This window comes from Verrucomicrobiota bacterium, assembly GCA_034440155.1.
Taxonomy (GTDB): domain Bacteria; phylum Verrucomicrobiota; class Verrucomicrobiia; order JAWXBN01; family JAWXBN01; genus JAWXBN01.
The window spans coordinates 1-44,209 of the sequence record JAWXBN010000083.1 but is presented as its reverse complement, the minus strand read 5'-3'; the positions used below and the strand labels follow the sequence as shown (position 1 = coordinate 44,209).

The 44,209-nt window shown below is 44.9% G+C and carries 46 protein-coding genes and 1 tRNA gene; 18 read left to right on the top strand and 29 right to left on the bottom strand.

Features of this window, described 5'->3' with window-relative positions:
- A partial coding sequence (locus tag SGI98_08690; GenBank protein MDZ4743476.1) for a DUF721 domain-containing protein occupies positions 1 to 191 on the bottom strand: 191 nt, incomplete at its 3' end.
- Positions 192 to 312: 121 nt separating this feature from the next.
- The gene (locus SGI98_08685; protein MDZ4743475.1) at positions 313 to 546 is read right to left on the bottom strand and encodes a ferredoxin; all 234 of its coding nucleotides are present in this window, start codon (positions 544 to 546) and stop codon (positions 313 to 315) included.
- Positions 547 to 649: 103 nt separating this feature from the next.
- Here SGI98_08685 and SGI98_08680 point away from each other — a divergent pair, with 103 nt between their 5' ends.
- Genes SGI98_08680 through SGI98_08670 form a run of 3 tightly spaced genes read left to right on the top strand, consistent with a single transcriptional unit; the run spans position 650 to position 4,205 of the window.
- Positions 650 to 2,647 carry a tetratricopeptide repeat protein gene (locus SGI98_08680; GenBank protein ID MDZ4743474.1) on the top strand — a complete coding sequence of 666 codons (1,998 nt, stop codon included), beginning with the start codon at positions 650 to 652 and terminating at the stop codon, positions 2,645 to 2,647.
- A gap of 23 nt (positions 2,648 to 2,670) precedes the next feature.
- A complete protein-coding gene (locus tag SGI98_08675; GenBank protein ID MDZ4743473.1) occupies positions 2,671 to 3,354 on the top strand; it encodes a UDP-N-acetylglucosamine diphosphorylase in 684 nt (227 codons plus the stop codon).
- Positions 3,351 to 4,205: an adenylate/guanylate cyclase domain-containing protein gene (locus tag SGI98_08670; GenBank protein MDZ4743472.1), complete on the top strand. Its 855-nt coding sequence runs from the start codon at positions 3,351 to 3,353 to the stop codon at positions 4,203 to 4,205. The genes SGI98_08675 and SGI98_08670 overlap by 4 nt, the downstream gene beginning before the upstream one ends.
- Positions 4,206 to 4,217: 12 nt before the next feature.
- On the opposite strand, the gene SGI98_08665 is transcribed toward SGI98_08670, so the two are convergent.
- From SGI98_08665 to SGI98_08655, 3 genes are read right to left on the bottom strand one after another with little or no spacing between them, the layout of a single operon-like run.
- Complete coding sequence (locus SGI98_08665) at positions 4,218 to 4,835, bottom strand: FHA domain-containing protein (GenBank protein MDZ4743471.1); 618 nt, start codon at positions 4,833 to 4,835, stop codon at positions 4,218 to 4,220.
- Between the two features lie 18 nt (positions 4,836 to 4,853).
- Positions 4,854 to 5,864 carry a phytoene/squalene synthase family protein gene (locus tag SGI98_08660; GenBank protein ID MDZ4743470.1) on the bottom strand — a complete coding sequence of 337 codons (1,011 nt, stop codon included), beginning with the start codon at positions 5,862 to 5,864 and terminating at the stop codon, positions 4,854 to 4,856.
- The gene (locus SGI98_08655) at positions 5,861 to 6,244 is read right to left on the bottom strand and encodes an ApaG domain (protein ID MDZ4743469.1); all 384 of its coding nucleotides are present in this window, start codon (positions 6,242 to 6,244) and stop codon (positions 5,861 to 5,863) included. The genes SGI98_08660 and SGI98_08655 overlap by 4 nt, the downstream gene beginning before the upstream one ends.
- 77 nt (positions 6,245 to 6,321) lie before the next feature.
- On the opposite strand from SGI98_08655, the gene thiD reads away from it, so the two are divergent.
- The gene (gene thiD, locus SGI98_08650) at positions 6,322 to 7,104 is read left to right on the top strand and encodes a bifunctional hydroxymethylpyrimidine kinase/phosphomethylpyrimidine kinase (protein MDZ4743468.1); all 783 of its coding nucleotides are present in this window, start codon (positions 6,322 to 6,324) and stop codon (positions 7,102 to 7,104) included.
- Entirely contained in the window at positions 7,101 to 9,404 is a 2,304-nt protein-coding gene (locus SGI98_08645; protein MDZ4743467.1) for a ComEC/Rec2 family competence protein, read from the top strand. Before thiD ends, SGI98_08645 begins: the two co-directional genes overlap by 4 nt.
- On the opposite strand, the gene SGI98_08640 is transcribed toward SGI98_08645, so the two are convergent.
- The 9 genes from SGI98_08640 to kdsB all read right to left on the bottom strand — a co-directional run bounded on the left by SGI98_08640 (position 9,394) and on the right by kdsB (position 16,719).
- Positions 9,394 to 10,095 carry a hypothetical protein gene (locus SGI98_08640; protein MDZ4743466.1) on the bottom strand — a complete coding sequence of 234 codons (702 nt, stop codon included), beginning with the start codon at positions 10,093 to 10,095 and terminating at the stop codon, positions 9,394 to 9,396. The genes SGI98_08645 and SGI98_08640 overlap by 11 nt on opposite strands.
- 20 nt (positions 10,096 to 10,115) lie before the next feature.
- On the bottom strand, positions 10,116 to 10,718 hold the full coding sequence (locus SGI98_08635) for an HNH endonuclease (protein ID MDZ4743465.1): 603 nt from the start codon (positions 10,716 to 10,718) through the stop codon (positions 10,116 to 10,118).
- Positions 10,719 to 10,793: 75 nt separating this feature from the next.
- Positions 10,794 to 11,531, bottom strand: a complete 738-nt coding sequence (locus SGI98_08630) for a nucleotidyltransferase family protein (GenBank protein MDZ4743464.1) — start codon at positions 11,529 to 11,531, stop codon at positions 10,794 to 10,796.
- Positions 11,532 to 11,550: 19 nt separating this feature from the next.
- Entirely contained in the window at positions 11,551 to 12,279 is a 729-nt protein-coding gene (gene lptB / locus SGI98_08625) for an LPS export ABC transporter ATP-binding protein (protein MDZ4743463.1), read from the bottom strand.
- Between the two features lie 22 nt (positions 12,280 to 12,301).
- Positions 12,302 to 12,901 carry an LptA/OstA family protein gene (locus tag SGI98_08620; protein MDZ4743462.1) on the bottom strand — a complete coding sequence of 200 codons (600 nt, stop codon included), beginning with the start codon at positions 12,899 to 12,901 and terminating at the stop codon, positions 12,302 to 12,304.
- Positions 12,894 to 13,277 (bottom strand): hypothetical protein, encoded by a 384-nt coding sequence (locus tag SGI98_08615; GenBank protein MDZ4743461.1) that lies wholly within the window; start codon positions 13,275 to 13,277, stop codon positions 12,894 to 12,896. The genes SGI98_08620 and SGI98_08615 overlap by 8 nt, the downstream gene beginning before the upstream one ends.
- Positions 13,278 to 13,347: 70 nt before the next feature.
- Complete coding sequence (kdsA, locus tag SGI98_08610) at positions 13,348 to 14,166, bottom strand: 3-deoxy-8-phosphooctulonate synthase (protein MDZ4743460.1); 819 nt, start codon at positions 14,164 to 14,166, stop codon at positions 13,348 to 13,350.
- Positions 14,163 to 15,770, bottom strand: a complete 1,608-nt coding sequence (locus tag SGI98_08605; protein ID MDZ4743459.1) for a CTP synthase — start codon at positions 15,768 to 15,770, stop codon at positions 14,163 to 14,165. Before SGI98_08605 ends, kdsA begins: the two co-directional genes overlap by 4 nt.
- Before the next feature lie 208 nt (positions 15,771 to 15,978).
- Positions 15,979 to 16,719 carry a 3-deoxy-manno-octulosonate cytidylyltransferase gene (kdsB, locus tag SGI98_08600; GenBank protein MDZ4743458.1) on the bottom strand — a complete coding sequence of 247 codons (741 nt, stop codon included), beginning with the start codon at positions 16,717 to 16,719 and terminating at the stop codon, positions 15,979 to 15,981.
- 177 nt (positions 16,720 to 16,896) lie between these two features.
- Here kdsB and SGI98_08595 point away from each other — a divergent pair.
- Positions 16,897 to 16,971: transfer RNA gene (locus SGI98_08595), tRNA-Val, on the top strand.
- 1 nt (position 16,972) lies between these two features.
- Here the strand turns inward: SGI98_08595 and SGI98_08590 are convergent.
- From SGI98_08590 to SGI98_08540, 11 genes are all read right to left on the bottom strand, one after another.
- The gene (locus SGI98_08590) at positions 16,973 to 17,719 is read right to left on the bottom strand and encodes a LytTR family DNA-binding domain-containing protein (protein MDZ4743457.1); all 747 of its coding nucleotides are present in this window, start codon (positions 17,717 to 17,719) and stop codon (positions 16,973 to 16,975) included.
- A complete protein-coding gene (locus SGI98_08585; protein MDZ4743456.1) occupies positions 17,700 to 19,751 on the bottom strand; it encodes a histidine kinase in 2,052 nt (683 codons plus the stop codon). The genes SGI98_08590 and SGI98_08585 overlap by 20 nt, the downstream gene beginning before the upstream one ends.
- A gap of 126 nt (positions 19,752 to 19,877) precedes the next feature.
- Positions 19,878 to 20,366 (bottom strand): hypothetical protein, encoded by a 489-nt coding sequence (locus SGI98_08580; GenBank protein MDZ4743455.1) that lies wholly within the window; start codon positions 20,364 to 20,366, stop codon positions 19,878 to 19,880.
- Positions 20,367 to 20,468: 102 nt separating this feature from the next.
- A complete protein-coding gene (gene hemA, locus SGI98_08575) occupies positions 20,469 to 21,503 on the bottom strand; it encodes a glutamyl-tRNA reductase (GenBank protein MDZ4743454.1) in 1,035 nt (344 codons plus the stop codon).
- Positions 21,500 to 22,300 carry a cytochrome c biogenesis protein CcsA gene (gene ccsA, locus SGI98_08570; protein ID MDZ4743453.1) on the bottom strand — a complete coding sequence of 267 codons (801 nt, stop codon included), beginning with the start codon at positions 22,298 to 22,300 and terminating at the stop codon, positions 21,500 to 21,502. The genes hemA and ccsA overlap by 4 nt, the downstream gene beginning before the upstream one ends.
- 117 nt (positions 22,301 to 22,417) lie before the next feature.
- Positions 22,418 to 22,966 (bottom strand): 50S ribosomal protein L9, encoded by a 549-nt coding sequence (gene rplI / locus SGI98_08565; GenBank protein MDZ4743452.1) that lies wholly within the window; start codon positions 22,964 to 22,966, stop codon positions 22,418 to 22,420.
- A gap of 36 nt (positions 22,967 to 23,002) precedes the next feature.
- The gene (locus SGI98_08560) at positions 23,003 to 23,467 is read right to left on the bottom strand and encodes a single-stranded DNA-binding protein (protein MDZ4743451.1); all 465 of its coding nucleotides are present in this window, start codon (positions 23,465 to 23,467) and stop codon (positions 23,003 to 23,005) included.
- Positions 23,468 to 23,500: 33 nt separating this feature from the next.
- On the bottom strand, positions 23,501 to 23,821 hold the full coding sequence (gene rpsF / locus SGI98_08555) for a 30S ribosomal protein S6 (protein ID MDZ4743450.1): 321 nt from the start codon (positions 23,819 to 23,821) through the stop codon (positions 23,501 to 23,503).
- A 13-nt stretch (positions 23,822 to 23,834) separates the two neighbouring features.
- Complete coding sequence (gene pth, locus SGI98_08550; GenBank protein MDZ4743449.1) at positions 23,835 to 24,485, bottom strand: aminoacyl-tRNA hydrolase; 651 nt, start codon at positions 24,483 to 24,485, stop codon at positions 23,835 to 23,837.
- Positions 24,486 to 24,544: 59 nt separating this feature from the next.
- The gene (locus SGI98_08545) at positions 24,545 to 25,234 is read right to left on the bottom strand and encodes a 50S ribosomal protein L25 (protein ID MDZ4743448.1); all 690 of its coding nucleotides are present in this window, start codon (positions 25,232 to 25,234) and stop codon (positions 24,545 to 24,547) included.
- A 61-nt stretch (positions 25,235 to 25,295) separates the two neighbouring features.
- Positions 25,296 to 26,249, bottom strand: a complete 954-nt coding sequence (locus tag SGI98_08540; protein ID MDZ4743447.1) for a ribose-phosphate pyrophosphokinase — start codon at positions 26,247 to 26,249, stop codon at positions 25,296 to 25,298.
- A gap of 215 nt (positions 26,250 to 26,464) precedes the next feature.
- On the opposite strand from SGI98_08540, the gene SGI98_08535 reads away from it, so the two are divergent.
- Positions 26,465 to 27,607, top strand: coding sequence for an AI-2E family transporter (locus SGI98_08535; GenBank protein ID MDZ4743446.1), 1,143 nt, complete (start codon positions 26,465 to 26,467; stop codon positions 27,605 to 27,607).
- A gap of 40 nt (positions 27,608 to 27,647) precedes the next feature.
- Here SGI98_08535 and SGI98_08530 read toward each other — a convergent pair whose 3' ends face one another.
- Positions 27,648 to 28,343: a hypothetical protein gene (locus tag SGI98_08530; GenBank protein ID MDZ4743445.1), complete on the bottom strand. Its 696-nt coding sequence runs from the start codon at positions 28,341 to 28,343 to the stop codon at positions 27,648 to 27,650.
- 253 nt (positions 28,344 to 28,596) lie between these two features.
- Here SGI98_08530 and rplU point away from each other — a divergent pair, with 253 nt between their 5' ends.
- From rplU to SGI98_08490, 8 genes are all read left to right on the top strand, one after another.
- Positions 28,597 to 28,920, top strand: a complete 324-nt coding sequence (rplU, locus tag SGI98_08525) for a 50S ribosomal protein L21 (GenBank protein ID MDZ4743444.1) — start codon at positions 28,597 to 28,599, stop codon at positions 28,918 to 28,920.
- Between the two features lie 22 nt (positions 28,921 to 28,942).
- Positions 28,943 to 29,200 (top strand): 50S ribosomal protein L27, encoded by a 258-nt coding sequence (gene rpmA, locus SGI98_08520; GenBank protein ID MDZ4743443.1) that lies wholly within the window; start codon positions 28,943 to 28,945, stop codon positions 29,198 to 29,200.
- A 95-nt stretch (positions 29,201 to 29,295) separates the two neighbouring features.
- A complete protein-coding gene (gene obgE, locus SGI98_08515; GenBank protein MDZ4743442.1) occupies positions 29,296 to 30,447 on the top strand; it encodes a GTPase ObgE in 1,152 nt (383 codons plus the stop codon).
- Between the two features lie 77 nt (positions 30,448 to 30,524).
- Positions 30,525 to 31,400, top strand: a complete 876-nt coding sequence (locus SGI98_08510) for a hypothetical protein (protein MDZ4743441.1) — start codon at positions 30,525 to 30,527, stop codon at positions 31,398 to 31,400.
- A gap of 4 nt (positions 31,401 to 31,404) precedes the next feature.
- Entirely contained in the window at positions 31,405 to 33,255 is a 1,851-nt protein-coding gene (locus tag SGI98_08505) for an adenylate/guanylate cyclase domain-containing protein (GenBank protein ID MDZ4743440.1), read from the top strand.
- Between the two features lie 66 nt (positions 33,256 to 33,321).
- Positions 33,322 to 34,620: a homoserine dehydrogenase gene (locus tag SGI98_08500; GenBank protein MDZ4743439.1), complete on the top strand. Its 1,299-nt coding sequence runs from the start codon at positions 33,322 to 33,324 to the stop codon at positions 34,618 to 34,620.
- A 10-nt stretch (positions 34,621 to 34,630) separates the two neighbouring features.
- Positions 34,631 to 35,695 carry a threonine synthase gene (gene thrC / locus SGI98_08495; GenBank protein ID MDZ4743438.1) on the top strand — a complete coding sequence of 355 codons (1,065 nt, stop codon included), beginning with the start codon at positions 34,631 to 34,633 and terminating at the stop codon, positions 35,693 to 35,695.
- A gap of 4 nt (positions 35,696 to 35,699) precedes the next feature.
- Positions 35,700 to 36,935: an aspartate kinase gene (locus tag SGI98_08490; protein MDZ4743437.1), complete on the top strand. Its 1,236-nt coding sequence runs from the start codon at positions 35,700 to 35,702 to the stop codon at positions 36,933 to 36,935.
- A 44-nt stretch (positions 36,936 to 36,979) separates the two neighbouring features.
- Here the strand turns inward: SGI98_08490 and SGI98_08485 are convergent, their stop codons facing one another.
- Complete coding sequence (locus tag SGI98_08485; GenBank protein MDZ4743436.1) at positions 36,980 to 37,813, bottom strand: AraC family transcriptional regulator; 834 nt, start codon at positions 37,811 to 37,813, stop codon at positions 36,980 to 36,982.
- A 35-nt stretch (positions 37,814 to 37,848) separates the two neighbouring features.
- Between SGI98_08485 and SGI98_08480 the strand changes: the two genes are divergently transcribed.
- The 3 genes from SGI98_08480 to SGI98_08470 all read left to right on the top strand — a co-directional run bounded on the left by SGI98_08480 (position 37,849) and on the right by SGI98_08470 (position 41,026).
- Positions 37,849 to 38,901, top strand: coding sequence for a Gfo/Idh/MocA family oxidoreductase (locus SGI98_08480; GenBank protein ID MDZ4743435.1), 1,053 nt, complete (start codon positions 37,849 to 37,851; stop codon positions 38,899 to 38,901).
- Between the two features lie 109 nt (positions 38,902 to 39,010).
- A complete protein-coding gene (locus SGI98_08475) occupies positions 39,011 to 40,144 on the top strand; it encodes a VCBS repeat-containing protein (protein ID MDZ4743434.1) in 1,134 nt (377 codons plus the stop codon).
- A gap of 36 nt (positions 40,145 to 40,180) precedes the next feature.
- Positions 40,181 to 41,026, top strand: a complete 846-nt coding sequence (locus SGI98_08470) for a sugar phosphate isomerase/epimerase family protein (GenBank protein ID MDZ4743433.1) — start codon at positions 40,181 to 40,183, stop codon at positions 41,024 to 41,026.
- A 296-nt stretch (positions 41,027 to 41,322) separates the two neighbouring features.
- On the opposite strand, the gene SGI98_08465 is transcribed toward SGI98_08470, so the two are convergent.
- Positions 41,323 to 41,598 carry a 4a-hydroxytetrahydrobiopterin dehydratase gene (locus SGI98_08465; GenBank protein ID MDZ4743432.1) on the bottom strand — a complete coding sequence of 92 codons (276 nt, stop codon included), beginning with the start codon at positions 41,596 to 41,598 and terminating at the stop codon, positions 41,323 to 41,325.
- Positions 41,595 to 44,209, bottom strand: a 2,615-nt coding sequence (locus SGI98_08460; GenBank protein MDZ4743431.1) for a DUF6537 domain-containing protein, incomplete at its 5' end; no start/stop codon positions are given. The genes SGI98_08465 and SGI98_08460, both read right to left, overlap by 4 nt.

Sequence of the window (44,209 nt, the reverse complement as noted above, 5' to 3'; positions counted from 1 at the left end):
TCATATAGATAAACTGAATGAGAAACCCCGATGGTAAGAGTGCCATTTTGAATGCTTAAAGGGGTGGAGTGTGCCGCATAAAAATCACCTACGATCAAGGCCCAATCTGACATGATCCGGCTTTCCACCGCTTTTTGGTCTAAACCCGCACTTTTAAGGAATCTCACTACCCCGCTGGCAATCGGGTGCATATCACGAGTTGGCGGACTTTCAAATACACCTCTGAATTCGCCGAGTATCTTATTTTTATAATCAGTGGCCATATCGTCAAAAAAAAACCCCGCAAATGCGGGGTTTTAAGAAAATAAAATTTTATTGTCCATCGCTTCCGATAGCCTCAACAGGGCAACCTTCCATCGCTTGCTTACAAAGCTCTTCTTCTTCAGGGGATGTAGGTTGTTTATAAAGATATGAATGACCTCCATCATCATTTCTGGTGAAATTATCAGGAGCTGTCTCACGGCAAAGGTCACAGTCAATGCATTGATCATCAACGTAATATTTGCCTGATACATTTTGGGAGTATTTATTTGCGATTGTAGCCATAGATTTAAATAGGTTAGTTTTACTTAATATAGATATTAAAGATAACTGTGCAACTTATTTCTATTGTTTACGGTCATTTTTTTTTGTGGCTTAATCAATATAAGTGAAACAGTATCTCAATAGGTCATCGATAGGGGCAATTGTCGCAATTATTTTGACGACGCTCGCCTATCTGAGCAGTTTAACGAATTCATTTGTCTACGACGATTTTGATTACATTATCGATAATCCTATCGTGAAAGCCACGGAGACGAGTTTTCAAGAAATCCTTACATCATCATATCCTCCCCATCATCCCGAACAAAATCTTTATCGTCCGGTCGTTACAGTCAGCTATTTGTTAGACAAGACATTTTGGGGAATCAGTGGAAATCCTGGGCAGGATATTACCTATTTCCATCTGAGTAACCTTGCTTTTCATCTAGCGGTAGTGTTGCTGCTCTATTTTCTAATCCTGTCATTGCCTCCAGTTAAAGGGGCGCGATCACGGGAAATGATTGCGACGTTATGTGCTACCTTCTATGGCGTACACCCGGTTACCACCGAGGCAGTCGCCTGGGTTTCCGGCCGCGCAGAGATTATATCCGCCTTATTTTGTTTGACTGCATTGGTCTTACTTGTGTACGCGATCAGGCAGGGGACGCGGGGATTCCCGTTTTTATTCGGCTCATGGGTGTCATTTTTCTTTGCCCTGTTATCAAAGGAAAATGCCCTTGTATTACCAATAATAGCCATTCTCATTATTTTTTGGTTGGGAATGTATGAAAAGGTCGAATGGAAAAAAATATGGATCGCCCCCGCTGGTTTAATCATATTAGCGTTTCTTTATTATTCGAGTCGTTCTTCAATATTCAAAGGCCTCCCGATGCAAGAACAGGCCTACGTCGGGGTGGTCGATTCGTTCACGAGGATTTTAGTCGCATGTAAAGTGCTGGTGCGATATCTCTGGTTGATTGTATTTCCCTATGGTCAGTCGGTATTCCATGAGGTGGAAGTCGAAAAATTGATTAGTTCTTTCTCGCTTTTTATCCTATTAGGATTGTCTGTAACAGCCGTTATCTATCGGAAAAAAGCCCCTTGGTTTTTATTCGGATTGATCTTTTTCTTTGTGGCAATCCTGCCAGTGAGCAATTTGCTCATCCCCATTGGTGCTGTAATGGCTGAAAGATTTTTATATTTTCCACTGGTCGGGGTCACCTTGGCTTTGGCGTTTTGCCTAGGAACCGCTCAAAAGAAGGTTACAGGGTGGATTGTGCTTATATTGGGACTGGTGATTATCCATCACATGATCAAGACGGGTTTGCGGAACCTTGACTGGAAGAATGACACCACGTTGTGGTCTGCGGCCCTAAAGGTATATCCGGGGAGCTTTTTGACTCATGCCCAATATGGATTTGCGGAGGCCGCCAACGGGAAGATGCCGGAGGCTTATCAATCCCTCGAAAAAGCAAGCATTCTTCTCGCTGCGCAACCTCCTGTATTTCGGGAGAAATTCGGACCCAAAATTAATAGGAAAATGAAGGAAATTGTGGCGGGGATGTCAGAAAAACCCGATTCAACGGATTTGATAAAAATCCATGAGATAGCTCGTGCGGGGAAGTTAGGGGAAGCCGCCATCCTTTATGCGGCATATCTGGACAAAAATCCGGCCAGTCTGTCTGCTTATCAAGCAATGATTGATTGTTTGATGAGGTTAGGGGCTTTCAAGGAAGCTGCCTATGAACTTCAGAAGTTGATCCGTCTTACACCCAAAAATGGGATTTTGTACGGGAAATTAGGGTATTGTTATGGGCAAATGTCGAAATTTTCTTTGGCGAGGATGAATTACAGGAAGGCCCTTGAATTGAATTCATCGGATAGCGTCAGCTTTGCAAACTTGGGAATTCTTGAGATGAGGAGCGGACAATATCCATTGGCAATAGTGTATTTTCGTGAAGCGGTAAAACTCCAGCCGGACAATCCTGATTTCCTGTGTAATCTTGCCGCATGTGAAGTTGCTTTGGGGCGTACGGATGAAGCCAAGGCCATCTTACGCCAGTTGCTTGCTAAAAATCCCACGTATCAGCCTGCAAAAGAAATGATCAAATCTTTGAAAAAATAATAATTTCTGCTAACAATCACACCATGACATTTAACCCTGAAGATTTTTTTGATCTAAATGATTTTGATCATAAACGTGTTTTTGATGGGTGTAATGATGTCTGGGATGTATTAAATCAAATCGTCCCATATCTGACAAATAATTTTAAACCTAGCCTATTGAATGAAGCAGTTGGATTTCCCTATATTGATAATAATGTATCGATAGGAAAAGGGACAATTGTGGAAGATGGTGCGATGATTAAGGGGCCAGCAATTATCGGGGAGCATTGTGAAATCCGGCACGGGGCTTATATAAGGGGCAATGTCATTATTGGTAACCACTGTGTGGTCGGAAACTCATGTGAAGTCAAAAATTCCATCCTCTTGAACCATGTGGATATTCCCCATTATAACTATGTCGGGGATTCTGTATTGGGAAATTATTCCCATTTGGGGGCAGGAGCAATTTGCTCGAATCTAAAACTTGATAAGACGAATATTATCTTACGGGACGGCGAACGTGAGATTCAGACGGGCTTAAGGAAATTTGGGCTCATTTTGGGGGATCGGGCTCAGGTCGGTTGTAATTGTGTGTTAAACCCCGGTTCTGTCATTGGAAAAGATTCGTTAATTTATTCCGGTGTGCAATGGCGGGGAGTGTTGGATTCCGGTAAGGTTGTTAAATTCAAAATAGACTATGATATTGTCGAACGGAAATTAAAATGAATGCCTGCCTTCATCTCGATGGAACACAAGATTATCCCTTGCATGGTGCGGTATCCATCGGGCGACAGCCTGAGAATATTATCTGTTTGGATAGTCCGAAAGTTTCGCGTAGGCATGCCTTAATCCATCCTCAAGATGGGCAGGATTATTGGTTGGTGGATCTTGGCTCAAGTAATGGCACCTTTTTGAATGGGAAACGGTTACAACAGCCTTCACAGTTGAACTCCGGGGATGTGATCGGGATTGGAGATTCACAGATATTATTCCAAAAAGAAGACAGTGAGTCTACTCATGCCGCTGCTGGAGTAGAGTATGACCGTACACTTTGTGAAGTGATGAATAAAAATTGTTGGCTTTTACTTTTGGATATTATTGGATTTACCGAGCTTAGCCAGAGCACAAATCCTGACGAACTATCAAAAATGATGGGTAAATGGATGCTCTCCTGTAGTGGTCTGATTGAAAGTCATGGAGGAAGTGTAAATAAATATTTAGGGGACGGGGTATTAGCTTTCTGGACTGATGGCCCTGATCAAGTCGGGAAAATACAAGGTCTCTTGAATGAATTTGTCGTGTATAAAAATGAAAGCCCTTTGCCATTCAGGGTCGTTTTTCATTATGGGAAAGTCATTTTCGGTGGTCGTCTCGCGACCGGTGAAGAGTCGATTTTAGGGCCGGAGTTAAATCTCATATTCCGTATCGAAAAGGTTTCTTCCTCTCTGAGGAGGGAGATGATCTGTACAGAAAGTTTCCGCGAGATGGCAGGGATTAATGATAGGACGGAAGATATGGGAGAACATATTTTGAAAGGTTTCTCCAAACCCTGCCGGGTGTATGCCATTTTGGGGTAGAGGGAATAGTAGTTATAGTATTCCCATTAAACGAGCGAGGGTGACCGCAACAAATAATCCTGCAATAAATATAAGGACTATATTAATGACGGTCATAGGGCTTTTTTCTTTTTTAAGTCCCTTAAAAGTACTGGCAGGTGGGGATGCAGTATGGCTTGGTGAAACAGTAGATTGTGTATCTTGCGGCGCTTTAGGGGAGTCGCTGTCAGATTTATTCGTTTTTTTATTTTGTGCAGTATCTTGTACTTTTGAAGGTTCTTCTGTAGCGGGACTTGGAATTTCCGAAACATAGTCACATAACATCTGGCCGAAACGCATTTTATCCCCGTTTTTGAGCAGTTTCTCCGATAAAAGTTTGTCGCCGTTCAAATATGTTCCATTTGTAGAAGAATTATCCTTCAGAATGAAATTGCCGGATTCGTGGCGGTTAAAAAGAGCATGATGACTGGAAAGCGAGGATTCGGGTAATTCAATCTGGTTATCTTCCAGACGTCCTATGGAAATACTTTCATCTTTAAGTTCAAATTCCCTATCTTTGAATTCAGTATTTGTCACCACAAGCTTAGGCATGAAGATATCAAACTCTTGTGCGAAAACCTTGTAAAGCTTTTCCTTTACTTTAGTGGCCAAGATATTGAGTAAAGGACTTTAGTCTTTATATAAGGACTTAAAGAGGCGGTTTGAAAAAACACAGAGGGAGGAACTAATCAGGATCATCCAGACATTAAAGCGGGAAACTTTAATACGATGATAGGGGTCTAACGGATTGTTTGTATCTGATTTAAGCTTACGTAATGTTCGTACCCCGATGAGTATAGGCCAAGCGCAGGCTAGGCGCATACGCCACTGACGCTTTGGGTATTGGAGTGTATAAGTCCATGCATCATCATAGTAAGATTCTGCTAAGGCCAGCCATTGGAAATAGAGAGGCCTGAGTATTTCAAACTTTTCAGCATTGAGCAATTCTTTTGGGGTTACCCCGATATCTTTTAATTGACTATTAGGAAGGTAACAACGTCCATTTAATAGGTCCCGAGGCAGATCGCGTAAGATATTGGTTAACTGTAATGCCTGACCAAAATGAATGCCGCGTAAAATGGTTTCATCAGGATTCCATACCTTAGAGTCCTCTATGTGGTGGATACACATCTTTGTCCAGAATTCTCCGACACACCCAGCTACACGGTAGGTATAGTCTTGAAGCTCGTCAGGCGTTTGGAGAGAGGGTATTTCCATGGGCGGAGCAGAAAAACGTTCGAGGTCAAGATCCTGGCCAGAGCAGATAATATTCAAGACGTTGACAATTTGCTCTTTGTCAAAGCTAGTTTGGGTTTGGAGGAGCAGGATACACTCTTGAAGGTTGCCCAGTAATATTTTTTCGCCTTCGGAACTTTGATGGGGGAGTAGGTCTTCTTTGATATTTCCCAGTAACGGTTCCACGGACTGATTTCGGATCGATAAATTCAAAATCCTGAGATAATCCCGTCTTTTTTCAAGGGGGATAACTTTTGTGTCCGCAATCGTATCGGTAGCCCGGGCCAAGAGGTAAGCTAGACTGACGGGTTCCCTCATGGCAGGCGGTAGGATCCGGAGTGTCAGATAGAAAGACCGTGAAACACTTTTAAGCAGGGGGCCTATCAGAAAGGACGTGGTCTTCACGACTTGTGCGGGACTTCAAGTTTGAATTTCGGAATACGTGTAATGATTCTTTGTCCGAATTCATCAAGTCCGATATAAGCACCCTCTGCGATACTATCGCAGGCGATGGTATGGTAGCTATTATACGAGAAACTCTCCCCGGAAGCGATTTCAGGTGTCTGCCCGACGACCCCGTCCCCTTCGACGATCAGTTTGTCACCAGTCTCATCTGTGACAACCCACTTGCGGCCTTTGATTGTCACCTTTCTGTCCGATTGATTATGGATCGTGATAAAATAGATAAAGGGATAAGGTTTTTCGGTAGGAGCCTGTAGCTGGGGAGAATAGATGATACGATCGATTGTTACGTAAAGCTCTTTGAGTTCTATGGGTTCTGACACACGTACAAAATATAATACGCGTGCCCGGGTGCAAGCAAAAGGTTTGTAAAGATTCAAGACCCCGGCATAATCAGAAAATGAAGCAAGTTGCTTTAACAGTCGCTGGTTCGGATAATAGTGCCGGTGCGGGCATCCAAGCCGATTTAAAAACTTTTTCGGCATGTGGTGTCTTTGGCACTACTGCCATCACATGTATTGTGTCTGAGAATCCCGACCGTGTGGTGGGAATTCAGGCTGTTAAAGCATCCCTTGTAGCCTCCCAAATTGCCACGGCAAGGGAATATTTTAAGATTCAGGCAGTCAAAACGGGCATGTTATATGAGCGTGGGATTATTGATGCCATTATTCCTGAAATTGCTAAACTCAATAGCCCGCTAATTGTCGATCCGGTCATGGTGGCTACAAGTGGGGCTGTTCTTTTAAAGAAAGACGCCCTTAACGCTATTTGTACAAAAATAATTCCAATGGCATCATTGGTTACCCCAAACCTAAATGAGGCCGAACTTTTACTTTCAAGAAAAATTCAATCTTTAGAAGATGCCAAGGGGGCGGTTGTGTCTCTCGTTGAAAGATTTGGTGTGCCATTCCTTCTAAAGGGGGGGCATCTTAAGTCGAGAGATGCGACCGATATCTTATATGATGGGAAGGTTCTTTCTGAGTTTTCCGCACCTTTTATCAGGGGCATCCATACACATGGGACCGGTTGCACATATTCGGCAGCTATTTGTGCCGGTATGGCCCGGGGAATGAATCTAGAGGAAGCTGTCGGGTTCGGTAAAAAATATATAACCGGGGCTTTGAAGAATATCCTTCGCTGGCCACGAAAACGGTTTGCGTTAAATCATTTTTGGTCGCCATGAGACGTCCTCTCTTGGGCTTATCACTTTGTTTTTCCCTCGGGATACTTTGTGAGGAAATATTCCAATCAGGGGTTTGGATGGTTTGTCTCACGACGATTCTTTTTCTCGCCGGCTATTTTTTATTAAGGCGTAAGGGCATGGTTTCAGTTGTGCTTTTATATTTGTCCGTCGTCAGCCTTGGAGCATTCCGTTTAGCCGTCAATGAGTTACCACCCCGTCAAAATCATCTGCTTCATATGATCCATGGTAATTCGCCCTGGGTATCTTGTGAGGGGGTTATTGTGAGTGACCCTGAAATCAGGGTATTGAAATCAAATAATCGAGAGAGTATTCGTGAATTACAGAAAAAGACTTCTTTTACCCTTAGGGTAGAGACTATTACCCAGTTCGGAAATACGCTTCCTGCCAGCGGTTATCTGAAAGTGATCGTTAGGAATACGAGGGATGGAAAGTTATTCTATGGTGACAAGGTGAAGTTACGGGGAAAACTTAATCCAACACCAATACAAAAGAATTTCTATCTTTTTGATTATTCCACTTGGCTAAAAAGACAGGGTATTTTCCATGTCCTGTCGGTAGAAGATTTGGACAATGTGATCCTGTGTGCTCATAATAAGGGTTTTTTCTTAACATCGCTCGGGTATAAATTGCGGGCTAACATAAATAAATCACTGCGGTTAGGTCTGGAAAATGAAACAGAGCTGTCTTCAGTCTTATCGGGGATGATCCTTGGGTATCGAGATGAGATTCCTGCCAATATTTCAGAGGAGTTCCAGAGGACAGGAACATTTCATATCTTGGCCGTGAGCGGGCAGAATCTTACATTTTTGGCATTTGTATTTATTGTGATTTTACGTTCGTTTGGCTTGTCAAAATGGAGATGTGGATACGTGGTTCTGCCTGTGCTGGTCCTTTATTGCGCGAGTGTTGGTTGGCAACCCGGTTGTCTGAGGGCTTTTTGGATGGCTGCGGTGGTCATTGGTGCGTGGATGATGATCAGGCCATTCGACCTTTTAAATGCCTTGGGATGTGCAGCATTAATCACACTTGGATGGAACCCTCAAGAACTTTTTGACTTAGGCTTTCAATTTTCTTTTTCAGTGGTTCTTTGCCTGATTATATTAACCCCATGGGTGTGGGATAAAATTAAAGGCTTTTTTGAACCTGACCCCTTTTTAATTCGTGAATTAATTTCCCATAAAGACCGGTTATGGAAATATGGGGCTGGAGGGGTTATACAAATGACAATCTCTTCGGGGGTTGCATGGATAGCCTCTCTACCATTTACGCTGTACTATTTTCATACATTTGCACCAATCACTGTATTGGCTAACATGTTCATCATTCCCATGGCGACAATAATTTTATCCTTGGGATTAATCTCTTTTCTGGGGAGTTTTATTCACCCGTGGATTGCCTTACTTTATAATAATGCTAATTATCTTTTTATCAAAATCCTCCTTGTCGGTATTCACTTTTTCTCCACGATCCCTGGAGGGTGTATCTATTTATCCTTTGATGCCCAGAAAATTCCTAAAAATGCATTTATCCTTCACTGTTTGGAAGCGGGTAATTCCCAGAGTTATATCCTCCAGACAGAGAAAAGTGTTTACGTCATTGACACAGGTAACGAGAATTGTGCCCGGTTTATAACGATTCCTTATCTGAAAGCACTTGGAGTTAACCGTGTCGATGGATTGATCTTATCCCATGCGGATGCACAACATACAGGAGGGGCGGTCTATTTTTTGAAAAATTTCCCAGTGGATCAAATTTGGATGAATGATTTTGATGGGAAATCAAGTGTCTATAACAAGACGGTAGGGAAAATAATGTCAGGCACAATTCCTGTGGTGATGGGCCGGAAGGATGCGCGGATTATATTAGGGGAAGCCGGTGTACTTGAGATTATTTATCCACCACTACCCGAAAATCCTCAAAGATCGGATCAAAGTTGCCCTCTGGTCTTGATTCGAAGTGGTCAAGAGTCTCTCCTCATGACTTTTGATTTGGCAGAAAGTGCTATTCTACATTTTTTACAATCAGGGGAGGAATGTTATATGGGGAATATTCAATGGATCATTTGTGGCTTTGATCAAAAAGAAAAAAGATTCCCTGCAGAGTTAGTCAGATTAACCAAAGCAAAAGGAATTATTTTCAGTTCTGCCAAGCCGGATGAATTAGTGAAAGTACAAATACCCGAGGTCAAAATCATTAATACAGATTACCGGGGTGGAGCCCAAATCATCTATAACAATGGATTTTCTATTCAGTGTAAATCACCCAATACTACTGAATAGGTTTTGCTGGTTCGTTAGTCTTTGGAGCTGTTTTGTAAAAATCATTTTGTTGGAAGTTATACCCCCCGGAAGATGCCCCTGATCCAGCACCTGTTGGATAACCGGAAATACTTTTAGGATAATAATTTGGTTCAGATCCCTGATATTTCGGTACTGATGGTTGAGTCGCTACAGGAGGAGTATCTACAACCGGCTTTTCGGTCGGTTTGGGTGCCGAGGGATTATTCTTCTGATACTCTGCGATTTTCTTTTCCAAGGTTTTCACTTGATCAACGATATCGACGTTGGGATTCGCCTCCTTGAATTCTTTGAGTTTTGTGATTTTATCAGGATCCGAAAGATCTTTGAATTCGGATGTTTCATTAAATTTATTCAGTGGTTGGTTAAACAGGTCTTTATCGAAAGTAATCCGTTGTTGGAGTTTGTCGGCGCTATTCTTGTTAATATCGGAATATGTTTTTCCAGCAGGAAGAAATTCCATTTTTGAAACTTTTCCGTCCTTTAGGATAATATCACCATTTGAATAACTGAGGATTTTTTCGTTTTTACCGATTGTAATTATGCCGCTTGGTTTCCCCATTTTGTTACGAACGTCAATTTCATTATCCCCAATGGCTACTATACCTTCGGCAAAAGCATGCACACAAGTTATAGAAATTATTGCAATCAAAAGACCTGTATAAATTTTCATATGGATAATATAGCAGAAATCTAACCGAGTTCAACCGTCCAGCACTCTGGATCCAAGAAATGTTTCCAAGAGTCATGTTTCAATGAATAGTTAATATTAAGGATTGGACGCCATTTTGGTTTCATGGGAGTCCTCAAAAGCTTCATATTCGCTTGTCGTGGAGTGCGATTACCCTTCTTTGTGTTACACTTGATACAGGAGCAAACAACGTTGTCCCAAGTAGTCGGCCCCCCCTGGTGGCGTGGAGTAACATGATCCAAGTTAAGATATTTCCGTTCAAAATGATTGCCACAATACTGGCATTGGTGTTTGTCTCGTTCAAAGATATTAGCGCGTGTGAACTTGACCTCTTTTTTAGGGACTTTATCGAATACCCCTAACAAAATGATACGGGGAATCCTAATTTTTAATGAAACTGTTTTTACAACATCGCTCCCCTCATAATTTTTTGAGGCATTGAACCACTGATCACAAGAGTAGGTCTGAAAGTTGTTCCCAGAGTTATCGACCACAGCCGCGTGGCCTTGTATTAAGAGACAAAAAGCTCTTTGCGCCGTGCAGACGTTTACGGCTTGCCATAACCTGTTAAGGACGAGAACAGGCTGATATAGAACCGCTTCCATTGGTTTTACTCCAGTGGAACCATAACGTAGAATAACTCTCTGTCAACAGATCAAGTGCTTCTGTTTTTAAAAAGATTAGATAAAGAGCCTTTGGGCTTCCTCATATGTCTCAAGGCTTCCAATATCTAGCCAGAGCCCTTTTACCTCATACGTGTGGCATGCGACACGAGGATAGAACCATTGCACGAGTCGTCCTGGTTGATCAATATTATTACCTTCAGCAGCATATTGGCGGATCATGGGTAGGATCTCTTTGGGATAATGGTAAAGCGCGATTGCTGTAAGGGAACTTTTCGGGGTGGGTGATTTCTCCTCGAAGAATGTAATCCTTCCGTCTTCATCTAGCCCTAAACTATTGTACTTTTTCACTTGCTCAAGGTCTTTGACATCATAAATCCCGATCAAGATACCTTTTGTTCTGCTCTGCTCCACATAATCCTGAAGTCCACCGCTAAATAGATTATCGCCGGCAACCACGATTAAATCGTCATCCAATTTCGCTTGGTCAATGACATAAAGCATGTCGCCGATCGCTCCAAGACGGTTCTCATTGGTCGTGGTCTGATCGTTGAAGATACGGATCGGGCGGCCATCAAATTTTAATTTTGCCTCTGCAGCCCACTTTTCAAAATGAGGAGTGAATTTATTATTAGTAACAACGTAAATTTCATCAATTTCCTTACAGCCGCTGAATTTTTCAATGACATGATCAATCATTGGTTTCCCAGCAACAGGTAATAGGGGTTTTGCTTGGTTCTCTGTCAGGGGATAGAGACGTGTGGCGTATCCGGCGGCTAATATAAGGAGTTTCATAATAATATATTGGTTAGTTTCACATTGTAAATCTCGCCCCTAAATAGAGCTCTCTGCTCCGAGGATCATTTAAGAGGAATTCAGCGGTTCCAGTTACTTCGACCTTCCCCTCGCAGATCAGGTAGGCGCGATCCACGACAGAAAGGGTTTCGCGGACATTATGGTCAGTGATCAGTATGCCTAAGCCTTTTTCACGGAGGCGGATGATAATTTGTTGGACGTCATAAACGGCAATCGGGTCAACCCCGCTGAATGGTTCATCCAACATAAGAATCTTTGGGCTAGTGACCAAGGCTCGTGTGATTTCTAACCGACGACGTTCCCCGCCGGAAAGGGTATAAGCTTTATTCTTGCGTAAATGGCTAATACTCAATTCATCGAGTAATTCATCAAGACGGCGTAACCGTTCTGCTTTTGTAAGGTTAAGAGTTTCAAGAATGGCCATGATGTTCTCTTCGACCGTTAATTTACGGAAAATACTGGCTTCTTGTGCGAGATAACCCATACCCATACGGGCGCGGCGATACATTGCCATATGGGTAACTTCTTGTTCTTGGAGATAAACACGTCCGGCATCTGCTTTCACAAGACCGACGATCATGTAGAAGCTGGTTGTTTTTCCTGCCCCGTTAGGCCCGAGAAGGCCGACAATTTCTCCATAACCCACTTTTAAGCTTACTTGGTTCGCCACTCTCCTGCCGCCATAGGTTTTGACAAGTCTTTCAGTTCTGAGAAGGGTTATCGACATGGATGATTAGGATAGTATAAGGTTAAGGGGTAATTCCGAGGCCTGGTTTGCCATTTTTATCATCATAGAGGATAAGGCGTGAACCCCCTTCGACAATCATTTTATTTTGGCCTTTAAAAAAACGGATTACTTTACCACTAATCGTATTGTTCCCTTGTTGAATGTTCGGGTTTCCTGTGAGGACTATCACGTCATCGCTCACCTTGCCCCCTTTGCCATCATCTTTGGAGGTGGTGAATACAGCTTGTTCACCACGGGCGACACTTTCATCGCCTCCCACTTGTTTGAGTATGACATTGCCATTAGCTACGATCTCATCGACCCCGTTTTTATCATCATTAAAGAAAACCCTCATTTCGTCCGATGTCATGGTAAATTGCTCATTATTGACATAGACATTCCCGGTGAATAAACCGATTTTTTTCTGAGTGTCGATCCTGAGTTTATCAGAAGTAATCACGGTAGGGGTTTTACCATTAACAATTTCATTATCTTTGACCTGCGCGCCTTCGGGCATTGGTTTATCCTTGGCATCTTTCGCATGGGAGAGATCCAAAGAGCCTGCAACCATAAAATGGAGCAGTATGATCAGAATAAACTTCATGGAATTTAAATTATTCATTATTTTTTACGATAGTCACTCCTTTTTGCATATCGGTTATTTCAACGCGGACATTATTTTTAATCACAAGCCCATCTCCATCTAGTGCAAGGGAACCGTCCATCCCTACCCCTTGGATTTTGACTCCCGGCATTTCAAAAAAAACAGGACCTTCGGTTTCAATCTCCTTCGTATTCGGGTCAAGTAAACATGAATCCATTTTTATGTGAGAATCGTTTTTCCCATCTTGAGAGTAGATCGTTGCATCCGCTTTTTTTAGTTCATATTGGCCATTAGCCAGTGGCTTAGCTTGTTCCCCTTTAATGCTATATTGTAATTTTCCATCATTATTGCGGATCGGGAAATCAAAGTTTTTAATAATTCCTTGTGCAGACAAAGGGGAATTTAACTCCGGTGGCGGGGTTTGTTGGCCGTAGACCCCGCTGAGACATATCAGGACAAGTAAATTAATGATGCACAATTTCATGGATTGACTGTAATTGGACGATCAATGAGGAGAGATTCTTCAACGGAATCATATTTGGTCCGTCTGAAAGTGCCTTGCTGGGATCAGGATGGGTTTCGATAAAAAGTCCATCCACACCAGCTGCCACCGCAGCTCGTGCGATTAATGGGGCAAATTGCGCTTGGCCTGTTGATTTATCCCCGCCCGCACCGGGGAGTTGTACGGCATGGGTGGCGTCCATAATGACGGGGAACCCCAAGTCCCTCATGATCGAAAGGCCACGCATATCCACCACAAGGTTATGATAGCCAAAAGTGGAACCTCTCTCGGTAAGGAGTAATTTTTTATTGCCACCTTCTTTCATTTTTTCGACGACATTTTTCATGTCTCCGGGAGCGAGGAATTGTCCCTTCTTGATGTTGATCAGCCGTCCGGTTTTTGCGGCCGCGAGCAATAAATCAGTTTGTCGGCATAGGAAAGCGGGAATTTGCAAACAATCACAGTATTCGGCAGCCAGTGTGGCTTCATCGGCGGAATGAATATCTGTGATGACAGGAAGATTAAATTCCTTTCCAACCTTTTGAATAATTTCGAGACCTTTTTTTGCTCCAAGCCCACGAAAACTCTGGGACGAAGATCGGTTGGCTTTATCATAGCTAGCCTTAAAAATAAGGGGAAAGTGCAATTTGCGCGACATCTGAGCAAGTTGCTCCGCGATTTTCATGGTCATCTTTTCACCTTCGACCACACATGGTCCTAGAATAAAGACCAAGGGATGCCCAGCCCCTATTTGAATATGACGAAGGTTGACCGTTTTCATTGCTTTTTTGATCGGTTTATCGAGGCCGCAATAAATCCACGGAATAAGGGGTGTGATTTATTTGGCTTTGACTTGAATTCAGGGTGGAATTGGCAAGCCACAAAGAATGGATGCTCTTTGATTTCAACCAGTTCAACCAAGCCTTTTGGTTCGGAAGTGCCTGCGATGACCATTCCGGCATTTTCGCAGCGTTCTAAGTAATCATTATTAAACTCATAACGGTGGCGATGGCGCTCCGAGATTTTATCTGTTCCATAAAGCTTTTCGCATAAACTACCTTTTTTCAAGGTTGCGTTCCATGCCCCTAAACGCATTGAAGCCCCTTTTTGGGTGACTCCCTTCTGGGATTCAATGAGGTGAATGACTGGATAGGGTGTTTCCGCATTCATTTCAAGGCTATTGGCAGCGGAAAGTCCGAGGACATTGCGTGCAAACTCGATCACGGCAATTTGCATTCCCAAGCAGAGGCCAAGGTAAGGGATGCCATTTTCCCGGGCATATTGGGCGGCCATGATTTTCCCTTCGATTCCTCGGTCTCCAAATCCACCGGGAATCAAGATGCCATCAAGATCCTTGAGGTATTTCTCGGCTCCGTCGCGCTCGATCCTTTCCGAGTTTACACGGACAATATCCACACCGCAGTCATTGGCGATCCCCCCGTGGGTGATTGACTCGTAGACTGATTTATATGAGTCCTGCAGGGCGATGTATTTACCGACCACCCCGATCCTGACGTGGTTTTTAGGTTCCACGACTTTCCGGATATTATCTTTCCATTCGGTCATGTCGGGAGCGGGAAGATCGAGATTAAGGTATTTACAAACAATCTCGTCGAGTTTTTCTTTCTGCAACATCAGCGGTAATTCATAAATACTGTGTGGAGCATCGCTGTTTTCGATCACCGCCTCGACAGGGACATTACAGAACATGGACATTTTCTGGCGCAGATCCGATCCGAGGGGTTTTTCTGTGCGACAAAGCAGGATATGTGGCTGTATCCCGATTTCACGCAGTTTGGCGACACTTTGCTGTGTGGGTTTCGTTTTGAGTTCACCGGCGACTTTGATGTAAGGAACTAAGGTCACATGGATGAAAATCGCATTTTGATGGCCGACCTCAAGTCCGAGCTGGCGGATAGCTTCTAGAAAGGGCAGTCCTTCGATATCCCCCGTTGTCCCCCCGATCTCAGTGATGACCACATCAATATCCTTATGCCGGGAAAGACGGTAGATACGGGACTTGATCTCGTCAGTGATATGGGGGATGACTTGGACCGTTTTTCCGAGGTAATCTCCCCGGCGTTCTTTATCAAGGACTGTCTGGTAAATTTGTCCGCTGGTGAGGGTATTTTCACGGGTTAAAGGACGGGATGTAAATCTCTCGTAGTGCCCTAAGTCCAAATCGGTTTCGGCCCCGTCATCCAAGACATACACTTCACCGTGTTCATATGGATTCATCGTGCCTGGGTCAATATTCAGATAAGGGTCATACTTCTGGAGGCATACCCGTAGGCCCCGTGCTTCGAGCAAAGTGCCAAGGGCAGAGGCACTTAAGCCTTTACCGAGTGAACTGACCACGCCGCCTGTAACAAAAATATATTTCATACGAAAAAATGATTCCTCAATCTTGAAGGCACTTATTAGAGCCGAGCCACAAAAAATGACAAGCCTCAAACCGCTAAAATTGATAAAATTCCTGGTTTGCCCGCGTAATTCGTTTTTTCAAAAGAATTAAATGGGAGGGAAAGGAATAAATGCGATAAACAAAGGCATAGGTAAAGAAGAATTCACCCACTCGAAATCCCGAAGAGCCTTAATATTTTACCCCATTTTGCAGGAGTTTTTCAACACGGGCGATATCCTCAGGGGTATCCACTCCGATTGAATCAAATTTTGTCATGACAATTTGAATCGAATAACCATGTTCCAGAATCCGAAGTTGTTCGAGTTTTTCAAGGGATTCAAGGCGTGTGGGCTTGAGTTTGATATATTTGAGTAGAAAATCTCGTTGATAGGCATAAATTCCCATGTGTTTGTAATGAACCACAGCGTCCATATTCGTGTCCCGGACAAAAGGTAAACAGTAACGAGAGAAATAAAGTGCCCGGCCATGGAGGTCGAAAATAACTTTTACCACATTTGGGGAAGATAACTCCTCCTTACTCTCGATAGCACAACATGTTGTGACGACAGGGGTTGTCTTGTTTTTTTTGAGGGCGTCCACGAGTGAATCGATTAATTTCGGACGGATAAGAGGTTCATCCCCCTGGACATTGACGATAATCTCTTCTTTAAGTTTTTTGGCGACTTCAGCAATGCGATCACTACCCGTTTGGTGTCGCGAAGAAGTCATGACAACTTCTCCCCCCCATGACCTTACAGCTCTAAAAATCCTTTGGTCGTCTGTCGCGACAATGATCCGGTTAATATTTTTCGCTTTAGAAACCCGTTCATAGACCCATTGGACAAGGGGTTTACCAGCGATTTGAACAAGGGGTTTGCCCGGGAAACGTGTAGAGGCATATCTTGCAGGGATGATTGCGGCGGCTTTCATAAGGATTAATTTGGATAGGAACCTTTAAGATTATTTTCTAGCATGTATCATGAATAATAGAATAGCGAGAATTCTCTATTATTAGGAAAAACGGGATTTTTTTAGTATTTATTAACAAGTGGATATTTTTGCCTTGAATCATTTTTTATTCGAAGGCTAGATATGCACCCTTCCATTGCACAGTTAGCTCAGCGGTAGAGCGGCTCGCTTACACCGAGTTGGTCGGGAGTTCGAATCTCTCACTGTGCACCATTTATAAGCTCATCTTTTCTCGGAATGAACGGGCCTGTCTTCTTGAAAATTCCACTTCTTGCCCGCCATCGAGGATTACTTTTAATCCACCACTAAACCAAGGTTCTACCGATTTGATGTGGTTGATATTGATGATCTGTGCACGGCTGGCCCGAAAAAAAACATTCATATCCAGACGTTCCTCTAGGGAATTCAAGGAGCGGAGGAGGAGGGGGCGCTCGGAGTGGAAATAGACACGGGTGTAATTTCCTTCCGACTCCAAAAGTCGAATGTCTTTAGCCGCCACGAACCAGCATTTATCCCCTTCACGGACAAAAACCTTATTATCCTGTGCAATTTGTCCGCTGGGATCAGCATCGTGGCCATCATCAGGTTGGCTGGATTGGTTATAGGAAAGGATGCGGGCCTGAACCCTTTGAATCGTGTTTTTGAAGCGCTCGGGATCGATAGGTTTTACGAGATAATCCAAAGCGTTAAAATCAAATGCTTTGATGGCATATTCGCTATAGGCTGTTGTGAATATGACCTCAGGCAGAGGAAGAGGGATTTTTTCAAGCATCTCAAATCCGCTCATTCCGGGCATTTTAATATCAACAAAAATAACATGAGGACGAAAGTGTTGATAAATCGTAAGGGCTTCATTGCCGTTTTTGGCTTCTTGAACGATGGGATCAAGACAGTTTTCCGTGATCAGTTTTCTTAGTTCACTGCGGGCTAGTCTTTCGTCATCAACGAGGAGAACATTCATAGACTATGGGGATGATAATTTCGGCAGTGACAGTTGTCGAGGATGAGTTGTGGATTTTTAACTGGCCATTATTACTGAAAAGGAGGCGGATTCGGTCTTGGGCATTAGCTAATCCTATTTGGATTGAATCAGAGCTGCTGGAGAGCTGTCCACTGTTTTCGACCGTTAAATGCAAATATTTACCTTCTGTTTTCGCTTTTATACACACAATGCCTCCTTGGGAGTAGGGTTCGACCCCATACTTGACGGCGTTTTCGACAAGAGTCTGGACGAGCATGGGGGGGATGAGATAGGCAGAACACTCTTCGGGGATGAGAATAATTGATCTGAGCCTTTCTTCAAAACGGATATGCTCAAGGGCTAAGAAAGCATTCACCACGATCATTTCTTCGTCCAGCCTGATGAGTTCAGCCTGACCGGCGCGCAGCGATGCCCGGAGTAGATTTGAGAGCAATGTTACTGCCCTGCGGGCATTGTCTGGGCTTTCATCAATGAGGGCCCTTAAGCTGTTAAGGCTATTAAAAAGGAAATGGGGGTTGATTTGGTCTTTGAGAGATTTAAGTTCGGAGTTCTTCAGGGCTGAATCAATCAGGGACTTTTGGGATTCTTGTATTTTAATCGCTGCCTTTTTTCTTTGTATAAAAAGGGTGAGCATTTTAGCAAATGTTGAAAGGAGTCGTTTTTCCTCCTCTGCCCATGAATGATCTGGATCAAGACTGGCAAAACCGATGAATCCGATTAGCAGGTTTCCTTCTTTCATGGGAGCATTTAAGGAGGAGGTAATATGCAGTTTATGATAAATGTAGGCAGCTAGCCCGCTGGTTGGGGAGATCTCATTTTTCAGATTTAATACAACAACCTCATCCTCGTTAATTTTCGTAATGAATGACTCTAACCCCTGGGTGGGGACTGACTCGTTAAATCCTATTTGTGGAGTATAACGTTTGGAATGCCAGTGATGGGTTTTTTTAATGTGTTTGTAGTCATCTGTGAATTCAAAAATAAAGCCCAAATCGCTTGAAATAAGCTCAGCAAGGATTGCGAGGGCCTCATTAATGGCTTGATCAAGTTTATTTTCCGGTAGGTTAATGAATAGTTGGGAAAGTTGGCTGATACAGCGTTCAAAGCGCAAACTTTCCCTTAAATTCTCTTCGGCCCTGTGCCGACGGTAAATTTCAACGATTAGGTAAGAAACGAAACCGCTGATGATCAAAAATGTGATGAGATTAATCGTATTAATGAAACTGGCAGTTACCTGTGCTTGAGTACTATAAGATTTCGGGATCGAAATACACAAATGGAGGGATTCATTTTTCAGGATGTCCTGTAAATTAATTTCTATATAGTGCGAGTGAGGATCTTTTTTTTGGGTTCTCGTATGAGTCCTGTTTATCACCAAGCTACCAAAGGCAGGGATATCAACGATGCCTTCCGGTTTTGTTTGTGGATTCTTTTCAGCCTTCCAAGATATACTATTGTCGAAAATGTCCGATATTTTGATCAATTCCTTATTATTCAAGAGCCGGCCGAATAAAATGTATCCTTGAGATGGTTTGGAAATGGAATCATCTGATATATGACGGCAGGTAAGAATAATCACGCCCTGATCCGTTTCGAGTAACCCCCATTTGAATCCATCGATATTTTCAGGTATTAGATTGTGAAGTGCTTTTTCAATTTTTCGGGTTGTTTCCGGAGGAAATTCCTCAATTGCTTTCCGGTTTGTTGTGATGCGGCGGGAATTAACATATTGGCCTTGAAGATTAAAGAATATCACTGAATCAATATTCGCTTCATTCATGACAGGATAGGTGAAGTAGTTATTAAAATAGCCCGTCTTTTTCCCATTAATAAAGTGTATGGATTCCTCCCAATATGACCAACCGGCGAGTAACCGCGAAAGACTTTCTGCATTTGACGTAATGACTAATAATACGCCCTTGGCCTGATCGAGGTTTCTGTTTTGTTCTTGTTCCTCGAAACGGACTTTTATCCGATGGATTAAAAAACTTGAAATGGAAAGGAGAACCAAAAGTATGATTAATCCGAATAAGATTAACCGTATATTTGTCTTTATAAATGATGTAACCCGTCCGTCCATAAGTTGTCGGATACTTATAGAGGGAGGAATATCATCTTTCAATCGAGTAATTATAACTTATAAGCCTGAAGAAGCAGTTGTCAGGGGATCATTGTCTTTAGTGGCGGATTGGCTCGGCTCATCTATAGGGCTGAGATTGAATTCTGGTTGGGCCCCGGCCCCAAAAAATCGTTTCATATCGATGCGGATTTGACAGTCGTTGGTTTGTCTTTCGATGACTACAGTTGAAATCATGGATCCATTATCATGCTTCCATAGAAGCTCTTGTTTCCCGTCTGAGTTTACATCACAGACACGAAATGGTTCCCATCCGGGAGGGTGTTTGAAAGCGCTTTCCAAGGAAGCATTGCCTTGTTTATCGATCAACCAGCAGCAAACGGTCTCCCCACTTTGTTGAATCATGAGAACGTTATGGAATCCATTTCCCGTAAAATCACCGGCCAGTACAAAGGTCTTATTTTGTTCTGGGGAGTCAGCAATATTGATTGAATCATCAGGGTTTATATCCTTGGAATTGCCGGGGGGATTAATGTTTTGTTGATCCATGTGGGGGAGGATGCACACTTAGTGCATGGATTTTAAACCTTTTATGACAGGCGGTCATTGATCGGGATAAACGGTCAATATAAATATTACAATAGCAAGTATTTATCTATTATAAAATATTGTATTATTATCAACCCATGTAAATAAGTCATTTGTTTTTTTGCGGATGATCTCCCTGCACTTCGCGAGTTCCATAATTCTTTGGGAGGATGCCTCATCTGCAATAGCTTGTAGGTCATCAATATTATAAAGATAGCAGTCATCCATCCAGTTAATGGATGGGTCAATATCACGGGGAACTGCAAGGTCGATTAAGAAGAGGGGTTTTCCGGGACGTTGGGACATAAGGTCTTCGACCTCTTTGCGGGTGATTAATAAATTAGGGGAAGACGTTGAACTCACGATAATGTCAGCTTCCAAGGCTTTTGACTGCCAATCATCAAGTAAGTGGGCACTCACCCCCAGATCACGCGCAATTTGCTCAGCCCGGTCAAGTGAACGGTTTACGATACTAACCGACGACACGCCCCTATTCACAAAAGTCCGGGCTGTTTTCTGGCTAATTTCCCCAGCTCCGATGATCATTACATGCAGATTATCCAGTGATTCATAAATTTTCTCCGCCAATGTGGCCGCCACAGAACTGACGGAGACATGGCCCTTAGTGATATTCGTTTGTGACCGGACTTGTTTGGCTGTTTGAAAAGTTTTTTGAAAGATGCGATTGAGGATTTTACCTGCAAATTGCCCTTCGGTCGCCTTTTCGTAAGCCTGTTTTACCTGACCCAAGATTTCTGTTTCCCCGAATATCATGGAGTCCACTCCACTGGCCACTTCAAAAAGATGTTCGATGGCTTTCTCCCCTTCCTTTGAAAAGATGTGGGGTTCAATCAGTCGTCGATCGTTGATATTAGATAAAAGAAGCTCTTTTACCTTGTCCACAGGCTGATCGGTTTTCCGTCCAACAGCATAGATTTCGACACGGTTGCAGGTGGATAAAGTCGCGATTTCTGTCAGATCACAAGATTGCAGGGCGCTTTTGCAAAAGATAGGGTAACGCTCTTCGCTAATGGCGATTTGCTCGCGGATCTCCACGGGTGCGGAATGATGATTTATACCAATACAAAAGAATTTCATCGGTGTATAGGGCTTAAAAGGTAGGCCCCCCAGAAAGTGAAAATCACAAAACAGAAGAGGATTACAGTTCCATAGGCTGCTTTCCGCCCCCCCCACCAGGAACGCCAATAACCCAGAAACAGTAAACCGTAGAGCAGCCAGATCAAAATCGACCATTTGGTTTTGAAATCCATGATAGACCAGCCTTTTCCCGCACCGGCTATAAATCCAGTGAGGAGCCCCAATGTATAGACCGACATCCCGAAGAGCAGGAGGCGGGTGGTGACTTTCTGCATCTCGGCTACGGAAGGGAGTAAATATACCCATTCAGTGATTTTATGGGTTTTTAAAAGGAATTGTTGGAGTAAATACATGGCGCCTGTGGCCGCGGCAATAGCAAAAGCCCCATAGGACATTACTGCTAATGGGGCATGGAGCTCAGCCCAGAATCCAGCTTGAGAATTTGTTGTGAGCTTGTCGATTGGGGATATGGCCGCAAAGAGATTTAATATCACGACCATGGGGGTGGTAAAGAGTCCCAAAATAGACAGTCGATAGGTGCGCCCAATGACTAAATAAATCAGCACCATCGTCCATGTGATGAATATGAATGATTCAAAAAGATTGGTTAAGGGACAGTGGTGGATATCGATCGCCCTCAGCACAAGGAAAATACTATGGAAAATAAAACCGCAGAGGCACAAAAGGTAACGAATGGCATGGAGGCGGTGATGCTCATCTTTTTTCAGGGCAAAAAGAGTTCCAGCACTTATCGCATAGAGGATCGTAGCTAGGATGATGAAATCACGGTCTGACATGGATGATTGAGGTTATGGCTTCCCCTAAAAAGATACAATCTTAGATTGATTTAGAAAAATATAAAAAAAGGCGGAGCAATTTGCTCCGCCTTTTCAAATAAAAACCTTTTAGATAGACTAAGCTTCTTCGCCTTCATCTTTTGACTTTTTTACAGGTTTTTTGCCTGGTTTATCAGTTCTTTTAGCTTTATCAGTCTTTTCTTCTTTGGCAGGAGCATCTGAAATCACCTCGATAACGACCTCATGTTGAATGTCATTATGGAGATTCAACATGATGGTGTGTTTACCAAGTGTTTTAATGGGTTTCTCGATCCGGATCTGCTTGCGGTCGAGTTCGTATCCTTCTTCTTTGAGACGGACTTGAATATCATGTGCGGACACTGATCCGAACGCTTTTTCTTCCGCACCAAGCTTCAAGGTGAATGAGAGACTGAGTTTGGCGAGTTTCTTGGCGAATTCCTGGGCTAATGCCAGTTCTTGAGCTTCACGCTCGGCACGTTTTCTCTTCAGGTTTTCAATATTACGCATATTGAGTTTATTCACGGGAAGTGCCTGCCCTGAAGGGATGAGGAAGTTACGGGCGAACCCCGGACGGACAGTGACGATATCACCTTCACCGCCGAGTTTACGGATACTTGTTGTGAGAATGACTTGTGTGGTAGCCATATGAATTACTTTCGTTAGATAGAGATTATTTTGGATTTAAAATGGAATGTCATCGTCATCAGAGGCGGGTGCTTCTTCAAAACTTGTCGAGGCTGCTGTACCGCTGCTCTCATGATCCTGATTCCGGGTTTGTTTCGGTGCGGCATTACCATCTTTGTACTCGGCATTTTTCGGCCTTCCAAGGAATTGGACACGCTCGGCACGTACTTTAAGTGAACTTTGTTTTTTACCCTCTTTATTTGTCCATGATTCAAACTTGAGTTCCCCTTCAATAAAGACCGGGGAGCCTTTGCTCAAATATTGGCCAGCCGTTTCAGCTTGGCGGCCCCAGACTTCCACAGTGACAAAGCAGACTTCTTCACGATCCTGCCCGTCTTGGGTTTTATAAGTCCGGCTGATGGCCATGCCGATGTCCGCTACAGCGGTTCCTTTGGGGGTGTACCGGAGCTCCGGATCCCGGGTCAGATTACCGATGAGAAGGACTTTATTCAGGCTGGCCATAAGTTTTTGACAGTTTTGAGGGTTGATTGAATACTAAGCCGCTGCTGTTTCACCCAGTGGTTTAACAGTCAGGGGTGCGTTAACAATAATCACACGGAAAACTTCGTCGTCTAATTGAAAACGAGTTTTGAGTTTGTCGGCAATAGCTGGTTCAGCTTCAAAAACATAATTCACATAGTAGCCGCTCGTGAGTTTATCAGAGATGTAAGCAAATTGCTTTTTTTCGAGCTTTTGGATTGAAGAAACTTTTGCTCCGGATGACTGAAGATCGGCTTTCACACGTTCAATCAATTCGGGGATAGTTTCTTCTTTGCCTTTGTTGTTCAGAATGAACAAGGCTTCATACCTTTTCATATTATAGTCCTTTTTATTTGCTTTGATTATACTGGTTCATTGTTTTTTCGATTCCTTGCCCGATCCACATTTTTACACCAGCAATGACATCAGGAATGACTTTTTGAGTCATTAACTCGATTTCATCCGGTGCAAATTGTCCCAAGACAAAATCAGCCAGATCAGCTTGGGGATGCGGTTTATTCCCGATGCCTATCCGTCCACGGGCAAATTGCTCGGTGCCGACATGTTGAATAATGGATTTAAGACCATTATGTCCGCCACTAGAGCCTTTTGACCTGAACCGGATTTGACCGGGAGGCAATGCCGTGTCATCAACAAGAACCATGATATGTTCCGGCCGGACCTTGAACCATTTTTGAACGGCGTGGAGGCTTTCCCCACTGTTATTCATAAAGGTCAAAGGTTTCAGTAAAATGACACGTTGTCCGTCATACCTGAGTTCTGCAAAAAGGGTTTTCCATTCGCGTTTTTCAGTGAACTTGACGGATTCTTGGTGGGTCCATTGATCGAGTACGGTAAACCCGATGTTATGGCGGGTTTTTTCATACTTTGATCCGGGATTGCCAAGACCTGCAATGATATGAACCCCCCGAAGGGAGTCCTTATCCGAATCGTTGTCCGGTGCCAACCGCTTCCAGGGATTGAAGAGTTGTCCGAACATGTTTCAAAAAACAAAGACGGAGCTGGCCTGATGAGGGTGCTCCGTCCGGGTAAAAAAAATTATTTCTTGGTTTCCTTGGCTGCCGGGGCTTTTGCGTCACCTTCAGCAGGTTTCTTTTCCTTGATCACCTCGACTTCTTTAGTGGCATCAGCGATGACAGCTGCAGCAGCTTCCTCACTCTTCGGAGCGACACAGGCAAAAACGGTAAGCTCAGGTTGGCTGGTGATTTTTACACCTGCCGGGGCGATGATATCCTTTACATGGATGGATTCCCCAATATTCAGGCTGCTGACATCTATCCAGATGGCATCAGGAATATCTTTGGGCAAACATTCAATATGAAGAATGCGCAGTGTGTGCTCAAGGAGACCCCCGCCTGTCTTAACACCGGTAGGTTCGCCTTCTGATTCGACGGCTACTTCGAGGTGGATGGTTTCATCCTGGGCGACCTCCTGAAAATCGACATGGAGATAGAGATCACGGAGGTAATCACGTTGGATTTCCTGTAATAGGGCAAAACGGTTTTCTATTTTCCCGTCGATATCCAGTTGGAGGTCAACGAGGATATTCTCGCTGGTTGTTTTACGGAGTGCTGTCTGTAACTCGCGCAGGCAAATCTCGACATTCTGGGGTGTGGTCTTGCGACCATAAATGATTCCGGGAATCGCTCCTGTTTTACGGAGTTGATTCACCGCGTTTCTACCGTGGCTGCTACGAGCCTTTGCTTTTAGACTAATTTGATTGGCCATACTCTTATCCTTTACCCCTGATTCACCCCGCACAACCGGCGTGCCTCAGCGATTGATTTTGTTATTTTTTAACGTCAAATAAACTATTCACCGATTCATTACGGTGAATGCGCAAAATGGCCTCGCCCAAAAGCTCAGCGACACTGAGTACGGTCAGTTTAAAGCCTTTTAAATCGACTTTGTGTGGGACAGTATCCGTCGTGATGAGCTCTTCAATTGGCGAAGCCTTCAAGCGCTCGACGCTCTTACGCGTCAAAATGGAGTGAGAAGTTACCGCAATGATCTTCTTTGCACCAGCTTTTTTTATAGAAATTGCAGCATTACAGAGAGTTCCTGCAGTCTCGGTCATATCATCCACAATCACTACAATTTTCCCCTTGACGTCCCCAACTAGGTACAAGGCCTCTGTCTCCGTGGCACTTATACGGTTTTTAGCGACGATGGCGAGACTGGCATCAAACTTTTTTGAATAAGCATAAGCCATTTTAATCCCCCCAACATCAGGGGAGACCACAACGAGATTTTTATATTTTTGATCGACAAAATACTTATAAATAACAGGTGAAGCGTATAAATGGTCTACAGGAATATCGAAGAACCCTTGGATTTGTTGGGCATGCAAGTCGAGGGTAATCACCCGGTCTGCCCCGGCTTTGACGAGCAGGTTCGCAACGAGTTTGGCAGTAATCGGTACACGGGGCTGGTCTTTACGATCTTGCCGGGCGTAACCATAAAATGGGATGACGGCGGTAATGCGGCTGGCACTGGCCCTTTTAGCCGCATCAATCATGATAAAAAGCTCCATTAAATGGTGGTTGGTCGGGGGACAGGTGCTTTGCACAATAAAAACGTCACGCCCACGGATATTCTCCTTGATCTTGACGAATGTTTCTCCGTCAGGAAAGGAAGTGACCTCCGCGTCACACATTTTGATCCCTACATAAGCGGCCACTTTTGCCGTTAGATCGGGATTAGAAGAGCCGGTTAATATTTTCATTTCGCCCAGTGGATTCATCATATGGTTTACCTGTCAATCAGGAGGGGTAGGATTACGCAAAGCCTTCTTTTGAAGCAATACAAAATGTCAAAAAACTCAGTAATTAGCTTTTTTGATCCGGACAAAGGATCGGTGGTTGATCGGGAAAGGGTCGAATCGTAAAATAAAAAAGAGTGCAACAGTGATGTGTCATCTATACTTTAGCCGGTCAAGAGAACTGATCAGGGGAATATATGATTAAAGAAAAAGAATCGCATGCGGGTGTGCCCGATATCAGGAAAAGTGTCGAGATTACCATTCGAATAGGAATGCTTATATTTCTCTTTTATTGGTGTTATACGATCATCCACCCCTTTCTGGATATCTTATTATGGTCGGTTATTTTTGCCGTTTCACTCTTTCCAGTATATCAAAAAGTCTTAAAGAGATTGAAGGGGCGCCGGGTTCTTGCTGCCATTATGATCGTTCTTTTTTTGGTGGTTGTATTTCTACTTCCAGCCGTTTTTTTTGCTAAATCGCTTTTCGACGGAATTTATCACCTCAAGAGCCATGCGTTGGAAATCAGCCAGATTAATGTTATCGAAGTGACCCGGATGGAACAATGGCCTTATGTGGGGAAATTCCTTTCCAAAGAGCTGGACCATTTTGCCCAGAATATCGATGTAACCCTTAAAGAACATATCATAGAGATCAGGCATTGGAGCTCTGTTTTGATTACTTCAGCCATGTTGACGATGGTGGCTTATATAAAGTTTTTTATATCGATCGTCCTATCAGGGGTTTTATTGGTTCATGCCGGTGCGGGGTCAAAGATGGCCTTGAGTTTCTCGGAAAAGTTACTGGGTAAAAGGGGCGGGGAATTTGCCAAGATAGCGGAGAGAACTGTCCGTTTAGTGCTTCGCGGGATTATCGGAGTGGCCCTTATTCAATCAACTTTGATGGGAATTGGGTTTGAGTTGGCGGGTGTCCCCGGGACGGGATTGCTGGTTTTAATCGGCGTGATTCTCGGAGTCATCCAAATCGGGATTGTTCCCGTTATGGTTCCTGTGGTGGTGTATATGTTTTTAAAGTCGGATATGACGACGGCTGTTTGCCTGCTTATTTGGTGCATCCTGATTTCACCGGTGGATAATATCCTCAAGCCGATCCTACTGGGTCGTGGGGCTGATGTCCCCATGGCTGTTATTTTTATCGGTGCCATTGGGGGATTCCTTCATAGTGGCATTATTGGGCTCTTTAAGGGGGCCATAATATTTTCCATCGGTTACAAACTTTTTATCTTCTGGGTTGAAGGGGGAAATGAGGATGAGCTAAGACGCGACCCTTCTGATTATTTGGAAGAAAAGCCCTCAATCAGGTCTGCGCATGGGCACTAAACATGCAGCAAATATGTCCTTGGGAGAAAAAAAGAACGTTCTAAGCCAAGGAATTAGTTGGTTGAATCGGCAGTCCAGGGTTTGGCTGGGCATTGCCTTCGTCAATGGCATGAACAGCATGCATTAAGGCCTGGGGGCCATCGATATGGACCCCGTCGATGGGCTCATAAACGATTTCGCGGTTTTCATCTTCCACGCTCCCGGACTGCCATTGGAGCATGTCGATCAGTGCAATGAGTCCGTGGGAATCGTATGTTTTAGCAGAAATAATTTTACTTTGGCCGATTTTCATAAACCCGACCCGCTGGGTCTCAGACTCTATTATGCGTAAATGGCGAGTTTCCCCGATGAGCACATAAATATATACGAGATTCAGGAGAGCCATCCCGCTGATATGGGTTTGAAATCCAAGCGTAAAATCATCATTTTTTTCTACAATTACTTGGAGGGATTGGATAATTGTATCCGAGGGTGTTTTGTCGGTCGGGTTAAGAAATGGGCACTCGGACTTAATGATTTCGGGGTAAAACCCTTGGATGAGATCATTCAACTCGGCGCAATTTTCAGCTATTACAATAGGCTTGGAATATTTTAAGGAATTGAATGAATCAACGAATTTTTTAAAGTCATCTGTCTCGGATAAATAATAGGCTTTTCCCATGACAAGATCCAAGCTGGAGAGGATCGATGTATGAAAGTCCTTATTTGAACTGAGGATAATGACGTTACTGATCATATAGGCTAAACAACATTATTCATGCATCAGGGCATGAGAATTGTCGTGATAGAATGACAAAACATATTATTATCTTTTTTTTCAAGGATAGAATCATACGGTTTTTCCTGAAACCCCCACAAATCGAGCACTTTTCGCGTGTAAAGGAATTATTTTTAAAGATATTATCAAAAAAATCTTCTTTTTACTTGAGGTCTTCAGACGATTTGGCATTATGCACCACTCTTTTTGATTAGAAACGGAGTTTATAGATATGTCATACGCAGTATTAAGAACAGGTTCAAAGCAGTACAAGGTTACTGAAGGCGATACAATTAATGTGGAGCTTCTCGACGGAGTGGAATCCGGAACGGAAGTTGCCTTTGATGATATCCTTTTAGTGAGTAATGGGGATAATGTCACTATTGGGACACCCGTTGTCATAGGTGCTAAAGTAACAGGCGAGATTATCGCCTCGAATTTTAAAGCTCCTAAAGTCACTGCATACAAATTCAAACGCCGTAAAGGCTACCATCGCACAGTCGGTCATCGTCAGCAATTGACGAAAATCAAGATCAAGTCGATTGTCGGTGCTTAAATTATTTGGAGATTAAAAGATTATGGCACATAAAAAAGGTCAAGGCTCAGTCAAGAATGGCCGTGATAGCGTAAGCAAGCGTCTCGGAGTCAAACGTTTTGGCGGCGAATCCGTCCTTGCTGGTAATATTATCATCCGCCAACGCGGGACAAAATTTGTCGCTGGCCGCAATGTTGGCCAAGGCCGTGATTACACACTTTTTTCACTTATTGATGGTGTTGTAAAATTCGACCGCGAAGGCAGACGGGTTAATATCCTGCCTGCAGAAGCCCAAGCTTAATTATACGCATTTTTTGATAGGTAAAAAGCGCGCAAGGAAATTGCGCGCTTTTTCATTTTAAAAAAATTTCGTGAACTTTATGGCGCAATCCTCTTATGTTTGTTGATAAAGCATTTATTCAAGCTCGTGCTGGGCGTGGCGGGGACGGTTGTGTCAGTTTCCGTCGTGAGAAGTATGTTCCTAATGGAGGTCCTGATGGCGGGGACGGGGGTAATGGGGGGAGTATTATTCTTAAAGTGGATTCTTCCGTCAATAACCTCGTTGACCTCAAATTCCAACCGATCAGGGTAGCTGATAATGGAGCACATGGAAAAGGTAAGAAATGCCATGGTAAGAACGCGAAAGACTATATTTTAAAGGTTCCCCAAGGAACGGTGATTTACCGGATTAAGGATAATTCAAAGTCTTTGATAACCCAGAAGGTTAGAGCAACCCGTGAAGAAGGGCCGTTTATAAAAGTCCGCCCCGATAAGGCGGAGACCGAGCTTGTCCCCCTTGAAACAATATTGGATGATGAATACATTCCACATGACTTTTCTGGAGAGTTGCATTTTGACCGTCACATGGTTTCTTTTAAGGATCTGACTGAGCTTGGTGAAGAGTATGTCCTTTCTAAAGGGGGCCGGGGGGGGCGTGGAAATACTCATTGGAAAAGCTCTAAGCACCAAGCTCCCCGTGAGTTTGAGTATGGCCGGGACGGGGAGGCTGGGGATTATTGGTTGGTTTTGAAGATGATTGCTGATGTAGGGTTAGTGGGTTATCCGAATGCTGGAAAATCGACCCTCTTATCAAAGATTTCTAATGCCCATCCCAAAATCGGGCCTTATCCCTTTACCACATTAAATCCGGTGATTGGGGCCATCGATAAACCAGACGGGAAAAAGATTCTTGTTGCTGATATTCCAGGATTGATTGAGGGAGCCCATGAAAATGTGGGGCTCGGACATGAGTTTCTCCGTCACATCGAGCGTTGTAAGGTTTTTGTTTATGTCGTGGATATGAGTGGATCTGAGGGGAGAAATCCCTACGAGGATTTTTGTAGTGTCCGGAAGGAAATTAAACTTTATAATCCTTCATTAACCAAAAGCCCCGCATTTATTGCTGCTAATAAGATGGATTTACCTGAGGCGGAAGGGTTTCTGAAAGAGTTTAAGAGGCATTGCCGTCTAAAGATTATTCCCATTTCTGCTCAAATGAATGAAGGGGTTGACCTAATTCAAAAAGAAATACTCGCTTTTTTTAAGTGACAATCTATGCTAATTTGCTAGTAATATATATATCGTAGAAGTGCGATTCGTCGCTCTACATGATTTGAAAGGCTTTTATGAATAAAACTTGTTTCCATTTTTTCTTTGTCCTCGTGCTAACAATAACTTCAGCATATTCGCAGGATTTAGCCTTTAAGGTGATCGCATTAAAAGGAAAGGCCTTTTACGGGGACTCTGTCAAGGGAGCCTCTACGCCTCTAGCCACCGGTATGGAGCTTCCTGTTGGAAGTGTAATTAAAACGGAAGCAAATACAGATTTAATGCTTCAGCAAAAGGCGACATTCAATATTTTCCAGGTTAAGGAAAAATCAGTGATGCGTGTTGATAAAAGTAAATTGATTGCGCCGGGTGAATTGGAAACAGTCGTTTATATGCTTAAGGGAATTACCCTATTTAATGCCGCAAAGGTAAAAGGTAATGGTAAATTTGAGTTGGATTCACCCATGGCTGTTGGTTCTGTTCGCGGAACTCAAGGGTATGTGGCTATTATCACGGGTGCCCCGTTTACTCCTTCTCGGGTTGCCGGAGTAACAAAAGGCACAACATTGATTGTTTTTACTTCCCAAGGTACCGTAGTCTGGTCTGCCAAGAACGGGGTATTGTCTTATAAAGAGGTTGTTGACACGGCTAAGGGAATGAAAATTCCCAAAAGTGTGGTTAAAACACTCTTTGAAATGGCGGCAGCGGGAGCCATGAATAATATCAATAAAAATCAAGCTTTCCTCTTCATACCTGAGGATGCGGTAGATAAAGACCTTGAATGGGCTGAGCCTGAAATGACGGAATTTGCTACTCTGATTAATTCCCTTAACGAAGCTGGTTTTTTCCAAAATCCTCCTAATTTCCAACCGTTTGTTCCTCCCGGCCAACAACAGGATTCGCAGAACTCACAATTCCCGAATAACCAGTCTACTTCCCCAGTAAACCCCTAATCCTTTGGCTAACGGGATATCCCATTTTAAAAACCTCTGCCGCCTCCGGGTGGTGGAGGTTTTTCTTTTTACTGTCGGTGCACTCATTTTTAATCTTTTAGTTGGTCAGGTACCCCTTTTTGGAAAACTGGAACTTTTAACCCAGGATTGGCGTTTTCAGTGGAGGCCTTACAATGAGTCTAAAATTAACTCGGACATTTTTCTGATCGGGATTGGGGATAAAGCCCTCAAAGAAATTGGCCGCTGGCCATGGCCGCGTGAAACTCATGGAAATCTTTTACAAGGACTTTTGCCTTATTCTCCCAATGCGATTGCGTTTGATATCCTGTTTTCTGAACCGGATTTGAGGAACTCTGAATCTGATGCAAGATTCATCCAGAAAATAGGCATTGGTAATAAAGTGATCCTGGCGGCTTCCATAGAAGATAATAATTTGCTTGTTCCCTTCGGAGTATTATCCCAGAAATGCGATTTAGGACTCGTGAGTATGCCCCGGGATCAGGACGGGGTAGTGCGCCGCATTCCTTTGATCATCAGTTTTGAAAATAAAATGTATCCATCCATGGCTTTAGAGATGGCTTGTCACCACTTTAGGGTCAGTTTTAAGGATTTGGAGATTTTTCCCGGAGATAAAATCCGTATCCCCCGGCCGGGAGCCGTGCCGGTAATCATCCCTATGGATGAAGCGAATAATATGATGATTAATTATCGCGGCAAACTAACCAATTTTTCGGGTGCGGGTTATCAACAGGTTATTTCTGCCATTGACGAGTCGGCAGGCGTACCCAATGAAGACTTGGCAGCTATTGTCACTGATAAAATGATTCTGATTGGCTTTACCGGTACGGGAATGGATATTTTGCCAGTACCCCTTGATCCGAATAGTCCAGGGGTTGTGGTGCATGCAAATGCATATTCTAATATCGTCTTGAACGATTTTTTAGTTCCGCTTGGGCCATCTGCCAGTGTGCTTTTATTCACGCTATTATTTGCAGGGGTATTTAGCACATCGACCTATCTCCCTACAAAATGGTCAGTAATTTCCGCTATTTTTATTACTGGACTCTATTGTGTTGTGGTGATTATATTTTTTGACTACTTCAATCGAGTTGTCCAAACAGCCGGCCCCCTTGTGATTTCTATTGGTATGGTTATCGGGATCACTTCACACCGGATGGTCAGTGAAGCCCGGGAGAAAGGCCGTCTAAAATCAACATTTAACCATTTCCTTTCCCGTAACATCTTGGAGGCTGTCCTCAAAGATCCCGAGTTATTAAAAATGGGTGGGGTTCGCCGTGAGCTAACCGTCCTTTTTGCCGATGTCAGAGGATTTACCACTCTGTGTGAATCATCCCCGCCGGAGATTGTGGTTCCTATTTTGAATGAGCTTTTAGACCGGTTAACACCTGTGATCTTTAAGTATGACGGGACCCTCGATAAGTATATGGGGGACGCGATTATGGCGTTTTGGGGAGCTCCGCAAGAACAAGAAGATCATGCCCTGCGGGCGGTCAAGACTGCCTTGGATATGCAACAGGAAATTGTCCGTCTGCATGAACTCTGGAAAGATAGGGGTATTCCCATGCTCACAATGGGAATTGGAATCAATACAGGCCCCATGGTCGTTGGTAATATGGGCTCTTCGGAAGTGGTTACTTATACGGTCATTGGTGACGCGGTGAATTTGAGTTCAAGGATTGAAACCTTGACCCGGCAATATGATGCCCAGATTCTTATTGGCGAAGAGACTTATCAGCAGGTCAAGGATCATGTCGAGACCGAATCCCTCGGCGAGGTGGCCGTAAAAGGTAAAAGCAAATTTATCCGGATTCACAAAGTCATTAAACTGAAATAAGCTATTGCTTAACCCTTTTATAATAGCTACAAATTCCAGTCTTTCTTAACGAAATGGAACTGTCTTGTGAAAGAAATTGGTGTTGGAATTATTGGTTTGGGAGTAGTCGGTCAGGGTGTCGTTAAACACTTGAACCGGAACGCTTCCCTATTGTCTGAAAGAATCAGCACCCGTTTGTCCGTTAAAAGGGTATTTGCTCGTAACCCAAAGAAAAAAAGGGCTGTGCAAATTGCTCCCGAACTCTGGGCAAAAAACTGGGAGTCGGTCATTAATGACCCTGCCGTGCAAATTGTCGTCGAGTTAATCGGAGGCACCACAACGGCCAAGGAGATAGTTTCCCAGGCACTGACCCAGGGTAAGATTGTCGTGACTGCAAACAAAGCCCTTTTGGCCGAGCACGGGAAGGAATTATTCGCCCTTTCCACAAAATACAAGGCCCCGCTTTTTTATGAGGCGAGTGTCGCCGGGGGGATCCCCATTATCAAGGCGTTGAATGAGGGATTGATTGCCAACCGGATCCAGAGCTTGCACGGGATCGTGAATGGCACCTGTAACTATATCCTTTCGAGCATGACCCAAAGCGGGGCGAGCTTTGATGCAGCCCTCGCGGAAGCTCAAAAGCTCGGGTTTGCCGAGGCTGATCCCACCCTTGATGTGGATGGCTGGGATGCCGCCCACAAGACTTGTATCTTGGCCTCCTTGGCCTATGGCTTTTGGGTGAATCCGAAACAAATGTATGTCGAGGGGATTCGTAAGGTCAGTGCCCAAGATATTTGTTATGCGCGCCAGCTCGGGTATGTGATTAAATTACTCGGGATCATCCGTGCCGATGGGAAAAATGATGTCGAGATCCGGGTGCATCCGACTTTGGTTCCAAAGGAACATGTCCTCGCCCAGGTGAATGGTGCTTTTAATGCCATTTGTGTGCGTGGGGATGTCGTCGGTGATACATTGTTTTATGGACGGGGGGCAGGTCAGGATCCCACGGCCAGTGCAGTAATCGGTGATATAGCCGAGGCCGCGACTAGTCTTGCGGGCAATAAACAAGTCCGTTCCTTTAGTGCCCACAAGCTTTACGGGAAGGTGAAAAAAATCGATGATATCGTCAGTCGTTATTATCTCCGGCTCAGTGTGCTTGATAAGCCCGGAGTCCTCGCGCAAGTTGCGCAGATTTTAAGTAAGAATAAAATCGGTATTTCCTCGGTGATCCAACCCGAGAGTGATGAGGAGGGTGAACATGTTCCCCTTGTCCTCTTGATCCACGACTCTACCGAACGCCATTTGCGCGACGCGCTCAAACAAATCGATAAACTCTCCACAGTCAAGGCTCCTACACGCCTGATTCGGATTGAAACCTTTGAATAAGTTATTCGCAATGACCCCACATTATACTGGATTAATCAACCGTTACCGCGACTTTCTCCCCGTCTCGGAGAAAACCCCTGTCATTACATTGCATGAGGGCAATACTCCTTTGATTCCGGTTGATCATTTTGTGAGTGCCATTGGCGGGGACTTTAAGCTTTATTTGAAATATGAAGGCCTCAATCCGACATGCTCTTTTAAGGATCGCGGAATGACGATGGCTATCTCGAAGGCGGCTGAAGATGGGGCCACGGTCGTCATTTGTGCCAGCACGGGGAATACCTCGGCTTCCGCCGCCGCTTATGCCGCCCGGGCCGGAATGAAAGCGGTTGTACTCTTGCCAGCGGGAAAAATCGCTTTGGGTAAACTCGCCCAAGCCATGATGTATGGGGCGAAAATTGTCTCGATCGAGGGGAATTTTGATGAAGCGTTGAATCTTGTCCGTGAAATCGGTGCCATGGGAGGCGTAGCGATCGTGAATTCAATCAACCCAGTCCGTATCGAAGGTCAAAAGACAGCATCCTTTGAAATTATTGATGATCTCGGGGAGGCTCCTGATTACCATTTCCTGCCCGTGGGTAATGCCGGCAATATCACCGCTTATTGGAAGGGTTTTAAAGAATACAAGGCCGCTGGAAAGTCAGGAAAATTGCCCCGCATGTGTGGTTGGCAAGCTGCCGGAGCAGCCCCGATTGTCTTGGGGCATATCGTTGAGCAGCCACAGACTGTGGCCACGGCGATCCGCATCGGGAACCCCGCCAGTTGGAAGGGAGCCTCAGATGCGGCTATCGAGTCCGGTGGTAAAATCGATCTGGTCACTGATGAAGAGATTTTATACGCATATAAACTCCTCGCCCGCACGGAAGGCATTTTTGTCGAGCCCGCTTGTGCAGCTCCCTTGGCGGGTTTGATTAAGACATTAAAAACCGATGCGCAATTTGCACGTGGGGCGGTCATTACTGCGACTATGACCGGACATGGCCTGAAAGATCCTGACTCGGCGATTGGGGCCAGCGAACGTCCCGTGACAGTTCCAGCAACAAAGGAAGCCGTTCTTAAAGTAATCGGATTATAAATTTATGGCATTGATTGTTCAAAAATACGGTGGGACGAGTGTCGGTAATCCTGAAAGGATCCGTAACGTGGCCGCCCGTGTAAAAAAGTGGCATGATGAGGGAAACAAAATCGTCGTTGTTGTTTCCGCAATGAGTGGAGTGACGGATTCTTTGATCAAGCTTGCCAGGGAAGTATCTGGCCAACCCAGTGAACGGGAGATGGACGTGCTTCTCGCGACGGGTGAACAAACCACCATTGCCTTGACTGCGATGGCCCTGCATTCAGCCGGTGTTAAAGCCACTTCCATGACAGGGGCACAGGCGGGGATTGTCACCGACGGGTTTCACAGCAAGGCTAAGATTCAAAATATTACCCCTAAAAAAGTCCATGCCCACTTGGATGCAGGTGAGGTCGTGATCGTGGCGGGATTCCAAGGGCAGAATAATGATGGTCATATTACCACATTGGGACGCGGCGGCTCTGATTTAACTGCCATTGCCTTGGCGGCAGCATTAAAAGCGGATTTATGCCAGATATACACCGATGTGGACGGGGTTTATACTTGTGACCCGAGAATTGTAAAGGGAGCCCAGAAGATTCATGAGATTTCCTATGATGAAATGCTGGAAATGGCGAGTCTTGGAAGCAAAGTGATGCAATCACGCTCGGTGGAGTTCGCGAAGAAATTCGGCGTTATTTTTGAGGTTCGCACCAGTATGGGGGATCAGGAAGGAACAATTGTTAAAGAGGAAACAAAAAATATGGAAGATGTCGTCATTCGTGGTGTGTCAGTGGATAAAAATCAAATCAAAGTGTCGGTGGAGAATCTCCCAGACGTTCCTGGAATCGCTGCCAAGCTTTTCCGCCAATTGTCTGATGCCAATATCAATGTCGATATGATCGTGCAGAATAACAGCCGTATCAGCGACAAGAGCACGGACCTGACCTTCACTGTGTCTAAAGAGGATGAGGCCCGCGCGACCAAGGCAATCGAGGCCTTTGTCTTAGAGCATAAAGTCGATTCTGCAGAAGTACGCCTCGGTCAAAAACACGAGGCGGCAAAAGTTTCCGTGGTCGGGGTGGGAATGCGTTCCCATTCCGGTGTAGCCGCGACAATGTTTGAGGCTCTGGCCCAAGAAAAAATCAATATTCAGCTGATCAGCACCTCGGAAATTAAAATCTCGGTCATTATCGACCTGAAAGACGCCGATCGCGCCGCGAATATCATCCATGATAAGTTTGGCCTGACAAAAAAATAGGGATTTTTTATTCCGTAGTTAAGATGGCCCTTATTTTTAAAGATCTACTTGATTGATGCCCGTAGCTTACGAGCCCCCGTACCGTAGATTTTCCGGAGGGCTCGGGAAAGTTGGAACTCATCTCCGTAACCAACTTGGGGGGCGATTTCCTTAAGGGGGAGATTCTGGCTAAGGAGGAGTTGGCGCGCGGTTTCTAACCTAATTTTGCGAACTTCCTCCATCGGAGTATACCCGGAGACTTTTTTATATTTCCGGATAAAGGCGAATTTACTGAGTTGTGCAACTTGTGCGAGGTCATCGACCGTCAAGTCACTGGAGAGCCTGTCACAAATAAAACTTCTAATTTTCTCAATCAGGGGATTCTCCCGGTTACCGCTGAGACGCTGTAACTCGACAATGATAGCTTCTAAAAAGGCAATTTGCGCGGCGCTACTGGCAGGATTATGGCAGAATTGTTCCTCCTGGATCCACCGGAGCAAATTGCTCACCCGGCGGTTACTGTCGTGGACGTGGGGAGGAATGCCCGAGAGGTTATAACTCCGGGGTATCCCCATAAAAAGGGTCTGGGGGGGATTACTCTTGTCTGCGAACTCATCATGGGAGACATTTGCATGGTAGAGCAATAAATCACCACTTTTTGCCAGGAATGTTTTTCCATGCATGATGACCTTTAACTGTCCCTTGAGGATCACGATAATCTCGTGATGCTTGTGTTTATGGGCCGGATACCTCCAGTCGGGGCTTGCATTCAAGTACCCGACTCCGAGAGGATAGACATTCTTCATCGATGAATGGTAGGGCAATTTATGACAAATCAAAGCAATTTGCGCTCTGGCGGTTTTCTGGAAGGGGTTCTTAATGAGATGAAAAGCAATCATTGCTTTGATTAACCCTAAACAAAAATCCATCCACTATGTCAAAAGTCAAAATCGGTTTCGTCGGCGTCGGATTCATGGGACAGCGCGCGCACCTTCAAAATTACGTCAACGTCCCCGACTGTGAAGTCGTCGCCATTTCCGAGCTTCGCCCTGAAATGGGTAAACTCGTCGCCGCCCGTTATGGAGTGCCAAAGGTCTATTTGACAGCAGAAGAAATGTTTGCTGCTGAAAAACTCGATGGGGTCGTCGCCTCCCAGCCTTTCCACTTCCACGGATCGATTATTCCGATGATTGCTAAACATAAACTTCCGGTTTTCACGGAAAAACCTATTTCTAACTCCATTGCCACCGGCGAAAAAATCTGCAAAGCCCTTCAGGAAACCGGAACTTGGCAGATGGTCGGCTATCATAAGCGGAACGACCCCGCGGTGGCGTATGCCATCAAACAAATTGCCGATTGGAAAACCTCTGGGGAAGTCGGTAAGATGAAGTACATCCGGGCTCTGATGCCTGCTGGGGATTGGGTTGGAAACGGAGCTAGAGGATTGATTTCCACTGACGAGAAGGTGCCGACCATTCTCGGTGATCCGAATCCGCCCGATATGGACGAGACTCTCAATAATGAATATCAAGGTTTCGTTAATTATTTCATCCACCAGGTCAATTTGATCGCCTATCTGCTTGGGGAACGTTATCGCGCGACGTATGCGGAAAAATCAGGAGTTCTCATGGCTGGCGAAAGTATCAGCGGGATTCCGATTGTTCTAGAGATGACTCCTTATTTCACGTCCATGGACTGGCAGGAGTCCTACCTTATCGGATTTGAAAAAGGTTATATCAAAATCGAACTCCCATGCCCGCTCGCTCACAATCGCCCTGGTCGTATCGAGATTTTCAAGGACGGTGTCGAGGGTGTTTCTCCGACCACAACGGTGCCGATGTTACCGTTTGATCACGCGATGTTCAAGCAGGCGGAAAACTTCGTCGCCGCAGTGGCGGGCAAAGCCAAACCAGCCTGCGACGCCGCCGAAGCCCTCGAAGACATCAAGGTCGCCCGCGAATACATCCGTCTGCGTTTTGGAAAATAATAGACCTGACAGTTATAGAGCCTGTGTTCCCCACGGGCTTAAAAATGTAAATAATTAATTTTTGCCCGTGGGGAACGTGGGCTTTGATTTTTTTAAAAGAGAGATTTTTATGGGACCATTACGTTGGAGAAAACAGTGGGTATCGGACGAACCCTTCGAAGCCGCCGGGGTGTTTGATGTCGATGGTGACGGTGTTCTTGACATTGTCAGCGGGGGATACTGGTACAAAGGACCGGATTTCCGGATCAAAAAACAAATTTATGAACCCAAACGTTACGGGGAATATTATGACGATTTTTCCTCCATTTCCCTTGATATTAATGGGGACGGTTATCTCGACTTTGTCTCCGGTGGATTCTGGAGCAAATCCATGCGCTGGTTTGAAAACCCTGGAAAAACGGATAAACCTTGGGCTATTCATGAATCCGAAGGGGAAATTAAGGGCCTAGAAACCACCCGTGCGTGGGATATCGATGGTGACGGCATCATCGAAATAGTTCCAAATTCCGTCGCTTCCCAGGAAATATTTATCTATAAACTTGTGACCGATAAAGACAGGAAAGGGACTGGCAAGTTCGAACGTATCGTCCTGCATACCTTAGCCGAGGGTGAGTCACAGGGACACGGTTTTGGTTGCGGTGACATAGCCGGTAACGGTCGCATGGATCTGCTTTTCTCTAAAGGCTGGCTGGAATGTCCTGCCAGTCCTTGGAAGGACAAATGGATATGGCACAATGATTGGCCCGACAAGATCAGCCCGGCTCTCAGTTGCCCGGCTATCATTGCCGACATCAACGGCGACGGCAAAGGCGAAATCATCGTGGGTAACGCCCACGGCTATGGGCTCGACTGGTGGGAACAAAAGATCGAGGGCGGCAAACGTACCTGGATCAAGCACCCGATTGATCCTTTTAATGCGCAGTTCCATGATCTCCAGTGGCTGGATATTGACGGCGACGGTAAACCAGAGCTCGTCACGGGAAAACGCCACCGTGCCCATTGCGGAGCAGAACCCGGAGAATGGGATGATTACGGGATTTATTACTATAAATGGACTGGTGAAGGATTTGCCAAACAGGTCATCACCTACGGTTCCCTCAATGAAGCCAAGGGATGTGGCATCTATTTTGAGGTTAAAGACCTTAATGGAGATGGGCTTCCGGAAATTATTGCCCCCGGAAAAGATGGTCTGTATATATTCTGGAACGAAGGCCCCAGCCCTCAGCCAACCCCTTGGTGCTAAGAAAATAATTAAACACAAATTACAGGAGAATTTAGTATGAGATACGGAGTAAACACGTTCCTTTTTGTTTCACCCTTCACCAATGATAGCGTGAAACTTTTCCCGAAGTTTAAAAAATGGGGTTTTGATTCTGTCGAAATCGCCATTGAAGATCCTTCCCATATCGATCCGGCCTTTATCAAAAAACACCTTGATAAAAACGGACTTGTCTGCGGATCAATTTGCGCGGCCATGGGACCCGACCGCGATTTTCGTGGGAATGCCCTACAACAAAAAACATCCATGAAATATATTACAGGGGTTATCGACCAGATGGCTGCCCTTGGATGTAAAACCTTTGCCGGTCCGATCTACTCCAGTGTCGGGCGTGCGGATGCGGTGGAGCCGACAGAATACAAGAAACAATGGGCCACAGTGGTTAAAAACCTCAAGCAACTAGCCAAATACGCTGAGAAAAAGAACGTGACCCTTTGTTTGGAGCCCCTCAACCGTTTCGAGACAGACTTCATCAATACCATTGACCAGGCCCTCGCCATGGTGAAAGCCGTTAATAGCAACGCCCTGAAGATCCACCTCGATACATTCCACATGAATATCGAGCAAAAAGACCTCGGCGCAGCGATCAAAAAAGCGGGCAAATTGCTCGGGCATTTCCATGCTTGTGGCAGTGACCGCGGGACTCCCGGTAATGATCATACGGATTGGAAACCAATTAAGACGGCATTAAAATCAATCGGTTACAAAGGTGATATCGTGATTGAATCATTCACAACCGATGTAAAGGTGATTGCCCGCGCTGCCGCGATCTGGCGCCGGATCGAGCCCACCCGCGATGAAATCGCAGTCAATGGACTTAAATTTCTGAAACAAGCGTTGAAATAATTCTTTCTCAGATAAATTAAAGAAATCGCTTTCCAAGGCGGTCCATCTCCAGGGCCGCCTTTTTTGTGAACATTGATATAGGATAAACACGCTCGATTTCCTCACGGCAGATTTGGCCCCATTGGCCAAATCGTCCAGGATGATTTTATCCGTGTGGGTATGGTCTGATGGAGATGGCTTTACAGGACATGGACCAGATTTTAGATCTTTGTCGTAAGAAATTAATGCCAAAGGGGATGATAATGATCCCTTCCATCTTGCTTGGATGGGTGCACCAAAAAAAGAGGAGAGATGTCCTATAACACTTGCAATTTTCCTGCCAGATCAAAATCTTTTTTGGTCAGGCCGCTCACATCATGTGTCGAAAGGGTGATCGTCACTTTATTCCAGCGGATATTGATATCGGGGTGGTGGAAGGCTTTTTCTGCAAGTATAGCCACCTGGGTGACAAAACCCATAGCCGCGATAAAATCCTCAAAAACAAAGGTTCTTGAAATTGAGGAGCCATTTAATTTCCAGCCGGGTATCTTTTCCAAGGCTTGCGCGGTTTTCTTTTTGGAGTAAACACTCATTTTTTGGAGAGATCGGGCTGGGTCTGTTGCTGGGCGGGCAAGCTCGAAATGACATCTTTAAGGTAGTCAGCTCGTTCTTTTGCTTCCTGCATTTTGGGGCGGGATACTGTATAATAACCACTGACCGACTCGGGTAAACGAAGTATTTGAATGGTTAATTCATAACCTTTCGCCGTTGTCAGGTGGAATTCACGAACGAGGCTGATATACCAATCGCGGAAAGCTTTTTCATGGCCGAAATGCCAGGAACCCAAGAATGGGCGGAGGAATTTCATTCGTTTGAGTGTGCTGAGCATCCAGTTTTTCGTATTAATCCTGAAATCGATGGAATGCCCGAAAAATTCATAGTGAGGTTTATTCAGATGGGTATAAGTGATTTTATCCCCGCGCTTTGGATCGATGGTATAACGTTGGCGATCACGCGCGAGTTTCTCTTCCGAGGTCAAAAGGTGGGCGACATAGAATTCATCCTTGATACACATGACCTTGGCGAGATTTTGGATGACAGCTTTTGTGGCCAGATAACCAAATTCTTTCGAGTCCTTTTGGTAAACCTGGGTCAGCATCGAAATATAAGTTTTGGCATAGTCCATATTCTGGAACTGGATACAGTCGTAAAGACGGATGGCCAAGTGGTAATGCCCGTCACTGTCGATCTGGATTTTCTGGACGGTTTCTTCGACGAGATCCCGGTAGCTTTGGGCAAGGGCCTGATTTTTGATGGCTAGAATACCCGCTTTTTCTTCGAGTATTTTCAGGTAATTGTTTGCAGGGGTGAATCCAAAAAGCTGGGGATCACAGACCATTTTACGGCCCAAGGCAAAGGCTTTAAGATTTGTCAGGGAAGCCCCGCCGGTCGTTTCGCGAATGGCCCACTCGATGCTCTCCACGCTCATCGGGAGGAGGCCCTTCTGGTAGGCGATGCCGATCATCATGATATTCACATAGAGTTTTGTGCCGAAGATCTTCTCGGCAAATTGCGAGACATTAAAACTGAAATAGGTGGAGGGCTTTGTATAGCGGCGGATGATTTTCTCCAAGGAGGATACATCAAAATCCTCACGGCCGAGAAGCGTCATAATGGTCGGTGTCTTCTCGGTATTAATGACCGCTGTGGTGTAGTCAGGTGAGGCGATCCGGGTATGGCCTTTAGGATCAAGGCTACGAGTGGCCTCCAGGATATCGATTCCGAGAAGGGCATCGGCTTTCCCATAAGAGGATATTTGGGATGAATGGTTTTGTCCGGGCTTCAGGAATGTCACGAGTGAATAAACCCCGCCATTACGGATGGCGAGACCATTTTTCTCGGCGAACATGACGTTAAAACCTTCCTTGTGCCCGGCACGGACAAGAATCGCTGTCGATGTGGCGATCCCCATCCCGCCGACTCCGGCGAGGAAAATTTTCCAAGAGTGTTTAAACTCAGAAAGGCGGGGCTCAGTAATGCCAGTGAGCTCGAAAGCATCCAAGGGATTGGGCGGCGCAGCTTTACGGAAAATGGTCACTTCCTCAAAAGAGGGGCAGACATGGAGCTTTGTACAGGCCGTATCCGCCACGCACCAGGAAAGGTCTGTCTGGATCTTGCGACCGTAGTCGGTATCGACAAAAATAAGTCCTGGACAACCTGTTGACTTCGTGCACTCCAGGCAGTTTTCACAAACATCAGGAGTGATATTGATGAATGTTTTGGATTCGAGAAAACCCTTGGCTTTAATCTCGGCACGTTCATCACGTAATTGTTTCCGGTGATAGGTGATCCCGCATTCCTTGTCGGCAATAATGACTTTGACCCCGTCTTTGAGGATGGTTTCTTCGAGAAGCTCACGGTAACTCTCGCGGTAGGCCGGGTTTGTCCTGACAATCGTAGAAGTATGGGCCTCGACCATGCCTTGGACGACTTTCTCGATGTCCTGGGCAAATGTCTCGCGTCCGAGTAAATCATAATCTACCGAGGGTGTCGGCTGGTGCCCGGTCATGGCGGTGGTTTTATTATCTAATATAATAAAGGTGATGTCTTGGCGGTTCTTGATGGCGTTTGTGATCGAGAGTTGTCCACTATGGAAAAAGGTTCCGTCGCCCATGAATACGACCTGCTTATTTTTGATAAAAGGATCGATACCTGCCCCGGTGCCGCCGCCTAATCCCATGCCCGAATAATTATGCATCAGGTCCTTGGTGGGCTCGAACATAAGCATGGTGTAACACCCGGTGTCCCCGTGGAAAACCAGATCCGTCGGGTCACGACGATGGTTTTTCCTCATGTAATCTTTGTCCATGAATGCTTTTTTGACATCCATCAGGACACTGGCCGAATCACGATGGGGGCAACCCGGGCAGAAAGTCGGGGTGCGGGCGATCGTATCGACTTCGTATTTCGAGGTGAAATCAATGAGGTTGAGCTCCCCGTCAATCATGTCTTGGTCGATTTGAATGCCGTGGCTCTGGGCAAATTGCTTGAGCAGGGGGGCGATTTTCTCCACGAGGATGGAGGGGTTTAACCCGAAAATACTCGGAATCCCTTCCAGTCCATTCGGGAATTCTTTTCCGAAAACTTGAATGGGTTTTTCGGAGCTATTTTTCTGGTTGCGACGGATAATGATCTGGGCGACTT

Excerpts from the sequence above, each read along its gene's own strand:
- SGI98_08685 (MDZ4743475.1), bottom strand. The coding sequence starts at position 546 with ATGGCTACAATCGCAAATAAATACTCCCAAAATGTATCAGGCAAATAT.
- SGI98_08675 (MDZ4743473.1), top strand. The coding sequence starts at position 2,671 with ATGACATTTAACCCTGAAGATTTTTTTGATCTAAATGATTTTGATCAT.
- SGI98_08670 (MDZ4743472.1), top strand. The coding sequence starts at position 3,351 with ATGAATGCCTGCCTTCATCTCGATGGAACACAAGATTATCCCTTGCAT.
- thiD (MDZ4743468.1), top strand. The coding sequence starts at position 6,322 with ATGAAGCAAGTTGCTTTAACAGTCGCTGGTTCGGATAATAGTGCCGGT.
- SGI98_08645 (MDZ4743467.1), top strand. The coding sequence starts at position 7,101 with ATGAGACGTCCTCTCTTGGGCTTATCACTTTGTTTTTCCCTCGGGATA.
- SGI98_08640 (MDZ4743466.1), bottom strand. The coding sequence starts at position 10,095 with ATGAAAATTTATACAGGTCTTTTGATTGCAATAATTTCTATAACTTGT.
- SGI98_08635 (MDZ4743465.1), bottom strand. The coding sequence starts at position 10,718 with ATGGAAGCGGTTCTATATCAGCCTGTTCTCGTCCTTAACAGGTTATGG.
- SGI98_08630 (MDZ4743464.1), bottom strand. The coding sequence starts at position 11,531 with ATGAAACTCCTTATATTAGCCGCCGGATACGCCACACGTCTCTATCCC.
- lptB (MDZ4743463.1), bottom strand. The coding sequence starts at position 12,279 with ATGTCGATAACCCTTCTCAGAACTGAAAGACTTGTCAAAACCTATGGC.
- SGI98_08620 (MDZ4743462.1), bottom strand. The coding sequence starts at position 12,901 with ATGAATAATTTAAATTCCATGAAGTTTATTCTGATCATACTGCTCCAT.
- kdsA (MDZ4743460.1), bottom strand. The coding sequence starts at position 14,166 with ATGAAAACGGTCAACCTTCGTCATATTCAAATAGGGGCTGGGCATCCC.
- SGI98_08605 (MDZ4743459.1), bottom strand. The coding sequence starts at position 15,770 with ATGAAATATATTTTTGTTACAGGCGGCGTGGTCAGTTCACTCGGTAAA.
- kdsB (MDZ4743458.1), bottom strand. The coding sequence starts at position 16,719 with ATGAAAGCCGCCGCAATCATCCCTGCAAGATATGCCTCTACACGTTTC.
- SGI98_08590 (MDZ4743457.1), bottom strand. The coding sequence starts at position 17,719 with ATGAATGTTCTCCTCGTTGATGACGAAAGACTAGCCCGCAGTGAACTA.
- SGI98_08580 (MDZ4743455.1), bottom strand. The coding sequence starts at position 20,366 with ATGGATCAACAAAACATTAATCCCCCCGGCAATTCCAAGGATATAAAC.
- hemA (MDZ4743454.1), bottom strand. The coding sequence starts at position 21,503 with ATGAAATTCTTTTGTATTGGTATAAATCATCATTCCGCACCCGTGGAG.
- ccsA (MDZ4743453.1), bottom strand. The coding sequence starts at position 22,300 with ATGTCAGACCGTGATTTCATCATCCTAGCTACGATCCTCTATGCGATA.
- rplI (MDZ4743452.1), bottom strand. The coding sequence starts at position 22,966 with ATGGCTACCACACAAGTCATTCTCACAACAAGTATCCGTAAACTCGGC.
- SGI98_08560 (MDZ4743451.1), bottom strand. The coding sequence starts at position 23,467 with ATGGCCAGCCTGAATAAAGTCCTTCTCATCGGTAATCTGACCCGGGAT.
- rpsF (MDZ4743450.1), bottom strand. The coding sequence starts at position 23,821 with ATGAAAAGGTATGAAGCCTTGTTCATTCTGAACAACAAAGGCAAAGAA.
- pth (MDZ4743449.1), bottom strand. The coding sequence starts at position 24,485 with ATGTTCGGACAACTCTTCAATCCCTGGAAGCGGTTGGCACCGGACAAC.
- SGI98_08545 (MDZ4743448.1), bottom strand. The coding sequence starts at position 25,234 with ATGGCCAATCAAATTAGTCTAAAAGCAAAGGCTCGTAGCAGCCACGGT.
- SGI98_08540 (MDZ4743447.1), bottom strand. The coding sequence starts at position 26,249 with ATGAATCCACTGGGCGAAATGAAAATATTAACCGGCTCTTCTAATCCC.
- SGI98_08535 (MDZ4743446.1), top strand. The coding sequence starts at position 26,465 with ATGATTAAAGAAAAAGAATCGCATGCGGGTGTGCCCGATATCAGGAAA.
- SGI98_08530 (MDZ4743445.1), bottom strand. The coding sequence starts at position 28,343 with ATGATCAGTAACGTCATTATCCTCAGTTCAAATAAGGACTTTCATACA.
- rplU (MDZ4743444.1), top strand. The coding sequence starts at position 28,597 with ATGTCATACGCAGTATTAAGAACAGGTTCAAAGCAGTACAAGGTTACT.
- rpmA (MDZ4743443.1), top strand. The coding sequence starts at position 28,943 with ATGGCACATAAAAAAGGTCAAGGCTCAGTCAAGAATGGCCGTGATAGC.
- obgE (MDZ4743442.1), top strand. The coding sequence starts at position 29,296 with ATGTTTGTTGATAAAGCATTTATTCAAGCTCGTGCTGGGCGTGGCGGG.
- SGI98_08510 (MDZ4743441.1), top strand. The coding sequence starts at position 30,525 with ATGAATAAAACTTGTTTCCATTTTTTCTTTGTCCTCGTGCTAACAATA.
- thrC (MDZ4743438.1), top strand. The coding sequence starts at position 34,631 with ATGACCCCACATTATACTGGATTAATCAACCGTTACCGCGACTTTCTC.
- SGI98_08490 (MDZ4743437.1), top strand. The coding sequence starts at position 35,700 with ATGGCATTGATTGTTCAAAAATACGGTGGGACGAGTGTCGGTAATCCT.
- SGI98_08485 (MDZ4743436.1), bottom strand. The coding sequence starts at position 37,813 with ATGATTGCTTTTCATCTCATTAAGAACCCCTTCCAGAAAACCGCCAGA.
- SGI98_08480 (MDZ4743435.1), top strand. The coding sequence starts at position 37,849 with ATGTCAAAAGTCAAAATCGGTTTCGTCGGCGTCGGATTCATGGGACAG.
- SGI98_08475 (MDZ4743434.1), top strand. The coding sequence starts at position 39,011 with ATGGGACCATTACGTTGGAGAAAACAGTGGGTATCGGACGAACCCTTC.
- SGI98_08470 (MDZ4743433.1), top strand. The coding sequence starts at position 40,181 with ATGAGATACGGAGTAAACACGTTCCTTTTTGTTTCACCCTTCACCAAT.
- SGI98_08465 (MDZ4743432.1), bottom strand. The coding sequence starts at position 41,598 with ATGAGTGTTTACTCCAAAAAGAAAACCGCGCAAGCCTTGGAAAAGATA.